Raw genomic sequence first — 54,641 nt, forward strand, 5'->3', positions numbered from 1 at the left:
TGGGGAGCGAACGGGCGACGACGCGCGTCGCACGGGCCTGATCCGACGATGGTCGCCGCCCTTCGGGCCTGGCCGGCGCTGTTCGCCGGGGGCAGCGGTCTCCTGCACCTTTCGCTCGGAGCCTCCCTCGCGCAGGGCATGGTGACCATGCCGCGGACCGTCGTCCTCGTCCTGCTCCTGATCCTGGGCGCGGCCGAGCTCGCGTGGGCGGGAACGAGCCTCCGCGCGGGGCGTCCGGTCGCGCCGCGCGCGGCAGCGGGGGCGTCGTCGGCCGGAATCGTGCTGGGAGGGGCGGCGATCGTCGCGGGGGCATCGCCGTTGGCCGTCGGCGCCTCCTGCGCCCTGGTCCTCCTCGGAGTGGGGCTGATGGCGCGGTCGCGATCCCGGCGGTCTGCCCGTCAGGACGGACCCGGACGCGCGACCGTGGCGACCGCGGTGGGCGCGGTGCTCGTGGCCGCCCTCGTGACGCCCGCGCTGTCGACCGTCTCGGCCCCGCCGGACGGCGCTCGAGGATCGGTGTCGGTGCCGGATCACCACGGCGGCCATTGACCGTCGGCGGCTGCTCCGGAGCGCACCGTGCTTGGACGAGAGCGCATCGCCTCGATATTCCGCGCCGCAGGCGGAATAGCGAGGCGGTGAGCGGACTTGATCCTTGCGTATTCTGAGTCACAGATCGAAAGGAACACCATGGCCCGCATCGTCGTCATCGGAGGGACCGGCTACGCCGGCGCACACATCGTCGCCGAGGCGGCGAGCCGCGGGCACGAGGTCGTCTCCGTCTCCCGCAGCACGCCGGCCGCTCCCGTGGAGGGCGTGCGCTACGTCAACGGCGACGTCCGTGACGTGGCGGCCATCGCCGGGGAGCTCGAAGGCGCCGACGCCGTCGTGTCGGCCCTGTCGCCCCGCGGCGACATGGAGAACGCCGTGCTCGACGTGCTCCGCGACCTGATCGCGCGCCTCAGCAGCACGCCCACCCGTCTCGGCGTGGTGGGCGGGGCCGGCGGAAGCCTGGTCGCGCCGGGCGGACCGCGTCTGATCGATCAGGACTTCCCGGAGGAGTACAAGCACGAGGCGCAGGTGGGGATCGACTCGCTGGAGCTCCTGCAGGCGGCGGACGCCGGTCTGGACTGGTTCTTCATCCACCCCGCGGAGGTCTTCGGCGCCTGGGCCGAGGGCGAGCGCACGGGTTCCTATCGTGACGGCGGCGACGTGATCGTCCGCGACGACGAGGGCAAGTCCTTCATCTCGGGCGCCGATTTCGCCGTGGCCGTCGTCGACGAGATCGAGACGCCGAAGCACTCCCGCGGTCGCTTCACCGTCGGCTACTGAGGCCGCGGCGACGTGGGCTCCTCCTCATCGTCGCGCCCGCGTCTGCGCTGGACCGGTCTTCGCCGGCAGGAGGCCGCCCTCATCGCCATCACGGCGGTGTGGGGCGGCACCTTCCTCGTCGTCCACCTCGCGATGGAGCACAGCGGGCCGATGTTCTTCGTCGGGCTGCGCTTCGTCACGGCGGGGCTGCTGAGCGCGCTGATCTTCCGCCGGGTGCTGCGCGGGATCCGTCTCCGTGAGATCGCCGCGGGGGCGTCGATCGGCGCGGCGATCTTCCTCGGGTACGGTCTGCAGACGGCTGGCCTGCAGACCATCGACTCCAGCACGTCGGCGTTCATCACCGCCTTCTACGTCCCGCTCGTGCCGCTGCTGCAGTGGCTCGTGTTCCGGAAGGCCCCGCGGGCCATGGCGATCGTCGGCGCCGCGCTCGCGTTCGTCGGACTCATCCTCGTCGCCGGTCCCGGCGCCTCCGGCCTCCGCCTCGGTGAAGGTGAGATCCTCACCCTGCTGAGCACGCTGCCGATCGCCGGTGAGATCATTCTCATCGGCCTCTTCGCCGGGCGATACGAGCTGGGTCGGCTCACGGTCGTGCAGCTGCTCACGGCCGGGGTCCTGGGGTTCGCCGCCATGCCCCTGGTCGGCGAGGCCTTCCCCGCGTTCTCGTGGGTATGGCTGGCCGCGGCCGTGGGGATGGGGGTCGCGAGCGCGGTCATCCAGCTCACGATGACATGGGCGCAGCGCACGGTCTCGCCCACGCGCGCCACGATCATCTACGCCGGAGAGCCCGTCTGGGCAGGGGTCGTCGGTCGGATCGCGGGGGAGCGCCTGCCGCTGCTGGCCCTCCTCGGCGCCGCCTTCATCGTGGCGGGCACCCTCGTCAGCGAGCTCCAGCTCCGTCGCCGCCCTCCGGCCCCCGCCGAGCGGTCCGCGCCCACAGTCCCGGGGGCGAGCGCAGACGGACAGTGAGGTGTGGCGTGCGATTCTCGCGGCCCGGTCTCGCTTTCGCCTTGTGTCGCTGCTATTTTCGGCTCAGGCGGGACTTCTGGCTGGTGAACACTCCGCCTGATCCTCCTGATACCCCTGACCCAGGGAGTCAAAGATGACATCCGTCCGAACCCTCCTCCCGGCGATCGCGGCCACGGCGGGCGTGCTCGTCGCTCTCGGGGTCTCGGTGGCCTCGGTCCGACCTTCGGAGGACGGATCGGCGACGGAGGATCCGGTGCTGTTCGTTCCCGCTGCTCCGGTGACGGGCGCCGGTGTCCTCCTCCCGCCTGAGGGGACGGGTACGCGTGCGATCACCGCGGAGGAGATCGAGGCCATGGACCAGGGGTCCGGCCGGACCGGGGTGCAGCCCTGGTCGATGGCCTTCGCCGGCATCGTGGACCGACTCCGCACGGACTTCCCGGACGACTTCGGGATGTCGCGGCTCAACCCCGACCTGCGATCCGCGTCGGTGTCCTTCGTCGGTGACATCCCTGCCGAGGTGCCGGCGCTCTTCCAGGAGCTGGGCGGTGTGGAGCTTCACGGCGGCTATGGCGTGAGGGAGCGCGAGTACCAGGACGCTGCGGCGGATCTCTTCCAGCTCCTCTTCGAACGGAACGCCGCCGAGGCGTCCTTCCAGACGTATGCGGAGCCGGACCGCCGGGTGATCGTCGTCGAGTTCGGTCCGGTGCGCGTCGGAGAGACGGTGTCCGAGGAGTCCCGTCGGAAGATCGCGGAAGACGCGCGCGCTGTCGTGCTGCCGGAGCGCTTCACCCTCGAGTTCGCCCCGAAGGAGCACCCGGTCTTCATCGTCGCCGAGTCCGATTGAGACGATCCCGTTCCGCGAGACGCTCCAGAGTGAGAGCGCCGCGCCGGCGATGCTCAGGAGGAAACGGTGGTGTCGGATGATGATTCGGTCAGGACGACGATGTCTGCCTGCGACGATCGGCGTGGCAGCCCTGCTCGTGATCACGGCGTGCACGGCGCCTCCCGTGGAACCGCGCCCCACCGTCACACCGGTGCCGACGCCGACGACCGTGCATCGTCTCGTCGGCGAATGGGTATCGGCCGATACGCCGTCGGTGCGCCTCCGCGTGGACGCGGATGGGAGCGTCGTCGGGTTCGACGGCTGCAACACGTGGAGCGGGACGTGGAAGCCGGGAGGCGGGTGGGTCCGTGACGAGGACAGTCTCCGTCTGGAGTTCGGCATGAGTACCGAGGCGGGGTGCCCGGAAGGCGTCACGCCGTGGCTAGGCTACGCGGATGCGGCGTATCTCGACGGGTCCACGCTGCGTCTCACGGGGGCGGCCGACGGACCGGTCGGGGACCTCCAGAGGGACGACTGACCCGGGTCTGCGGTCCGGGTCAGACGAGGTCGCGCCAGTCGATGGCGTCGGTGTCGTCCGACACCGGGACGGCGCCGGTCACGACGGGCAGGGACATCGTCTCGGTCGGCGGCCCCATGATCGTCGCCTCGTCCCTGCGGTGGCGCAGCACGTCGTTGATGTACGACGTGAGCACCTCGGCCAGGGCCACCGAGCGACCGCGGGCCTGGGACATGTACCACCGGTGCTCCAGCACCTGGTGGAAGACCTCGGCGGGTTCGAGCTTGGCACGCAGGTCGTAGGGGATCGCGCGGACGACCGGTTCGAACACGCGCGTCAGCCACTCGTGGGCGTACATCTCCTCGTCCGCCCACTGCTTCGTCGACCGGGCGCGGAACTCGTCCAGGTCGTTGAGCAGCCGTCGGGCCTGGTTCTCCTCGACGTCGAGCCCCGTGAGGCGGATGAGCCGGCGCTGGTGGTGCCCGGCGTCGACGACCTTCGGCTCGATCTCCACCCGGGTGCCGTCGGCCGTGGTCTGGATCGACATCTCGCCGATGTCGAAGCCGAGCGCGTTGAGGCGTTCGACGCGCTCGGTGATCCGCCAGGTCTCGCCGGCCGCGAACGACTCCTGCTCGGTGAGCGCCGCCCAGAGAGCGCGGTAGGAGGAGACGATCCCGTCCGCGATGGCGACCGCGTCCACCCCGTGCTCCAGGCGTCCGCCCGCGGCGAGGTCCATGATCTCGCCGGCGATGTTTGTCCGGGCGACGTCGAGGTCGTGCGCTCGCTGCCCGTCGGTGAGCCCGGTCTCGTGCAGCTCGCCGGTCTCGGCATCCACGAGGTAGGCGGCGAAGGCGCCGGCGTCCCGACGGAACAGCGCGTTGGACAGGGACACGTCGCCCCAGAAGAAGCCCACGTTGTGCAGCCGCACGAGCAGGAGCGCCAGCGCGTCCACCAGGCGTGTGGCGGTGTCGGGGCGCAGCACCCGGGTGAACAGCGCTCGGTACGGCATGGAGAAGCGCAGGTGCGAGGTGACCAGCGCCGCCGGGAGCGGCTCCCCCCGATCGTCCGTCCGCCCGGCGATCACGGCGACGCGGGACACGCACGGCACGTCCAGGCGGGCGAGGTTGCCGAGCATCTCGTACTCCCGGCGAGCCATCTCCTCCGTCGTCTCCTTCACCGCGACGACGGTGCCGGAGAGATCGGCGAACCGGACGAGGTGGCGGGAGAGGCCCTTGGGCAGGGACACGATGGCCTGCGAGGGCCATTTTGCCAGCGGAAGGGACCAGGGAAGAGCCAACAGGCCCGGATCGACCGTGCTCGCGGTGATCGTCAGCGACTCCTGCATGCGCTCTCCCTTCCCCTCCATCATCCCGGAAACACGACGCGGCGCGGGGGACCGGAGTCCGCCCGCGCCGCGCGCAGTGAGGTCAGGCCGCCGAGACGATCGGCTTGTCGTTGAGACGGTCGCCGGACTCGATGTCGAAGGCGTGCACGTGGCCGGGGTTGGCGGCCAGCGTGACGGTCTCGCCCGCGTTCGGGTGGTTGCGGCCGTCGACGCGCGCCACGAGGTCGGTGCGCTTGCCGTTGATCTCAGTGTGGCCGTAGAGGTAGCCGTCGGCGCCGAGCTCCTCGACCAGGTCGACGACCACGGACAGGCCCTTGCCGTCGGCGGGGCCGACGGTGATGTCCTCGGGGCGCACGCCCACGGTGACCTGCGAACCGGTCGCACGGCCCACGGTGTCGCGGTCGAGCGGGACGACCTCGGTGCCGAACTGCACGCCGCCCTCGGCGAGATCCGCCGAGAAGAGGTTCATGGCCGGGGAGCCGATGAATCCGGCGACGAACACGTTGTTCGGCTTCTCGTACAGGTCGCGCGGCGAGCCGACCTGCTGGAGCAGGCCGTCCTTGAGCACGGCGATCCGGTCGCCCATGGTGAGCGCCTCGGTCTGGTCGTGCGTGACGTAGACGGTGGTGACGCCGAGACGACGCTGCAGCGACGCGATCTGCGTACGGGTCTGGACACGGAGCTTGGCGTCCAGGTTCGACAGCGGCTCGTCCATGAGGAACACCTGCGGCTGACGGACGATCGCGCGGCCCATGGCGACACGCTGGCGCTGACCGCCCGAGAGGGCCTTCGGCTTGCGGGTCAGGTACTGCTCGAGGTCGAGGAGCTTCGCGGCCTCCAGCACGCGGGCCGCCCGCTCCTCCTTGCCGACGCCGGCGATCTTGAGCGCGAAGCCCATGTTCTCGGCCACGGTCATGTGCGGGTACAGCGCGTAGTTCTGGAAGACCATCGCGATGTCGCGGTCCTTCGGCGGGACGTCGGTGACGTCGCGGTCGCCGATGAGGATGCGGCCGGCGTTGACCTCTTCGAGACCGGCCAGCATGCGCAGCGACGTGGACTTTCCGCAGCCGGAGGGGCCGACGAGGACGAGGAACTCGCCGTCGCCCACCTCGAGGTTCAGCTTGTCCACGGCGGGGCGGGTACCCCCGGGGTAGAGACGGGTCGCTTCGTCAAAAGTGACAGATGCCATCTGCTTTTCTCCTTCACCGGCAGGTACGTGCCGGACGATCCTTCGTGATGGAAGCGGCGGGGGTGAGCCGCCGTGGCCCGTCATCGGGCCAGGCTCAGTATGGCACGCGGCGGGGCCGCCGGTCCATCGTCGTCGCCGACGCGTCCAGGTCCCGTTCCGGCGCCGTCTGGGTTTTTCCCAGCCTGCCTGGCTAGCATCGACGACGGTGCTGCGAATGCAGCCGAGGGGAGCGGATCCCCGCCGAGTCTCAAGAGGAACGATGTCGAGCGACGAAACGCCGAACGTCCCCACCCGCCACTCGCGTGACGCGGTTCGGGAGAAGGCACAGCAGGTGCACGCCAAGCAGTCCCGCGCACGGATCATGCGACGGGTGATCATCGGGCTCGTCGCGGTGGTCGCCGTCGGAGCGGCGGGGACGGCCGTGGCCTGGGCGGTGGGCTCCGCGGTGTCCAAGCCCGAGCTGCGCCCCTCGAACATGTCGGAGGACGGCGTCGTCGTCCGCGACGCGGCCGTGACGGCGACCTCCACGGACGCGACGCCGACGCCCACTCCGAGCGAGGCCGCGCCGACGGCCGGGGAGACCGCGACTCCGGCGCCCGAGCCGACGAGCACGGCCGCCGCCGGGGCGGTGGACATCCACATCTACGTCGACTACTTGGCCTCGGCCGCGGGAGAGTTCGAGAAGGCGAACGCCAAGCAGCTCAACGGCTGGATCGAGCAGGGCGCCGCGACGGTCTCGTACCACCCGGTCGCGCTGCTCACGGCGAACTCGAACGGCACGAAGTACTCGCTGCGCGCCGCCGCCGCGGCCGCCTGCGTGGCCACCCACGCCCCTGACCAGTTCTACTCGTACAGCCACGAGCTGCTGGCGGACCAGCCGGCGCCGGACACGGACGGCAAGACGGATGCGGACCTCGCCGACATCGCCGACTCGGTCGGCGTCGACGACCTCAAGCAGGTGCGCTCCTGCATCGAGGGCAAGGACTACGTCGGCTGGGCCAAGGACGCCACCACCCGGGCCCTCGAGGGGCCGCTTCCCGGCTCGAAGGACCTCGTTCTGACCGACGCGTTCACGGTGCTCGTGAACGGCCAGGCGTACACCGGCGCTCTGGACGATCCCGCCGAGTTCTCGCAGTTCGTCCTCTCCGTCGCCAGTGACGCGTACTACGGCGCTCCCGAGCCGACGGACGCTCCGGAGCCCACGCCGACGCCGAGCTCCTGAGAACGGCCCGCGCACGCCGGGCGGGCCCCGGCCGATAAGCTGGTTCGGAGGCCGCTCGAGGGCCGATGCCGACTTAGCTCAGCTGGTAGAGCACCTGTCTTGTAAACAGGCGGTCGCGGGTTCGAATCCCGCAGTCGGCTCCGACGACGGAGGAGGGCCACGATCCTGGATCGTGGCCCTCCTCCGTCGTGTCAGCCCAGTTCGTCGAAGGCCTGCTTCGCGCCAGGGGCGAGGGGGATCGGGTCGGACTCCACGGCCCATGCCGGATCGAGCTCCTCCCCGGCCGGGTGCACCTGGGCGATCTCGTCCGCGTGGGTCCAGATCGCCGCGGTGATGCCGCACGCGAGCGCGTCGTCCATGTCGTCGCGGACGACGAGGACGTTGGGCACGACGATCGTCGGGATCGCCGCATCGGTGCGGTAGGTGTCCGCCGGGATCTCGCCCTCCTGGTAGACGGGGTTGATCTTCTGCATCGCCGGAAGCGCCGGGGTGATGTCGAGGAACCGCACGGCGTCCCCGTTCGTGGTGAACAGGTCCGTCAGGTTGGGCGTCGGCAGCCCGCCGGACCAGAAGAGCGCATCGATCGTCCCGTCCCGGAGTCCGTCGACGCTCGTCGCGAGGTCGAGACGCTGCGTCGTCACGTCGGTGTCGGGCGTGAGGCCCGCCGACTCCAGCAGGCGCAGCGCGATCACCTCGGTGCCCGACTTCGGCGAGCCCGTGGACACGGTCTTTCCCGCCATGTCCTCGAGCGATTCGATGCCGCTGTCGGCCCGGACGACGACCTGGGTGTAGTTCGAGTGCGTTCGGCCCAGCGTCTGGATCGGCTGCGGCTCGGTGAACGCCCCGGTGCCGGCGACCGCGTCGGCGGCCGTGTCGGCGAGGGAGAAGGCCATCGCATACTGGCCGGCGACGACCTGCTCGATGTTCTGTACGGAGGCGCCGGTCTCGGCCGCCGTCGCCCGCAGCGGTGTCTCGGACGACAGGACATCCGCGATCGCGCCGCCGAGGACGTAGTAGACGCCGGTGGAGTTGCCGGTGGCGATGGCGAGCTGCTGCGCGGGCGCCTCGCAGGTCCCCGACGCCGAGGTCTCGGGACTCTCGTCCGCACCGCCGCTCGGGCGGTTCTGGGCGCCGCCGCAGGCGGTGAGGGCGAGCCCGGCGACCACGAGAGCGGCGGCGGACCCGAGGAGACGGGTGGTGATGGTCGACATGGAGCGTTCCTTTCGATGGTCATGCGGGGGTGGGGACGGCCGGTGCCGACCCGCGCCGGGTGAGGACGAGATGGAGGACGACGGCGAGCGTGATGAGGGCGAGACCTGCGATCAGCGACGCGGTCTCGAGGTACAGGCAGAGCACCGCGCCGACCGCCAGCAGGATCCGTTCGGGCAGGCGCGCCCGGCGCAGGATCCATCCGCCGGTCGCGCCGGCGAGAGCCGCGACCGCGACGAGCTCGACCGCGCCGACCCAGAGCGCCATGCCGGGCCCTTCCCGCAACAGCAGCGCCCCGCCGGCCGGAGTGAGGACGAACGCGATCGGCACGAGGAACGCGGGCAGCGCGTACTTGGTGGCCTGCCACATCGTGCGCATCGTGTCCCCGCCGGTGATCGCGGCGGAGGCCACAGCCGCGAGCGCCGTCGGCGGAGACACCTCGGACAGGACCGAGTAGTAGAAGATGAACATCGCGACCTCCGGCGGCTCGACGCCGAGCGCGAGCAGGGCGGGGCCGATCACCACCCACGAGATGATGAACGACGCGGTGACGGGCACAGCCAGGCCCAGCAGGATGATCGCGAAGGCGGCGAGCAGCACGGTGATGGCGAGGACCGAGCGGGGATCCGACCCCAAGGACTCGCCGACGGACACGAGCATGCGCGCGAACGTGAGGCCGAGGCCGGTCTTGACGATGACGCTCGTGATGATCCCGGCGGCCGCGCAGACGGCCACCACGGGGATGGAGCTGCGGATGCCGCTTCCCAGCGCCCCGTAGAGGGACAGGACGTAGTCGCCGAGCGCACGGGGGAGGGTCGTGCGCTCGGCCGTCTCGTCGAGCGGGTCCCGGCGCGAGACGACGCGCTCGATCAGCCCGAACGCCACCGCCACGGCTGTCGCGTACACGATCGACCGGAACGGCGGCAGGCCCATGCCGAGGAACACGACGATGACGGCCAGCGACAGGAAGTGATATCCGAAGCGCGCCACGAGCTTCCCGACGTGTCGGCGCGGGATGTCGACCGCCTTGGTGCCGAACCGGCGGGCGTCGATCTCGACGGCCAGGAAGATCCCGGCGTAGTAGAGGATCGTGGGCACCAGCGCCCACACCATCACGTCGAAGTAGGACACCTGCAGGTACTCGGCGATGATGAACGCCGCCGCGCCCAGGGTCGGCGGGGAGAGGATCGCCCCGATGCCCGCGGCGGCGAGCATCCCGCCCGCGTTCTCCTTGGGGTAACCGGCGCGCTTGAGGATGGGCCACGCGAGGGATCCGAGGGTGACGGCCGTGGCGGTGCCCGAGCCCGACACGGTGCCGAGCAGGAACCCGCTGGTGACGACGGTGCGGCCGGGCGCCGACGGCGAGGTGCGGAACAGCGAGAACGAGAAGTCGATGAAGAAGCGGCCCGCGCCCGTCGCCGACAGCACGGCGCCGTAGATGATGAACAGCACGATGTAGGTCGCCGCGACGTTCAGCGGCGTGCCGAAGAACCCGGACTGGTCGTTGTAGAAGCCGTTGATGATCTGGTCGAAGTCCACCCCGACGTGCGAGATCGGCCAGTCCATGGGGAGGAAGCCGCCGTAGTACGCGTACAGGAAGAAGACCACGCAGAAGATCGGCAGCACCCATCCGGTCGTGCGTCGCGCCGCCTCCAGGATGAGGACGGTGAGCGCGGCGCCGGCGACCACGTCGACCAGCACGAGCGATCCCTGCCGGTCGAGGAAGGCGTTGAAGCCTCCGCCGCCGTCGCCGATCACGATGGGCACGATGGGGTAGGTCGCGACGACGACAGTCGCGATCGTCAGCGTCCAGTCCCACCAGGTCGGCCACGGAGACTCCGCGGCGCGCGTGCGTCCCCGGCGCCGCAGGCGACCGCGGTACAGGACGAAGGCGAGCGGCAGCGTCATCGACAGGAAGACGATGAGCGAGTACTGGGTGCCCTGCCGCATCGGGAAGAAGACGTGGTAGAGCACCACGAGACTGACGATCGCGCAGTAGGCCGTCACGATCCGGTCCAGCACGCGCGGGAGTGTCCGGGAGGGCAGTTCCTCGTCGACCTCGGCGATGATGTCGTCCGGGTCGGCGGAGATCGTGATCACGTCGGTGGTGGTCAGGGTGGCGACGTCGTCGCGGGGCCCGGTGGTGCGCGATGCCCCGTCTCCGCGTCGCTCGACTTCTTCGTCGGACATGCCGTCACGGTAGGACGCGGGGAGCGCCGGCAGGGAGGAACGGCGCGAGACCTAACGTCTCCTTAACGTTCGGGTCGTCGTCGGCCGGTCCGGACCGCCGGGGCCGCGCCTATCATGCAGGGATGCACGTTCTCATCGCGGAGGACGACCGCTCGGTCGCCGAGGCGCTGGCGGGCGCCCTGCGCCGCGCCGGGCACGAGGCCGATGCCGTGTCGCGCGGCAGCGACGTGCTCCTGCGGCACCGGGACGTCGATCTGCTGCTGCTCGATCTCGGGCTGGAGGACACCGACGGCTTCGACGTGCTCCGGCGACTGCGGCTGGTCAGCGATCTGCCGGTCATCGTCGTGACCGCGCGGGGGGATGAGCGCTCCACGGTGCGCTCGCTGCGCCTCGGCGCCGACGACCATCTCGTCAAACCGGTGCGCGTGCAGGAGTTCCTCGCCCGGGTCGAGGCGGTGGCACGCCGTCGAGCCGATGCCGCGCACCAGGACGAGATCGTCGTCGGCGACCTGCGCGTGGACCTCGCGGCACGACGGGCTTTCGGGCCGGACGCCGAGATCGCTCTGACGGCCACGGAGTTCGCGCTGCTCGGCGTGCTCGCGCGCCGGGTCGGCGCGGCCGTGAGCAGGGAGCAGATCCTGGACGAGGTGTGGGGCGACGCCTATGCCGCCCGGAGCCGCTCGTTCGACGTGCACCTGACGCAGCTGCGCCAGAAGCTGCCGCGCGGCGATCTGATCCGCACCATCCGCGGATACGGCTATCGGCTCGAGGCGCCGTCGCCGTGAAACTGCAGGTCCTGCTGCCGCTGATGCTCGCGGCGACGCTGGCGGTGATCGGGGTGATCCTCCCCATCGGCGCCGCGCTCGCTGCCAACCGCACGCAGGAGCTCGTGCTGACGCGCTCCGCGTCCATGGACCACATCGTGCAGCTGGCCGAGCTCGCGCTCGACGCGGACGACATGGCGGCGGCGGAGCAGTACCTCGACGTGTACCGGGAGGTCTACGGCGAACAGGCCGCCGTGGTCGACGCCACGGGCCGCGTCGTCGCCTCGACCGCCGGGCTGGACACGGGCTCTGCCGCGTTCCGACGCCTTGCGGCGACAGCCGCGCGCAACCTCCCGCAGATGACGGTCGAGACGCTCACGCCGTTCAGCGAGGACACGGCGCTCATCGCCGAGCCGATCCTGACCTCCGGCGAGACCACGACCGGCGCCGTCATCCTCGCCGTCGACCAGACGGCGGCCCGGCACGACGTGAGGTGGTCGTGGTCGGTGATCGGCCTGGTCGGCGCCGCCCTGCTCGTGGTCCTCGGCATGGCCGCTCTGCGGTGGACGCACTGGGTGCTCCGTCCGGTACGAGTGCTGGACGACGCGGCGCAGGGGTACCCGACCCAGCGGATCGCGCCGGACCAGATCACGGGACCTGTCGAGCTGCGGCGGCTGGCGAGCTCGTTCTCGCGGATGGCGGCCGGCGTCGAGCGTACGATCACGCAGCAGCGGGAGTTCGTGGCGGACGCGTCGCACCAGCTGCGCAATCCCCTCGCGGCGATCCGGCTCCGGGTCGACGGGCTCACGTTGGACGCGCCGGAGCGTTCCGACGAACTGCAGGCGGTCTCGGACGACCTGGATCGGCTCGAAGGCACGGTGTCGCGGATGCTCGACCTCGCCACGGCCGAGCACCGGGCGACCGTGCGCGTGTCGGGCGCCCAGGAGGACCACGGTGCGCCGCGCCGGTCGCATGTGCTGGCCGGCGCGGACGCGCTCGTCCAGCCGTTGCGACCTCTGCTGGACTCATGGCCGCAGCGGGTCGTCGTCAGCCCGGGGGAGACCCTGCGGGTCCGGTGCGCGCGCTCGGACCTGGAGGAGATCGTCGCCGCGCTGCTCGACAACGCGCACAAGTACGCCGGGGAATCGGCGACCATCCGGGTGGCGCTGCGCCGGCGCGGAGATGAGGCGGAGGTGAGCGTCGAGGACGACGGCCCCGGTCTCAGCGACGAGGAGTTCGCGCGGGCGGGCACCCGGTTCTGGCGCTCGCCGCGGCATCGCGGCGGCCACGGCACGGGCCTCGGGCTCGCGATCGTCGATCAGCTCGTTCGCGCCAACGACGGTCGCCTCACTCTGCTGCGGTCCGATGCCGGCGGTCTCCGAGTGGTCGTGACGTTCGGGGTCGACGAATGACCGCGAAGGAACCCACGGCGGGGTGGACGCGGCGGGGCGTCCTCGGCCTCGCCGGTGCCGTGCTCGGCACCGGGCTGCTCTCGGCGCTCTCCGGATGCGCATCGCCGGCCATCCGGTCGCTGGAGATGGCCTGCGGCGAGCCGGGCGGAACCTACATCCGGTTCGGACAGCTGCTCGCGTCCTCGGTGGAGCGGGCGGGAATCGCGGCGCGAATGCGGGTGCGCGAGACCGAGGGGAGCGTGCAGAACCTGGAGCTGCTCCGAACGGGCGCGGTGCGTCTGGCGATCTCGCTCGCGGACGCCGTCCCGGATCCTCCCGCGGGTCTCGCCGCCATCGGTCGCGTCTACCAGAACTACCTGCAGTGCATCGTCCCCGAGGGGCGCACCGGACTGACCGAGCTGCGCGGCCACGCGGTCTCCATCGGCGCCGCGGGTTCGGGCACGGCGCTCAGCGCCCGGCGCGTCCTCGACGCGCTCGACCTCCTCGGCGATGGCGGGGTCGAGCCCCGCGAGATGCGCCTGAGCGATGCGGTGCAGGCACTCGGTGAGGGATCCATCGGCGCCCTGTTCTGGTCGGGCGGCGTCCCGTTGCCCGCCCTGTCGGCGCTGGGGGAGGGGGCGCCGATCGCGCCCATCGACCTGACGGCGGCGCTCGATCTGCTTCGTGAGCGCTATCCCCGGGTCTACCACCCGACGGCCATCCCCGCCGGCGTCTACGGGCTGCGGGAGAGCCTGCCGTCGATCGGCGTGCCGAACCTCCTGCTCGTGCGCGAGGACGAACAGGACCACCTCGCGGCCGCTCTCGTCGACCGCCTGATCGACGACGCATCGAGACTGGTCCCCGATCCGTCCGTGGGTGTGCAGTTCCTGACGCCGTCCAACCTCATCGACACCGCCTCCGTGCCGCTGCATCCCGCCGCGCGTCGCCGCTACCGCGAGCGTCACGGCTGAGGCCCGGCCACGCGGCGTCAGGGGGCGCTGGACAGGGACGCGGCCTCGATCCACCGGGTCGCCTCGGACGAGGCGAGAAGCGCCTCGTCCATGACCTCGCGGGTCGCCGGCGCGGTCAGCCATTCGCTCGCGAACGACGGTGGCACGAGGACCGGCATCCGGTCGTGGATGCCGGACAGTCGTTCCGGCGCGGGCTGCATGACGATCGAGTAGCAGGTGAACCAGTCGTCGCCGATCCGGCCCCGCTGGGCGACGGCGGCCATGCCGAACAGCGTCGGCTCGCCGAGGCGGAACTCGTGCCACACCCGGTTCGGCTTCTGCATCTCGAACCACCGCGTGGCGGGCACGATCGCCCGGGTGCGCAGGCCGCCCGGACGCTCCTGCAGCCGCTCGGACCGGGTGTTGATCGACGGGAACCGGGACGGGGCACCGTCGATGAGGAAGCCCCACCAGGCGAGCTCCAGCGCCGGCGCGTCGTCGCGCTGCACCACCAGGGGATTGAGGTTGCGCATGTTCTTGCCCGTGGGTCGCAGCGTCTCTCCGGCGTTCTGCGCCGCCCACGCGCGGATCCCCTCCAGCAGTTCGTCGTCCGCCTCCTCCAACAGCTGGGCGTCGCTGAAACGGGGATCGAGGCCATAGCTCGCGCACATGCGGACAGCGTACTGCCGCCCGCCGACACCGACGCGGGGCGGTGCCCGGGCCTCCGGTAGGGTCGTCGGGTGAGGGAACGGACGGGTCGCGCGGGAACCGCGCTCGCCGTCGGCGGCGCCGTCGCGATCGGCGCGATGACCGCGGTTCAGGCGAGGGTGAACGGCGTCCTGGGCGTCCGGCTCGGCGACGGGATCGTCGCCGGCTTCGTGTCCTTCTCCGTCGGTCTGATCGTGCTCCTGCTCGTCGTCCCGCTCCTGCCGTCCGGCCGCGCAGGCGTCGCGCGGCTGTGGCGCGGCGTCCGGGGCAGGACGATCCCGCCGTGGATGCTCCTCGGCGGCGTCTGCGGGGCGCTGACCGTGTCGACCCAGGGCCTGGTGGCGGGCGTCCTCGGCGTCGCCCTGTTCACCGTCGGGGTGGTCGCCGGGCAGACTCTGCACGGCCTGGTCCTCGACCGGATCGGCATCGGCCCCGCCGGGGTGGTCGCGGTCACGCCGGGACGCGTGCTCGGCGGGCTGCTCGCCCTCGTCGCGGTGGGAATCTCCCTGGGCGGCGACGTCCTGTCGCGGGCGCCGCTGTGGATGCTCGTGCTGCCCTTCGCCACGGGCGTGGGCATCGCGTTCCAGGCGGCGGCCAACGGGCGTCTCGGCCAGCGGGTCTCCTCGCCGATCACGGCGACGCTGACGAGCTTCCTCGGCGGGACCCTCGTCCTCGCCGCGGCCGCCGGGCTCAGTATCCTGGCGGGCGGGCCGCCGAACGCCCTGCCGGCCGAGCCCTGGCTGTACCTCGGCGGGCTGCTCGGCTTCGCCTACATCCTGCTGGGGGTCGTCGTCGTCGCCCGGACGGGCGTCCTGCTCATGGGACTCGGTGCGGTCCTCGGCCAGCTCGCGACCTCGATCGCGATCGACTTCCTGTGGCCCCCCGCTGCCGGACCCGCCGCCTGGCAGACCGTCCTCATGATCGTCGTCGCCGCGTGCTCCGTGGTCGTGGCGGTGCCGTGGCGCCGGCGCCGGTCCGGCGGGGCTTCCCGCTAGTGCGCGTCAGCGCCGGCGGCAGCCTCGCGGCGCAGGCGCTCCAGACGCCGCTCCGCCTTGCGCAGCTTCGCGACCTTCTTCTCCGCCTTGCGGATCCGCGCGGCCCGGCGCGCTGTCGGATCCTTCTTCTCCGCCTTCTTCGGTTCTTTCTTCGCCTTCTTCGAGGAAGGGCGCTGCGGCGACCCGGGGTGTTCCGAGGCGACGTCCTCGCCCGTCGCGGAAGGACCCGGGAGGTCTGACAGCACGAGGGCGGGGTCGAGCGTCTTGCGCCTTCCGGCAGAACGCTCCGGCTTGCCGCCGACGTAGAGCCAGCCGAGCAGCGCCTCGTCCGGGCCCAGCCCGTGGACGGCGGCGACGTCCGGCGAGCGCGTGTACCCGCCGGTCCGCCAGATCACGCCCCAGCCGGCCTCGTCCAGGAGGAGGCTCAGCAGATGGGCGACGCCGGAGGCGACGGCCTCCTGCTCCCACCGAGGGACCTTCTCGCTGGCGCGATAGCTCGCCACCACGGCGATGAGGAGCGGAGCCCGCAGCGGCTTCGTCGAGGGCTCGTCCGCGCCCTGCGCGCGGGCGATCGCCGCGCCCAGCGCGTGCCGGTCGTCGCCGCGCAGGACGATCAGCCGCCACGGGCGCAGCGAGGAGTGGTCGGCGACGCGGCCCGCGGCGGCGACGAGCTCCGCGAGCGCCGCCGGCGAGGGCGCGTCATCGGTGACCTTCGACCAGGACTGTCGGGCGAGCGCGGCGTCGCGCGCGCTCACGGTGCGGTCTCGCCGGCGTCCGACTCGGGCTGGAACGACAGGGCGACCGAGTTCATGCAGTAGCGGTCTCCCGTGGGGGTGCCGAAGCCGTCGGGGAAGACGTGTCCCAGGTGCGAGCCGCACGCGGCGCACCGCACCTCCGTGCGCACCATGCCGAGGCTGGTGTCCTCGATCAGGTCGACCGCCTCGGGGCGGATCGACTCGTAGAAGCTCGGCCAGCCGCAGCCCGAGTCGAACTTGGTGCCGCTGCGGAACAGTTCCGCGCCGCAGGCCCCGCAGGTGTAGAGGCCGGCCCGATGCTCGTCGAGCAGCTCGCCCGTCCACGGACGTTCGGTCGCCGCCTCGCGGAGCACGGCGTACCGATCGGCGCCGAGCTCCGAGCGCCACTCGTCGTCGGTCTTGTTCACGCGATAGTCCATGAGGTTCCTCCCGGAGTGCGGTTGCCCCTCCATTCTCGTCTCTTCCGCCGCCCCCGGGGTCGCGGTGCCGTGCCGGATGCAGGGATCGCGGAGCGCCTGCCGGGGTCGCCGGTCACGCGGACGTACGCTGAGCGGGATGACCGAGCAGCTGTCCGACCGCGATCGCGGCCTCCTCGCCTTCGAGGCGCGCTGGCCGCGGCACAGCGGGGCCAAGGAGGAGGCGATCCGCGTCGAGCTGGATCTGCCGCCCGCTCGGTACTACCTGCTCCTGGACCGGCTGATCGACACGGCGCCGGCGCTTGAGCACGATCCCCTGCTCGTGCGGCGTCTCCGGCGGATGCGGGACGAGGCCGAGCAGCGGCGCGCCTCCCGCCTGTCCGGCGTCGCGCGCTGACGGCGTATCCCCCGGAGCGGGCGGCGGCACGCTCAGGGGGCGCACAGGCGTACCGCTAACATCGAGGGGTGCCCACACCCGATCGCGACCGCTTCGACGACGTCCCCCGCACGCACGGCCGCGTCGGTGCGCACCGGGCCGAGAACCCGGGCATGAACGGCTGGGTCGTGCTGCTGTGGTCGATCGTCGCGGCGTTGGTCCTGATCGTCGCCGGTGTGTTCGGCGCCATGGTCGTCATGGGCAAGATCTCCTTCGGTCCCGAGCCGACCGTGAGCGTCGCGCCGTCCAGCCCCGAGACCTCGGCGCCGACGCTCGACACCTCCTATGCGGTGCTCGTGCTCAACGCGACCACCGTGGACAACCTGGCCGCCACGGTGCGCGATTCGATCGTGAGCGCCGGCTACCCGGAGACGGCGGTGATCGCCAGCAACGCGGACGCCACCGACTTCCCGCAGACGACCGTGTACTTCCAGAACCCGGAGGACCAGGCCGCGGCCGAGGCGCTGGCCGGTCTGATCGGCGGGGCGCAGGTCCTGCAGAGCGACGTGTACGCCGACGACGTGGTCGAGGGCCAGAAGCAGCTGACGGTGGTGATCGGTCTCGACCGGGTGCCGGCGGACGCGCCCTCCGAGGAGCAGCCGCCGGCCGAGGAGCAGCCGCCGGCCGAGGACGCTTCCGCCGACACCACGGCGGAGGGGACCGCGGACAGCACGGCGGATACGACCGCCGAGGCCGAGGCGGACGCCAGCGCAGACGCGACGGCGGAGTAGCGCCGGGGGCGGCTTGCACTCGATGGGGGCGAGTGCCAGAATGGCATTAGCACTCGCTCTCGCTGAGTGCTAAACCCAACGCCTACGTCCAGGAGGGACGACACTACTCATGGCAAAGATCATCGCTTTCGATGAGGAGGCCCGCCGTGGCCTCGAGCGCGGCCTGAACATCCTGGCCGACGCGGTCAAGGTGACGCTCGGCCCGCGCGGCCGCAACGTCGTGCTCGAGAAGAAGTGGGGCGCCCCCACGATCACGAACGACGGCGTGTCGATCGCCAAGGAGATCGAGCTCGACGACCCGTACGAGAAGATCGGTGCGGAGCTCGTCAAGGAGGTCGCCAAGAAGACCGACGACGTCGCGGGTGACGGAACCACCACCGCGACCGTCCTCGCCCAGGCGCTCGTCCGCGAGGGCCTGCGCAACGTCGCCGCCGGCGCCGACCCGATCAGCCTGAAGAAGGGCATCGAGAAGGCCGTCGCCGCGATCACCGCCGAGCTGCTCGAGAACGCCAAGGAGATCGAGTCCAAGGAGCAGATCGCCGCGACCGCCTCCATCTCGGCGGCCGACACGGAGATCGGCGCGCTCATCGCCGAGGCCATCGACAAGGTGGGCAAGGAGGGCGTCGTCACCGTCGAGGAGTCACAGACCTTCGGCACCGAGCTCGAGCTCACCGAGGGCATGCGCTTCGACAAGGGTTACCTGAACCCCTACTTCGTCACGGACCCGGACCGCCAGGAGGCCGTCTTCGAGGACCCGTACATCCTCATCGCGAACCAGAAGATCTCCAACATCAAGGACCTTCTTCCGGTCGTCGACAAGGTGATCCAGGACGGCAAGGAGCTCGTCATCATCGCCGAGGACGTCGAGGGCGAGGCGCTCGCGACCCTGGTGCTGAACAAGATCCGCGGCATCTTCAAGTCGGTCGCCGTCAAGGCCCCCGGCTTCGGCGACCGCCGCAAGGCCCAGCTGCAGGACATCGCGATCCTCACGGGCGGCACGGTCATCACCGAGGAGGTCGGTCTCAAGCTCGAGAACACCACGCTCGACCTGCTCGGCCGCGCGCGCAAGGTCATCGTCACCAAGGACGAGACCACGATCGTCGAGGGGGCCGGCGACGCCGACCAGATCGCCGGTCGCGTGACCCAGATCCGTCGTGAGATCGAGAACACCGACAGCGACTACGACCGCGAGAAGCTGCAGGAGCGCCTCGCCAAGCTCGCCGGCGGCGTGGCCGTCATCAAGGCGGGTGCGGCGACCGAGGTCGAGCTCAAGGAGCGCAAGCACCGCATCGAGGACGCCGTGCGCAACGCCAAGGCGGCCGTCGAGGAGGGCATCGTCCCCGGTGGTGGCGTGGCCCTCATCCAGTCCGGCACCAAGGCGCTGGCCGCCCTCGAGCTCTCGGGCGACGAGGCGACCGGTGCGAACATCGTGCGCGTCGCGATCGAGGCCCCACTGAAGCAGATCGCCCTCAACGCCGGCCTCGAGCCGGGTGTCGTCGCGGCGAAGGTCTCGGAGCTCCCCGCGGGCCAGGGACTGAACGCGGCCACCGGCGAGTACGGTGACATGTTCGGCCAGGGCATCATCGACCCGGCCAAGGTGACCCGTTCGGCGCTGCAGAACGCCGCGTCGATCGCGGGTCTGTTCCTCACGACGGAGGCCGTCGTGGCGGACAAGCCGGAGAAGGCTGCGGCTGCTCCGGCCGACCCGACGGGCGGCATGGACTTCTGATCCCGCTCTGACGAAGAGGACCCCCGGCGTCTCGCCGGGGGTCCTCTTCGTTTCGGGGTGAGCGGTGCCGGATCAGCGGAACAGCGCCGCCGAGTACTGCTCGGCCTGCACGTACTGCTGCCCCGCCTGATCCAGGGCCTGGGTGATCGCGGCCAGCGCCTGCTCCACCTGGCTCTGCGCGGCCTGCCACTGCTCGTTCGCGGACTGGAACGCCGCGGAGGCCCCACCGGTCCAGGTGTTCTGCAGCATCGTGAAGTGTCCTCGCAGCGTGACCGTCTCCTGCTGGAGCCGCTCCACGGCGGCGCGCATGGAGTTGGTGACCGAGAAGACGTCGTCGGTGTTGACGGTGATGACGGACATGGGCGTTTCCCTTCGAAGAGGCGTCTGCGGACGCTTCGACGCTACGGACCGCGGCTCCGGCTCCGACCGCGTCTCCCACGATCCGTGGAGGAGACAGAGGCGGCCCGGGCGGTGCAGGAGGAGCCGCGGGATCGGGTCAGAGGTCGAGGGGCTCGATGGGCTGGGTGTCCTGCAGGAGGTGCTCGGGCGTCGCGCGGGACGGGGCGAGCGGGAGCTCCACGGTGAAGGTCGCCCCGCCCCCGTCGGTCTCGGTGACGTTCACGGAGCCCTGCAGCGCTTGGACGATCGAGGCCACGATGGCCAGACCGAGCCCGGATCCGCCCGTCTCCCGGGCGCGGGAGCTGTCGGCCCGCCAGAAGCGCTGGAAGATCTGCTCGCGGATCGGTTCGGGGACGCCCTCGCCGTGGTCGACGATCGAGAACCAGCCGACGCCCTTGTGGCGATCGGCGCCCACCACGATCTCGATCGGGGCGTCGTCAGCGGAGAAGCGCCGAGCGTTGCCGAGGAGGTTCGCGATCACCTGGCGGACCTTGTTCTCCTCGCCGAGCACGATCGGCGGAGTGGACACCGGCGCCACGACCGCCTCGGAGAAGTCGATCTGCGGCATCGGCGGCGTCTCGCGGGCCTTCCGGCGCAGGCGCGAGAGCGAGATCGGCACGCGGCCCCGGGTGCCGACCGGACGGGTCGTCGGCGTCTCCTCGGTCCGCGGTCGGTGCGGGAGATGCGGGCGGTGGTTCGGGGTGCTCGTCGGAGTCGGGGTCGTGGTCTCCGCGGTCGTGTCGACGACCGTCACCGGCCGCCGCGGCGCCGCGGCGCGCAGGTCCAGGGCCGCGTCCTGGGCGAGGGGCCGCAGATCCAGCGGTTCGATCGTCAGCTCGCGCTGCTCGTCGAGGCGCGCGAGGGCCAGCAGGTCCTCGACGAGCACGCCCATCCGCAGCGCCTCCTTCTCGATCCGCTCCATGGCGCGGGCGGTGTCCTCCTCGCCCGAGATCGCGCCCATGCGGTACAGCTCGGCATAGCCGCGCACGCTCACCAGCGGGGTGCGCAGCTCGTGGCTGGCATCGCCGATGAAGCGACGCATGTGGCTCACCGTGCGGTCGCGCTGGGCGATGGAGGCGTCCAGCCGATCGAGCATCGTGTTGATCGCGGTGTTGAGCCGGCCCACCTCGGTCGTGGGCTCGAGATCCGTCATGCGCTGACTGAAGTCGCCCGCCGCGATCGCCATGGCGGTCGACTCGACCTGACCCAGCCGGCGGAAGGTGAGGGTGACGAGGCCGCGGGTCGTCAGCGCGGCGACGAGGATCGTCAGCAGCGCGATCGTGGTGAACACCCCGAGATAGGTGGTGATGATCTCGTCGGTCTCGTGCAGCGACAGCGCGACGACCTGTGTGTAGGTCGCGCTCGCCCCGGGGATCGGACGCACCGCGGCGCTGGCCCGGAACTCTGTGCCCTGTGCGCCGTGCAGCACGAGGACCGCGTCGGCGTCGGCATGGGCCTCGGCGACGGTGTAGTTCGGGTCGAAATCCGGCGGGACGTCACCGGGGGAGCCGCCCGCGATGCCCTTGAGGTTCCCCGCGGCGTCATAGATGGCCACGAAGTAGCTGGACAGCCGCAGCGCATCCGGCTTGGCCGTCGCGACCAGCCCGCCCTCGCCGTCCGCGGCGATCGTGAAGTACCGGCTGGCGACGTCGGTGGACACCAGCGCGGGCAGCTGCGACTCGACGTTCCCGATCAGGGACGAGCGCAGGATCGGCATCGTGCCGATCCCGGTGACGATGAGTCCCAGGGCGAGGACCGCCACGGTGACCCCGGTGACCTTGGCGCGCAGGCTGATGCGCCGCCACCATCGGGTGACCGCGTCGGTCTTGTGGGACATCTCAGGCCGACTTGCCGACCTTCAGCATGTAGCCGAAACCGCGCTTGGTCTGGATCACCGGCTCCGTGGTGTGCGGATCGATCTTGCGCCGGAGATAGGAGATGTAGCTCTCCACGATCCCCGCATCGCCGTTGAAGTCGTATTCCCAGACGTGGTCGAGGATCTGCGCCTTGGACAGCACACGGTTCGGGTTGAGCATGAGATAGCGCAGCAGCTTGAACTCGGTGGGGCTGAGCTCGATCGACGTCGATCCGACCATGACGTCGTGCGTGTCCTGGTCCATCGAGAGCTCGCCGGCGCGGATCATCGACTCCTCGTCCGCCTGCATCGTGCGGCGGAGGATCGCCTGTGCGCGAGCGACGATCTCGTCCAGGCTGAACGGCTTGGTGACGTAGTCGTCCCCGCCGGCGTTGAGCCCCTCGATCTTGTCCTCGGTCTCGTCCTTGGCGGTGAGGAAGAGGATCGGGGCGGTGAACCCCGCGCCGCGCAGACGCTTGGTGACGCTGAACCCGTTCATGTCCGGAAGCATGACGTCCAGGATGATCAGATCCGGCTCCTCCTCCAGGACGGCGGAGATGGTGGCGGCGCCGTTGGCGACCGTCTTCACGGAGAACCCGGCGAAGCTCAGGCCCGTGGACAGCAGGTCGCGGATGTTCGGCTCGTCGTCGACGACCAGGATGCGCGCTTCAGTCATGCCCCCATTATGGTGATCGCGGCCATGCATGTCCTGGATTCGCTGGGAGACGTGTTCCCGGCGGTGTCGGACACCCCATGCCGTGTGCCGTCGGAGGCCCCGTGCCGTGGGCCGTCGGACGCGGTGCCCGTTCGCGTCGTGCGCGGAGTACCGTGGCGGCATGGACGCGGATCGGGGCACGGGATTCGAGGAGGACGCGGCGGACCACGGTGGCGACGCGGCCTGCTGGCTGGCCCAGGTCTGCCCCGAGTGCGGGGCCCTGCTCGATGACCGCGTCAGCCCGTGCTGGCGCTGCGGGCGCAGCCCCGGCGCGAGCGACGCCTGAGTCCCTTCCCTCCCGGCGGCCGCGCGTGGAATCAGGCAGACGCGCGGGATCAGGCAGAGAGGCGCTGCGCGTGCCTGTTCTCGCGTGTTCGCCTGAGCTCGCGCGCTGAGAGCGCGCGTGAGGCACGGCACCGGGCGCGTGGGAGTGTGCGTGTGGAATCAGGCAGACGCGCGGGATCAGGCAGAGAGGCGCTGCGCGTGCCTGTTCTCGCGTGTTCGCCTGAACTCGCGCGCTGAGAGCGCGCGCGGCAGCGCACCGGGCGCGTGGGCTCGCGCCCGGAACGCTGTCAGGCGGCGGCGAGCTCGTCGGCGTCGAGGATCGTGTAACTGTAGCCCTGCTCGGCGAGGAAGCGCTGGCGGTTCTGGGCGTAGTCCTGATCCACCGTGTCACGGGCGATGAGCGTGTAGAAGCTCGCCGTGTGCCCGGACTGCTTGGGGCGCAGGAGGCGGCCCAGACGCTGCGCCTCCTCCTGGCGGGACCCGAAGGAGCCGGAGACCTGGATCGCCACGGACGCCTCGGGAAGGTCGATCGAGAAGTTCGCGACCTTCGAGACGACGAGGAGCTCGATCTCGCCCTCGCGGAACCGGCGGTACAGCTCCTCGCGCTCGTCCACGGGGGTGGCCCCGGTGATCTGCGGAGCGCCGAGGGCGTCGGAGAGCGTGTCCAGCTGGTCGAGGTACTGGCCGATGACGAGGATGCGCTCGCCGGGGTGCTTGGCGATGAGCTCTCGGACGGCCGTGATCTTCGCCGGCGCCGAGGCGGCGAGCCGGTAGCGCTCGTCGTCGGTCGCCGCCGCGTACTCCAGCCGGTCCCCGGGCGGGAGGTCCACGCGGACCTCATAGCAGGCGGCGGGGGAGATGAACCCCTGCGCCTCGATCTGCTTCCACGGCGCGTCGAAGCGCTTGGGGCCGATGAGGCTGAACACGTCGCCCTCGCGGCCGTCCTCACGCACGAGCGTCGCCGTCAGGCCGATCCGGCGGCGGGCCTGGAGGTCCGCGGTCAGCTTGAACACGGGGGCCGGGAGCAGATGCACCTCGTCGTACACGATCAGGCCCCAGTCCATCTCGTCCAGGAGGGAGAGGTGCGCGTACTGGCCCTTCCGTTTCGCCGTGAGGATCTGGTAGGTCGCGATGGTCACCGGCTTGACCTCCTTGACCTGCCCGGAGTACTCGCCGATCTCCTCCGCCGTGAGGGAGGTGCGCTTGAGCAGCTCGTCGCGCCACTGCCGGGCGGACACGGCGTTGGTCACCAGGATCAGGGTCGTCGTCTTGGTCGCGGCCATCGCGCCAGCGCCGACGATGGTCTTCCCCGCGCCGCAGGGGAGCACGATCACGCCGGATCCGTCCTTCTCGTACGCGTCGACGGCCTGGCGCTGGTACGGGCGCATCTCCCAGCCGTCCTCGGCGAGTGCGATCTCATGCGGCGTGCCGGGGGTGTACCCGGCGAGGTCCTCGGCGGGCCAGCCGATCTTCAGCAGCTCCTGCTTGATCTGCCCGCGCGCCCAGGCGTCGACGACGTACGTGTCGGGAGCCGGGTGTCCGATCAGCAGCGGCTGGATCCGCTTGTTGTGCGCCACCTGCGTGAGCACGGCCGGATCGGTGGAGCGCAGGATCAGCGTGCCCTCCTCGTCGCGCTCGATCACCAGCCGCCCGTAACGGTCCACGGTCTCGCGCAGGTCGACTGCGACCGAGGGGGGAACGGGGAACCGCGACCAGCGATCGAGCGTCTCCAGCATGTCGTCGGCGCTGTGGCCCGCGGCGCGCGCGTTCCACAGCCCGAGCCGGGTGATCCGATAGGTGTGGATGTGCTCGGGCGCGCGCTCCAGCTCGGCGAAGATCGCCAGCTCGTGCCGCGCGCTCTCGGCATCGGCGTGGGCGACCTCGAGCAGGACGGTGCGGTCGCTCTGGACGATCAGGGGGCCATCGGACATAGCCGTCCAGTCTACCCGGCGCCCGTGCATGGGCGGCGGTGCGTCGGGGTCGGCGGGTCAGGCGGTCCCGGACTCGACGACGCGGGTGGAGCGGATGCTGCGCACGGGAAGGGTGCGTTCCACATCCGCGGCGCGGTCCCGGCCGCGCAGGCGTCCTCCGCCGAGACCCGTGACCTCCAGGACGAGCTCGCGGGTGGTGCCGTCGGGCATCGCGACCTCGACGGCGAGCACCTCCCGGTGGCGGACGGCGTGCTCCAGCTCCCGGTCGAGCCACGCCGCGTCCGCGTCCGGCCCCTGGGCGGCGCGGAGGCGGGCCAGAAGCCCGGCGTAGCGGGCGCGCGGCTCCTCCGCCTCCGAAGCGGGCTCCACCGTGCCGGGACGCGACGCGCGCTCGTCCCGCCCGTCCGGTCCGATGAGGCTCGCAGGATAGTGCTCGTCGATCAGCGCCCAGAAGACGGCTTCTCGCCCGACGCGGGTGAGAAGGGCCCCGTCCTCCGCGACCAGGCCCAGCGGACGCAGCGCCTGGTCCACGGCGATGGCCTCCAGGAGGTGGGGGTCGGAGCTGGTGACGAGCGTCCGTCCCGACTCCGGATGGGAGCCGACGCGGATCAGACCGTGGCGCTGGGCCGCCTGCGAGATGAGGTACCGGAGCGGTTGGGGGACGCCGGTGAGGGAGAGCGATTCGAGGAACCCGAGGACGCCCTCCTCGGTCTCGCCCGACGCCAGGGCCGCGGCCACGGCATCCGCGGTGAAGCGATACGAAGAGGCCTGCGCCGCGGACTCGCGCACGGCGAAGGTGCGAAGGCGCAGGTCGAGCGCGGGAAGGAGCGGACCGGGCGCGATGGCCGTCAGATCGTTCTGCAGGAAGATGCGGTCCACCTCGGCCGGGAGATGGGCGCTGAGGGCGTCCCGGTCGGCCGGTCGCCCTCGTCGCAGAGAGGTGCCCCACGGCGTCTCGGCCCCGGAGACGTGGAGTCCGAGGAGGGCGGCCCGGCGGAGCAGATCGGTGGCGGTCTGATCCCACGACGGGTCCCAGGGGTGCGCCAGGGGCCACTGATCGTAGGCCGCCCACCCGCCGTCGTCCGTTCGCAGCGGCCGGGGGAGCGAGGACCGGAGGCCCTCGGCGAGGGCCGCCCATCTCTCCGGACCGGTCAGGGCGAGCCACTGCTCGCCGCGCGTCGTCATGCGCAGCTGTCGATCCACGGGACGCAGCAGGCCCGCGGCGGTGCCGAGGGCGAAGAGGTCGTCCAGCAGCGCGGAATCGTCCGGCAGACCATGATCCACGGCACGGCGCTTCTCGATCGCACCGACCTGTCCGCCGGCGAGAAGACCGAACGGCGACTCCTGCGCCAGCACCAGGAGGTCGGCGAGGACCGCCGTCGTCGTGAACGCGCGCTCCGCGGCGCCAGCCGAGGCCGGTGCGTCCGCTTCCGCGGGGGCGTCGCCCGCGGCGGGGACGCGCGGCGCCGCTCGCTCCCCGAGGGCGGCCGAGACGGACGGGAACGGCGATCCGTCGGCGCGCAGCAGCCCGGCCGCCTCGAGGCCGGCGCGGGCGGCGCCTGCGTCCCGCCCTGCGGCGGCCTCGACGAGGGCGTACGCCTCCTCGGCGGAGAGGCGGGGCAGCAGCCGTGTGATCGACGCGGTCTCGAGCAGCGCCTCCGCGGCGTCGAAGAAGTCCTCCCACGGCGCGTCGGGCCGCACCTCCCGGCGGGCGAACAGCTCCGCCACCTCGTCGTCGGACCGGGCGGCGAGCGCTTCGGCGAGCGGGCGTGCGTGACTGCTCATCGTCGAGCCGGGCAGCGGCGTCAGGAGCGCCGCGCCGCGCGTCCTCTGCGCACGAAGTTCATCACGAGCAGGGCGATGATCATCAGCAGCGCGATCGGCAGGCCCCACAGCGGGATCGCGGCGACGACCGGCCAGACCCCGCCGCCGAAGTCGGCCTGCGACATCCCGAACGCGGTGCCGAAGATGATCGCGAAGAAGCACAGGATCGAGGCCGCGGCGAGTCCCAGGGCGGTGAACGCGAGGAAGCGGTCGAGGGCGCGGACCGGGACGTCGTCGGCGCGCGGGGAAGTGCTCATCCGTCTCAGCCTACCCGCTCCGAGACCGGTAGGCTGGAGAGCGCGGACGGGTCCCGTCCGCGCGCCCATACGCCGGATCCGCCGATCCGGTCCCACCGATCAGCGAGGTTCTCCCATGCCCACCGGCAAGGTCAGGTTCTACGACGACGAGAAGGGGTTCGGCTTCATCTCCACGGATGACGGCCAGGACGTCTTCCTGCACGCCACGGCCCTCCCCGCCGGCGCCACCATCAAGGCCGGATCCCGCGTCGAGTTCGGTCTCGCCGACGGCAAGCGCGGTCCTCAGGCGCTGTCGGTGCGCGTGCTCGAGGCTCCGGTGAGCCTCGCCAAGGCGAAGCGGAAGTCCGCGGACGACATGGCGATCATCGTCGAGGATCTGGTGAAGCTCCTCGACGGCATCGGCGGCGACCTGCGTCGCGGCCGTTACCCCTCCTCCTCCCACGGCCGCAAGATCGCGGCCGTCCTGCGCAAGGTCGCCGATGACCTCGACGCCTGAGGCGGACCAGCGCCTGCTCGATGCGAGGGATCTCGCCCTCGCCGCGCTGCACGAGATCACGCCGGCATCCACGGTCGGCCCTCCCGCCGGCCACCAGGTGGAGGCCGACGGGTCCGTCTCTCTCACGTTCGAGAACCGCCTGGCCGGATACCCCGGGTGGTACTGGACGGTCACCGTCGCGCGCGTGGACGACGCCGAGCCGACCGTCCTCGAGGTCGAGCTGCTTCCCGGCGACGGTGCGCTGATCGCGCCGGACTGGGTGCCGTGGGCCGAGCGTCTCGCGGAGTACCGCGCGCACCAGGCCGAGCTGGCAGAGCAGGCGGCGGCGCAGGGAGACGATGAGGACGAGGACGCGGATCTCGACGACGACGAGGCCCTCGACGACGAGGACACCGACGAGGAGTCCGACGACGAGGAAGAGTTCGACGACGACTCGGACGAGGAGGCGGTGGCGCCGCGTCTGCACGCGGGCGACGTCGACGGCGTCGACATCGACGAGCTCGACGAGTCCGCCGACGACGAGGACTCCGAAGACGACGAGGAATCCGAGGACGACGAGGGTCGTCAGGGCGACGAAGCGGGGGACTCCGAGGAGGAGTAGGCGGTCCGCACGAGCGAGGCCCCGCGTCCCGATCGGGACGCGGGGCCTCACTCGTTGCAGAGCGGAACGGCGCTCAGGAGTGCGCGAGCACGTGATCGATCGAGCGGATGAGCTGGCGCACGTCATCCGGCTCGATCGACACGAAGGTGGCGATCCGCAGCTGGTTGCGCCCCAGCTTGCGATACGGCTCGGTGTCCACGATCCCGTTGGCGCGGAGCGTCTTCGCCAGCGCCGCGGCGTCCACCTCGTCGGCGAAGTCGATCGTGACGACGACGGGGGAGCGGTCCTCGGCGGCACGGACGAAGGGCGTCGCGACCGGCGAGGCCTCGGCCCACGCGTACAGCTCGCCCGAGGACTCCGCCGTGCGCGCTGCGGCCCAGGTCAGGCCGCCGTTGCCGTTGATCCACTGCAGCTGGGAGTCCAGCAGGTGCAGCGTCGCGAGCGCGGGCGTGTTGAGGGTCTGCTCCAGCCGCGAGTTGTCCAACGCGTTCTTGAGGCTCAGGAACTCGGGGATGTAGCGTCCCGACGCCGCGATCCGCTCGATCCGGTCGATGGCGGCCGGGGAGACGGCCGCGAACCAGAGCCCGCCGTCGGATCCCAGATTCTTCTGCGGGGCGAAGTAGTAGACGTCGGTCTCGGCGAGGTCCACCTCGATCCCGCCTGCGGCGCTCGTGGCGTCGATCACGGTGAGGGCGCCCTCGGCCGCGACGCGGCGGACGGGCGCGGCGACGCCGGTGGAGGTCTCGTTGTGCGGCCATGCGTAGAGGTCGACGCCGTCGACGATCTCGGGTACGGTGCGCGTCCCCGGCTCCGCCTGGCGGACATCGGGCGCCTGCAGCCACGGGGCGGCGGCGGCCTTGGCGAACTTTCCGCCGAACTCACCGAAGACGAGGTTCTGCGCGCGGTTCTCGATCAGACCGAAGGCGGCCGCGTCCCAGAAGGCGGTGGAGCCGCCGTTGCCCACGATGATCTCGTATCCGTCCGGCAGCCGCAGCAGCGCCGACAGCTGCTCGCGGACACTGCGGACCAGGCCCTTCACCGGCGCCTGCCGATGGGACGTGCCCAGAAGGCTCGCGCCGGCGGCGGCGAGGGCCTCGATCTGCGCCGGGCGCACCTTCGAGGGGCCGCAGCCGAATCGGCCGTCGACGGGCAGGAGTTCACGCGGGATCTCGATCGCCATGCGTTGATTCTAGGGGCGTGTCCGGCATCGCCCCGACCGTGTTGCAGCCGGAGACGACCGGCGCCGGCGAGCCCGTGTCGGTCACAGAATGTAGGCTTGCCTAAGAAGAGCGACAAGGGGGATCGATGACCGATCTGATCGACACGACCGAGATGTATCTCCGCACCATCCTCGAACTCGAGGAGGAGAACATCGTCCCCCTGCGCGCCCGCATCTCGGAGCGCCTCGGGCACTCGGGCCCCACGGTGTCCCAGACGGTGGGTCGGATGGAGCGCGACGGGCTGGTCATCGTGTCCGAGGACCGCCGGCTGGAGCTGACCGAACCCGGGCGTCGCAAGGCGGTCGACGTCATGCGCAAGCACCGTCTCGCCGAGCGCCTGCTCTCCGACGTCATCGGCCTGGACTGGGCCTACGTGCACGACGAGGCATGCCGCTGGGAGCACGTGATGAGCGAGCAGGTGGAGCGGCGTCTCGTGGAGCTGCTCGGGCATCCGACCGAATCGCCCTACGGCAACCCCATCCCGGGACTCGACCAGCTGGGCGGCGACCCCGCCCGCACCTTCGACGAGGGCGTGGTCGGACTCGTCGAGCACCTGAACACGACGGGCGGTCCGGTCCAGGGCGTCGTCCGTCGCCTTGCCGAGCCGGCGCAGGTGGATCCGGAGCTGCTGGATCAGCTCCGCTCTGCCGGCGTCGTCCCCGGCGCACGGGGCGGCTTCCGCTACAACGAGGGCTACGTGCTCATCGAGATGGACGGGAGCTCCGACGGTCTCGAGCTGCCGGTGGAGCTGGCCTCCCACATCTTCCTCGTCGCCTGATGCCCGGCGCGGTCTCCGGCCTCTCCCCGTGCCGGGTCCGCGCGGTGACCGAGCCCCGGCGGATTGCCAGGATGACAGGGTGACAGAATCGTTATCTTCCGGTAACCTCGACTGCGTCGCCGGCGAGAAGCCCGCCGGAGATCGCCGTGACGGTAGCCTCATCGGTTCGTCGCCGCCACGGAGAAGAACGCACATCGTGCCCGAGTTCACACGTGCCCCGAGAAGCGACGACGACGAGCCGATGCGTGCTCCGCGCAGCGAGGCCTGGAGGACAGCTTTGGCTGCAGAGATCGATACGCCCGACAACCTGAACACCGAGCAGACTCCCGCCCGCCGTACCCGACCGGCGACCACGGCCGCCAAGAGTCCCCAGCGTGCGATCCGTCCGGTCCGTTCGATCGCGATCTTCGGCGCGGTCGGCGCCCTGGTGACGGCGATCGCCCTGCCGGCGTTCGCCGCCGGATCCGGCGCCCAGAGCGGCGCCGCCACGACCATGCACCAGCTCGCCGCCGACAACGCGCAGTCGCTCGTCGTCGCTTCGGAGGCGACCAACGCCCCCGCCGGGCGCGAGGGCTTCACCGCGACGACGCCGGAGGAGATCGAGAAGCGCAAGGCCGAGGAGGCCGCGGCTCTCCGCGCCGCCGAGGAAGCCGAGCGCAAGGCGCGCGAGGCGAGCAACAGCGGTGGCGGCGGCGGGGGAACACCCGCGGGCGTGAACCTCGGTCTCACCTCTCCCGGCTCCGGCGAGGTGCGCTGGTCGATGACTCCGGGTTCCTTCACCGTCGGCGAAGGACTCGGCGCCGGTCGAGGTCACCAGGGGCAGGACATGCTGGCCCCGGAGTGGACGCCGATCTTCGCCGCCACCAGCGGGACGGTGCGCGTCGCACAGGACAGCTACTACGGATACGGCAACGCCGTCGTCATCGACGGGGCCGTCGGGGGCAGCTCGGTGTCGACCACCTACGCGCACATGGTCTACGGCGGCCGCGTCGTCGAGGCCGGTCAGACCGTCACCGCCGGTCAGCTCATCGGCCACGTCGGCAACACGGGGAACTCCTTCGGATCCCACCTGCACTTCGAGGTCGAGATCAACGGCTCGCTCGTCGACCCGCTGAGCTGGCTCGAGGCCAACGCCGGCTGAGCCGACACGCATCGACTGTTCATCCTCCGTTCGCCCCGGTGACGCGGGTATGGGTTAGCCTGAACGCGTCGTCGCAAGGGCGGAGGAAAGCCGATGGACCGAATACCGAGCATCCGAACCACGGATGCGCTCGGTCGTCTGGTCCTTCTGCATCTCCCGCAGGACGCCCGCGGTTCCGCCGCGGTGAGAAAGGCGCTGTCTCGGTGAGGGACAGCGCCTTCGTCGTGTTCTGAGGGTCTTCGCCTGCGCACGCTCGAGAGGCCGGGAAGCCGTCCCGGCGGAATCGAAGGGATGCAGGATGCGAACTCTGGTGCTGAACGCCGGTTACGAGCCGCTCGCGATCGTGTCTTTCCGACGCGCGCTCGTCCTGGTGATGAACGACAAGGCCTCGATCGTGGAGATCGTCCCGGAGGATCCCGTCCTCACCACACGCTCGCGTTTCGATCGTCCCGCCGTGATCATCCTGAGCCGGTACGTGCGCCTGCCGCACGCACGCCGCGTCCCCGTCACCCGGCGCGGGGTGCTGCGGCGAGACGCGCATCGATGCGGATACTGCGGCAAGCCCGCGGCCACGATCGACCACATCCTGCCCCGCTCCCGCGGCGGTGCCGACTCGTGGGAGAACCTCGTCGCGTGCTGCCTGCGGTGCAACAACGTCAAGAGCGACCGCACTCCGCAGGAGATGGGCTGGGAGCTGCGGTGCACGCCACGACCGCCTCATGGGACGGCGTGGACCGTGCGCGGATCGGATCGCAGCGATCCCCAGTGGGAGCCGTACCTCGGCCTCGCCGCCTGAGCCTCGGCGATCGTGGGGTCCCGCATCTTCCTAGGCACGAGAAGAGCGAGCCACCCTTCGGGCGGCCCGCTCTTCTCGTGACGTGCCTTCGCAGCTCGATCGCCCTCCCGTCGCCGCTCCGCGGCGTCGCGAGCCTCGGCGATCGTGCGGTCCCGCACGTTCCTAGGCACGAGAAGAGCGAGCCACCCTTCGGGCGGCCCGCTCTTCTCGTGACGTGCCCTCGACAGGATTCGAACCTGCGACCTGCCCTTTAGGAGAGGGCTGCTCTATCCGACTGAGCTACGAAGGCGCCGTCTCAGTCTACGTGCCGGAGCAGGAGGTCGTCGTCGGGCGTGGTCAGTGAGCGGCTTCGTACGCCGCCAGGATCTCGGACGGGACGCGACCGCGCTCCGAGACCGTGAAGCCGTTCTCCGCCGCCCAGGCGCGGATCACCGCGGTCTCCGGGTTGCGGCTCGGGCGTCGCCCGGACGCACCCCGGCCAGAGGCGCGAGCGCCGGTGCTGCGCTGAGCGCGGCGAGCGGCGTCGACATAGGGCTGAAGAGCTGCGCGCAGCTCATCGGCGTGGGCGGAGGTCAGATCGATCTCGTAAGCATTCCCGTCGACGGAGAAATGCACGGTCTCGCCTTCTCCGACGTCCAGGACGGTGCCGTCGATATCGTCGACCAGCTGGTGGATGATTTTGCGTGCCATACGCACACTTTAAGGCTCCGCATTCGGCGAGGCAATGAGCCGCGCGGTCGTTTTCCGAGGTCATGACGGCACTCCAGGAAATGAGCATCACCCCGGAACGGGGAAATGTGCGGAAGGCATTTCCCGGAATCCGATCAGGGTAGGAGGCCGGCACGTCGGGCACGCGCCACGGCGGCATGGCGGGTCGAGGCGTCCAGCTTCGCCATCGCCGTGCCGAGATAGGCCTTCACCGTCGCCTCGCGCAGTCCCAGGGACGCGGCGATCTCCGCATTCGTCGAGCCGAGCGCCGCGCCCGCGAGAACATCGGTCTCCCGTGGGGAGAGGCGCACCACGGGGACGGGGGAGGTCGGCGGCGACGTGCCGAGACCCGCCAGATCGATGAGCCGGCGCTCCACCGCGTTGATGCGGTCGCGCAGGGCCGGGTCGGCGACCGCGGCGGCGATCTGCCTCAGCTCGCCGAAGCTCTCCCGCAGGCTCTCGCGCTCGGCAGCGGTCAAGCCGGACCGATCGCTCCCGGACAGGTCTCCACGGAGTCGGCGCTCCACCTCCTCGCGGATGCGCAGCTCTCCAGCGAGGGACTCCGCGACCTGGACGGCGGGGGCCGTGGTGACCCCGCCGACCGGGCTCTCCTCCCAGGCGCCGGCATAGAGCACGCCGCGCGAGCGGCCGGCCACGATGACCGGAACAGCCAAGAGCGTGCGCAGTCCTTCTCCCAGCACGTACCCGTCGTAGTCGTGGGTGATGAACGGGGAGGAACGGTAGTCGTGCGTCATGCGGGGGCGCAGCTCGATCATCGCGCGCCCGCCGAGCCCGCGCAGCGGCTGCACGCGCAGGCCCTCCAGGCTCCGCGTGCGGTTGCCGACGATCGAGGAGACGTTGACGGCGCCGTCTTCGAGCAGTCCGCCGAAGGCCACCGGGAAACCGGTGCGTCGGGCGAGCTCCCGCACCGCGTTCGCGATGAGAGCGACCTCGGACTCCGCTGTCTGCTGGATGCTCATCGACTACCGACTTTCGGGGGTGACCGCTGTGCCCCGCCTTTCGTAGCGTCGAGGCTATCACCGCCCGGGGCAAGGGTGCGCGGGCGGATTCGGACAGACATGCGGCAAGGAGGCCTCATGACCGATACGACCAGACAACGCCCCGACGGCCCGATCGACTACATCGCCGTTCAGGAGTCGGAGCCATTCCAGGGACTGCGGCGCAGTCAGCGCTCGTTCATCTTCCCGATGGCGATCGCATTCCTGCTGTGGTACTTCCTTTACGTCTTCCTCGCGGCGTTCGCGACCGACTTCATGAGTCAGCGCGTGTGGGGGGATATCACGGTCGGCCTGCTGTTCGGGCTCGGCCAGTTCGTGACCACATTCGCGATCACGATGGGATACGTCGCCTTCGCGAATCGTCGTCTCGATCCGCAGGCCGAGGCGCTGCGCGAGACGCTCGAGCGGGCGGAGGCCGGCGCATGAGCGCTCCCGCGGCCACCGGCGCGACGCTGGTCGAGAGCAACCCGATCCTCAACATCTCCGTGTTCCTGGCGTTCGTCGCCGTCACGCTGTTCATCGTGATCCGCGCCAGCCGGAACAACAAGACGGCCGCCGACTACTACGCCGCGGGGCGCTCCTTCACCGGGCCGCAGAACGGGTTCGCGATCGCGGGGGACTACCTCTCCGCCGCGTCGTTCCTCGGGATCTGCGGGGCCATCGCGGTCAACGGCTATGACGGATTCCTCTACTCGATCGGATTCCTCGTCGCCTGGCTCGTCGCGCTGCTGCTCGTCGCCGAGCTCATGCGCAACACGGGGAAGTTCACCATGGCGGACGTGCTGTCGTTCCGTCTCCGGCAGAGGCCCGTGCGGATGGCGGCCGCGGTGACGACCCTGGCCGTGTGCTTCTTCTACCTGCTGGCGCAGATGGCGGGAGCGGGAGGGCTCGTCGCGCTCCTGCTCGGCATCGACGACAAGCTCGTCCAGTCCCTCATCATCGCCGTGGTCGGCGCGCTGATGATCGTGTACGTGCTCATCGGCGGGATGAAGGGCACGACCTGGGTCCAGATCGTGAAGGCGTTTCTGCTCATCGCCGGTGCGGTCGTGATGACCATCTGGGTTCTGGCCCTCCACGGCTTCAGCCTCAACACCCTCCTGGAGGGCGCGGTGGCCGCCTCGGTGTCGGATCCGAAGGATGCGATCCTCGGGCCCGGCCTCCAGTACGGCTCGAACCCGTGGGACTTCATCTCCCTCGGGCTCGCGTTGGTGCTCGGGACGGCCGGCCTTCCGCACGTGCTGATGCGCTTCTACACCGTGCCGACGGCGAAGGAGGCGCGCCGGTCGGTCGTGTGGGCGATCTGGCTCATCGGGCTCTTCTACCTGCTCACGCTGGTGCTCGGATACGGCGCGGGGGCGCTGGTCGGGCCGGAGACCATCGTGAACGCGCCGGGCAAGGTGAACTCCGCGGCGCCGCTGCTCGCCCTGCACCTGGGCGGGCCCATCCTGATGGGGTTCATCTCCGCTGTGGCGTTCGCGACGATCCTCGCGGTGGTGGCAGGACTGACGATCACGGCGGCCGCGTCGTTCGCACACGACATCTACGCGAACGTGGTCAAGCGGAGCAAGGCCGATGCGGCCGGCGAGGGGGCAGCCGATCCGAACGGCGAGGTGCGGGTCGCGCGCCGCACCGTGATCGTGATCGGCATCCTCGCCATCGCCGGAGGCATCGCCGCGAACGGGCAGAACATCGCCTTCCTCGTGGCGCTCGCCTTCGCGATCGCCGCCTCCGCGAACCTGCCGACCATCCTCTACTCCCTGTTCTGGAAGAAGTTCACGACCCGCGGGGCGGTGTGGAGCATGTACGGCGGGCTGGGCTCGGCCATCCTCCTGATCGCCTTCTCGCCGGTCGTCTCCGGGACCGAGGGATCGATGATCCCCGGCGCGGACTTCGCGATCTGGCCCTTGAGCAACCCGGGCATCATCTCGATCCCCCTCGGGTTCCTGCTGGGCTGGCTCGGGTCGCTCTGGGACAACCGTGGCGAGGATCGGCGTCTCGCCGCCGAGATGGAGGTGCGCTCGCTCACGGGATTCGGCGCGGAGAAGGCGGTCGACCACTAGCCGCTCGTGCCATGGAGCTCCTTGCCGCGGCCCCGACGGCCTACACGTCGGGGCCGCGGCGTCCCTCACGGAGTCCGGCGCCGGGCGGCGTCCGCCTCCAGGTCGACGAGGTATCTCTTGCGCTCCGGGTGCGCGCCGTACTGCCCGATGCTGCCGTCCGCGCGGACGACGCGGTGCACCGGGACGACGATCGAGAACGGCGTGAGACGGCAGGCGGTGCCGACCGCGCGCGCCGCGCGCGGTCGGCCTGCGTGCACGGCGACCTCGCTGTAGGAGGCGGTCTCGCCCCAGGGGATCTCGCAGATCGCCTGCAGGGCATCGAGCGCGAAGCCCTCGGCCAACCGCCAGTCGAGCGCGATCTCCTCGTCGAAGCGGACCGCCTCTCCCTCGAAGTACGCGTCGAGGAGGTCCTGCAGCTCCTCGGCCGCGCCCGGGTCGTGATCGGGAAGTCGCTGCAGGCGGCGGCTGACGCCCTCCAGGAGCCAGGGGGCCTCGAGCTCGGCGGCGTCGGGGAGCTCGAAGCTCACGAGGCCCTGGTCCGAGTACACGGCCAGTGCCTCGCCGAACGGAGTGGCGGCGAAGTCGTATCGGAAGCTCATGCGCCCATCATCGCCCGCGGAGGGGCCGAACCCCGCCCGAGAGCCGGGAACGGGGGAAAGGTCGCCGGAGCGGTCTTCAGTGGAGGAAGAGGCCGATCAATCCGGTGAAACTCGGCGCCCTTGCAGGTCCCGCGCGCCTCGCGCGCCTAGTCTTCTCTTGTGTGGCGACGTGACGGAAAGACCGCCGAGGCGGCGGAGCCGCGCTCCGTCGCGCCCGGCGACGTCCGCGTCTCCGAGCCCGGCGTGAGCGTCGCTCACGCCGCCGACGCCGAACGCGCCCGTCTGCGGGCCGAGGCCGCGCAGCTCGGGGGGCCGTCCCCGCTCACCTCCTTCCACGACGTTCCCGAGGCGGGGATCGACATCTCCCGTGCCCACCCGGGGAGCCTCCCGCAGTTCATCACGGGGCGATCGACCCTGCTGTCGAACCTCTTCCGCGACGAGGTCGGGCTGCGCACGGCACGCCTGGCGGCCGAGCGGATCACCGCGAAGAACACGGAGCTGCGGACGGTGCGCGGCATCGACGCGGTCCACCTCGCCGTGGGCCTGGCCACGTGGCGCATCGGCGGCAAGGACTACGCCGCGCCCGTCCTCCTCCGCCCGCTCGCGATCCGACGGCACCACGCGGACTTCGAGCTGAAGCTGCACGGCGGCTTCTTCGTCAACCCGGAGCTGATCCGGGTGGCCCACGACCACTTCGGCATCACGATCGACGCGGACGCGCTCGCCGCCCTCGCCTACGACGGCGGGGTGTTCAAGCCGCAGCCGGCGATCGACCGGCTGCGCGCGGCCACGGCGACGATCGACACGTTCTCGGTCCTGCCGCGCCTGGTCGTGTCGACCTTCGCCGACGTCGGCGCCGGGATGGCGCGCGACGCGCACGACCTGGACAACACGCTGCTGAACGCGCTCGCCGGGCATGTCGCGGATCGCGAGACCGTGACCGTCCGCCGGGCGCTCCCGACCATCACGGGTCCGGACGAGCGCGCACCCGCCTCCGACAACCTCCTCCTGGACGCCGACTCCGAGCAGGAGGCGGTGCTGGCGCGCATCGCCGCCGGCCACTCGCTGTCGGTCGCGACTCTGCCGGGCACCGGCGGCACGCAGACCGTCATCAACGCGATCGGCGAGCTGGTGCGTGCGGGCAAGCGGGTCCTCGTCGTCTCCGCGCGCCGGTCCACGCTCGACGGGGTCCGGCACCGGCTGAGCGGGATCGGCCTCGACGGGTTCGCCGTCTCCCCGGCGACGGTGCGCCGCGACCTCGTCCGGGCGATCGGCCGGAACGAGAAGGCCGCCGCTCCCAAGCTCGCCGAGATCGACGACGCTCTGGTCCGGCTGCGCACCGTGCTGCGCGACTACCGCGGCGCGCTGACGGACAAGGATCCGGGTCTCGGCGCGTCGGTCCTGGATGCCGTCCGGGTGCTGACCAGACTCGCCTCCCTGCCGACGCCGCCGTCCACGACCGCCCGTCTGGACCGTCCGGCGCTGGAGAAGCTCGCCGGCGACCGGTCGCGGGCGGCTGCGCTGCTGGCGACCGCCGCACGGCTGGGGGAGTTCCGCTTCGGTCCGAACGACTCCCCGTGGTACGGCGTGTCGTTCTCGTCGACGGAGGCCGCGCACGAGGCGCACGCCCTCGCCGAGCGCCTGCACGCCAAGAGCGTGCCCGCGCTGCTGGAGCGGGGCTACGAGCTCGTGGCGCAGACGCGCATGCGCCCGTTCGCGACGATCGAGGAGCTCGGCGAGTACCTGCGTCTCCTGCAGGGGATCCGCGACTCCCTCGACCGCTTCCGCCCGACCGTGTTCGAGCGACCGCTGGGCGAGCTGATCAAGGCGCACGGCACCCGCCGGGATGCAGCGGCGCTGTCTTCCGCCAACCGGCGCCGGCTGCGGCGGCTGGCGAAGGAGTACGTCCGTCCCGGCGCGCACGTCAGCGACATGCACGAGGCGCTCGTGCGGATCCAGTCCCAGCGGACGCAGTGGCAGCACTACGTCGACGCCGGCGTGGCCCCCGAGGTGCCGCTCGGGCTCGCCGACGTGGCTGTGGCGTGGCAGCGGGTGGAGGCGGAGCTCGGGGAGCTGGACGCCGCCCTGGGGCGCAAGGAACGCCTCTCGACGCTCCCGGTGGACCGGCTGCTGCGCACCCTCGCCGGACTCGCCGCCAAGTCCGACGTGTTCGACAACCTCGTCGAGCGGGCGCAGATCCGCGACGAGCTGGCGGGGCTCGGCCTCGAGCCGCTGCTGATCGACCTGTCGGTCCGGCACCTCTCGGAGGAGCGGGTCGGCGACGAGCTAGAGTACGCGTGGTGGCAGTCCCTGCTCGAGCGCGCACTGCAGCAGAACCGATCGCTCCTCGGCGCGAACACCGCCGTCGTGGATCGTCTGGAGCGGGACTTCCGGCTGGTGGACGAGGCGCATGCCGCCGCCTCGGGGCCGTTGCTGGCCTGGCAGATGGCCGGACAGTGGCGCATCGCGATCGTCGACGAGGCCGAGGAGGCGCGCAACCTCCGTCAGGCGCTCACACAGGGGCGCACGACCCCGGCCGAGCTCGCCGCTGCAGCCCCTGCCCTGCTCCGCGTGCTGGCGCCGGTCTGGATCGCGTCTCCCTACCAGGTGCCCGACATCCCCGACGGCGTCGTCTTCGACTCCGTCCTGCTCGTCGACGCCGCCGCGATCAACCTCGCCGAGGCGACCCCGGCGATCCGTCGTGCCCGCCAGGTGGTGGCGTTCGGCGATCCGGTGACGCAGAAGCCCACTCCCTTCACCGTGGCGACCGTGCCGACGCCGGACCACGAGGAGGAGCACGACTTCGACACCGTGTCGGCGTTCGAGCGGCTCGCCGAGCTCCTGCCCGTGGTGACGCTGACCCGGAGCTACCGGGCCGGGGGAGAGGACCTCGCCGAGCTGATCAACGACGCCTTCTACGGCGGGGAGATCGTGTCCCTGCCGTGGGCGGGATCGTATCTCGGACGTGGGAGCCTGGCCGTCGACTACGTCGAGGGCGGGATCGGCACGCCGGATCCTGTCTCCGGAGCCGTGGAGAGCCCGGATGCCGAGGTCGCCCGGGTGGTGACGCTCGTCGTGGAGCACGCCGTGCACCGGCCGACCGAGTCGCTCATGGTCGTCACGGCCAGCCGGCGGCACGCGGAGCGCGTGCGCGCCGCCGTCACGGCCGCCTTCGCGGGCCGCAGCGACGTGGCGGACTTCGTCGGACGCGACACCGCCGAGCCGTTCGCCGTGCTGACGCTCGAGGAGTCGGTCGCGGAGAGTCGCGACCGGGTCGTCTTCTCCCTCGGCTTCGGGCTGACGAAGCACGGCCGCGTCCTCAGCGACTTCGGCGACCTCTCCACCCCGGACGGGGAGCGGCTGCTGACGGTCGGGATGACGCGGGCGCGGCGGTCGATGGTGATCGTGTCCTCGATCCGTCCCTCGTCCTTCGATGACGGACGACTCGAGCACGGGGCCGCGACACTGATGTCCATCCTCGGCGGGCTCGCCGCGCACCGCCGCGAGGAGCGTCTCGAAGACCTCGCCGACCCGCTCACGCTCGCCCTCGCACGGGAGCTGCGACGCCTCGGCGCCTCGGTGGACGTGGACTACCGCGGTCTGCTCCCGCTCGTCGCCCAGCATCAGGGCAAGGCCGTTGTGATCGAATCCGACCCGGAGTCGCGCAATGAGTCGCTGCGCGAGTCGCTGCGGCTGCGTCCGCAGGTCCTGCGTCGCCTCGGCTGGCACTACATCCGGGTCCATGCGTTCGACCTGTACAGCGATCCGGCCTCCGTCGCCCGCAGGATCGCGACGGTGCTCGGGATCACCGACGACGCGCCGCGGGTCGACGGCGACACCCAGCCCCTGGACGTCGACTCCCACGACCGATGACGGTGTCCGGCTCCGTACCCGGGGACGACTCCGTCGAGCCGCCCGCCGAGAGCGTTCCGTCGAGCCCTGACGGCGGGCGCCAGCGCATTGTGCGTGTGCAGGGTGCGCGCCGGGCACGGCTGACGCCGGCGCCGGGGACGCACGCGGAGCCCGATGCACGGGACCGGGAGAGCGGGGCAGTCGGCCCGTCGGGGCCGAACGACGACCGACTGCGCCGCGACGTCCCGCCGCACTACTGAGCGGCGCTTCGCGGGTCGGCGGCGTTTCGTCTCGCTGCGCTCGCTCAACGACCGGTGGGTGGAGTGTTCTCGGTCGTTGAGCGAGGAGCGCAGCGACGAGTCGAAACGTGGTGACCTGGGGCTGGCGGCGTTTCGTCTCGCTGCGCTCGCTCAACGACCGGTGTGCGACGTGGAGCGAGCCCCTGCTCCACGGCGGAACAGGGGCTCGCGATCGCCACGGCGGGTTACTTGATCTGCTGCTTCTCCAGCAGATCGCGGATCTGCACGAGCAGCTGCTGCTCCGTGAGCTCCGCCTCTTCCTCGGAGACGCCGGCCTTCGCCGCCTGGCGCTCCTTGAACTTGTTCATCGGCATGACGAACACGAGGTAGACGATGAGCGCCACCGCGAGGAAGTTGATGACCGCCCCGAGGATCGCGCCGAAGGCGAAGGTGCTGGTTCCGCCCAGCAGCGTCGGCACCTGGAGCTGGAGTGCGGTGTCCAGGCTGTCCGCGTTGAAGAACATCGCGATCAGCGGGTTGATCAGCGCGGCGACGATCACGTCGATGATCTTCGAGAACGCCGCGCCGATGACCACGGCGACAGCGAGGTCGATGACGTTCCCGCGCAGGATGAAGTCTTTGAATCCCTGGATCATGGATTCCCCCCTTGTATCGGCCTCAGGATGTCGAGGCTGGAGCCGATGCAGGCGCCGGGCTGGCGCTCGTCGTCGAATCCGTCTTCGATGATGCCGAAGAGGAGGCCTTCTCGCCACCAGCGCCACGCGAATCGGTGCGATAGAAGCCGGATCCGTTGAACGTCACGCCGATGGATCCGTACTCCTTGCGGAGACGGCCCCGGCATTCGGGGCACTCGGTGAGCGCGGCGTCGGAGAAGGACTGGACGGCGTCGAAGCGGTGGCCGCACGCGGTGCAGGCGTAGGAGTAGGTGGGCATAGGTCCTCGTGGAGAAGGGGTGGGGATGGTCAGCGCCGGTCGGGCGACAGGACCAGTGTTCGGGTGGGGGTGACCACCCCGGTGACGGGCTGGTCGTGGAGCTCGCGGGGGACCTCGTCGAGGACCTCCGAGTCGTAGACCACGGCGTAGACGGGCGGGCACTTCTCCATCGACCCGATGGTCTTGTCGAAGTAGCCGCGGCCCCAGCCGAGGCGGGTGCCGGAGGAGTCGACCGCCGCCGCCGGGATGATCATGAGGTCGACGTCGTTCACGGCGATCGGGCCGAGGACCTCGCCGGTGGGCTCCGGGAGGCCGTACAGGCCGATGCCCACCTCGTCCGAGTCGTTCGCGACGGCCCAGTCGAGGAGGCCGTCCGCGCGCGTGATGGGGAGAAGGACGCGGATGCCGCGCGCCATCGCGTCGCGGAGGAACGTCTGCGTGCCCGGTTCCGTGGTGGTCGCGAGGAAGCAGGAGATCGATCGTGCGTCGAGCCGTGCGACGAGCGCGTCGAGCTGGTGCGCGATCCCCTCGGCGGCCTGCTCGCGCTGCGCCTGCGTGAGCAACTGACGACGCTCACGCAGTTCGGCCCGCAGGGCGCGCTTGGCGTGATCGGTGTCGTCGGACATGGCTCCGATTGTACGGGGGCGCCCCGGGCTAAGCTGGAGAAATGGCGAAACCACACATCAAGGCCGTGATCCCCGCCGCCGGGCTGGGAACGCGGTTCCTCCCGGCTACGAAGGCGATGCCGAAGGAGATGCTGCCCGTCGTCGACAAGCCGGCCATCCAGTACGTCGTCGAGGAGGCCGCGGATGCGGGCATCGACGACATCCTCGTCATCATCGGACGCAACAAGAACGCGATCTCCAACCACTTCGACTCCGTCCCGGAGCTCGAGGTCAAGCTGATGGAGAAGGGCGACACGGGTCGCCTCGAGCGCGTGATGAAGTCCAGCGACCTGGCCGACATCCACTTCGTCCGGCAGGGAGAGCCCAAGGGCCTCGGGCACGCGGTGCTGCGCGCGCGCACCCACGTCGGGGACAGCTCGTTCGCCGTCCTTCTCGGCGACGACCTCATCGATGAGCGCGATCCGCTGCTGACGGACATGATCGAGGTGCACGAGCGCACCGGCGCGGCGGTCATCGCCCTCATGGAGGTCGACCCCGAGCACATCCACATGTACGGCGTCGCCGCCGTGGACGGCGAGGGGGAGGGCGGCACGGTGAAGGTCACCGGACTCGTCGAGAAGCCCGCCGCCGAGGACGCCCCGTCCAACCTCGCCGTGATCGGCCGCTACGTGCTGCCGGCGTCGGTGTTCGAGATCCTCGAGCGCACCCAGCCCGGCAAGGGCGGCGAGATCCAGCTCACCGACGCGCTGCAGGAGCTCGCCGCGGATCCCGCCGGCCCCGGCGTGTACGGCGTCGTGTTCGGCGGTCGTCGCTACGACACCGGCGACCGCCTGGACTACATCAAGGCGATCGTGCAGCTGGCCTCCGACCGCGACGACCTGGGACCGGACCTCCGTCCGTGGCTGAAGGAGTTCGCGGAGCGCCTCTGAGGCGGACCCCGGGAGCGGCACGTGGATGCGAGCGTCGCGAGGACGCACGGGCCGGTGGAGATCCGGCTCGTGCGCCCGCGTGATGCCCGCGTGCTCCAGCACGAGCTGCTGACCAACCGCGACTGGCTGCAGCGCTGGGAGGCGACGCTGCCGGGGGCGGCGGTCGGGTTCGACATGCGGGTGAGCATCCGTCGTCTGCTCCAGCAGTACCGCGACGGCGGGGGCTATCCGTTCGTCATGGAGTACGACGGCGACGTGGCCGGGCAGCTCAACGTGTGGGGCGTCATGCGAGGTTCGCTCTGCTCGGCCACCATCGGCTACTGGGTGAGCGAGCGCTTCGCCGGCAAGGGCATCACCCCGACCGCGGTCGCGCTGGCGACCGACCTCTGCTTCAGCGAGCTGGGGCTGCACCGGATCGAGATCTGCATCCGACCGGAGAATCGCGCCAGTATCCGCGTCGTGCAGAAGCTCGGCTTCCGCTACGAGGGACGACGCCGCCGCTACATCCACATCGACGGCGACTGGCGCGACCATCTCTGCTTCGCGCTCGTGCAGGAGGACGTCCCCGAGGGCGTGCTGGCCCGTTGGGTGGGCGGCCGGGTTCCCGTCGAGGCCTCCGCCGTCCCGCCGGCAGATCTTCCCCCGGTGGACCTGCCCGGCTGACGAGCTCCCTTACGATCGGGCGCCCTGCTCCTCGTCCGGCGCTGGTTCCGATGCGGCCGTGCGGATCCCGATCCAGGACACGACCCCGCCGAGCGCCATGAGCGCGGCCGTGACCCAGGCTGCACTGTGGAAGCCGCCGAGGTCGAGCGTCCCGCCGACGATGGTGGAGAGCATCGCGACCACCAGGAGGCCGGCGACGCGGGAGACGGCGTTGTTCACGGCGGAGGCGATGCCCGAGCGGCGCTCGTCGATCGCGCCGAGGATCGCGGAGGTCAGCGGCGCGACGGTGAGAGCCAGCCCCAGCCCCATCACGATCATGGCGGGCAGGACCTGCCACCAGTAGCTGAACTCCGCCGCCACGGTGAGCAGGAGGAGCGCTCCTGCGGCCATGACGAAGGGTCCGACCGTCATGAACAGGCGCGGGCCGAGCCGCGCGGACCAGGACCCCGCCTGCGAGCTGATCAGGATCATCAGGATCGTCATCGGCAGGCTGGCGAGGCCGGCGGCGGTCGCCGACAGCCCGGCGCCCTGCTGCAGATACACGCCGATCACGAAGCCGTTCAGCGACAGGGCCGCATAGACGAACAGCGTCGCGACGTTCCCCCACCCGAAGTTGCGGACCCGGAACAGCGTCAGCGGCATGAGTGCCTGGTCCCCGCGCTGGCGCCACAGGAACAGCGCCAGGAGGGCTGCGCCGACGGAGCCCGTCCCCCAGATCGCCGGGGAGGACCACCCGAGATTCGGCTGCTCGATGAGCGCGAAGACCACGCCGCCGAGGCCCAGGGCGCACAGCGCGCCGCTCCACCAGTCGACGCGAGCGCCGCGCGGGTGCTCCGGCAGTTCCAGGCGTGCCAGGAGGGAGAGGGTGATCCCGATCGGGAGCACGTTGATGAGGAAGACCAGCCGCCAGCTGAGGAGATCGACGAACACTCCGCCCAGGAGCGGGCCGACCAGCTGGGCCGCCGTCGTGAACGCGGTCCAGATCCCGATGGCTCTGCTCTGGCTCGGACCGCGCAGAGACGACGTGATGAGGGCGAGCGAGCTGGGGACGAGGAGAGCACCCGCCGCGCCCTGGAGGGCCCGCGCCAGGATGAGCACGAGCGGGTCGGGAGCGGCGGCCACCGCGACGGAGGCGATGCCGAATCCGATCAGTCCGATCCGCATCACCAGCACCCGACCGTACGCGTCGGAGACGGATCCGGCGAGCAGGATCAGGGCGCTCAGCGTGATGAGGTAGGCGTCCACCACCCACTGCTGGGTCGTGATGCCGCCGCCGAGCTCGCGGCTGATGGCCGGGAGGGCCACGGTGACCACCGTGCCGTCCAGGAACGTCACGAACGAGGCGAGGATCGCGATGGCGACCACGAGCTTCTGCGAACGGGTGAACGGCGTCACGTGCCGACCCTACTCCCGTGCGGCGACATCGGCTCGGGCCGTGGGAGCCGAGGGCGGCGGCGCCGAGGACACGCCCGGTGCGACGCGACACGCGCGTGCAGTAGCCGGGGGCGCGGTGGCGCGTCGCCTACCGTGGACACCATGGACGGGCCGGTGCTGAGTGGGGGCGTGATCGTCCTCGTCTCCGTGCTGCTCTGGCTGCTGTACTTCCTTCCCTCCTGGCGGGGCCGTCACCAGTACGAGGCCGCCGAGCGCAACGCCGTCCGCCTGAACCGCGCGCTGCGTGTGCTCGCCGAGACGAGCGAGACGCCCGAGGAGGTGCGCCTCGAGCTCAACGCCCGCACGGCGCTCGCTCAGCAGCGCCTGGCCAAGCGCCTGCAGTCCGAGCGCGAGGCCGCCGAGCTGGAGCGCCTGCGGCAGGAGCTCGCCGCGACCCGCGCGGATCCGGCGTTCCGGCAGGCCCGGGCCCGCCGGCGCGTGCGCATCACGACCACGGCGCTGCTGTCGGTCGGCCTCGCGACCGTCGGCGCCGGGGTGTGGGTGCAGATGACGGTGGGCTCCGCGACGCTGCTGTGGATCGGCGGGGCACTGACCGCGCTCGCGCTCCTGACGCTGCAGCGGATCGCGGTGGTGTCCGCCCGTGCGGCACGACGGGCGCGCCGCCCCGCGGCGCCGGCCACGGTGCCGGCACTCGTGCAGAGGGAGCGCACGGCCGAGCTGCACGACCAGGGTCCTCGGGAGTGGACGCCGAGGACGCTCCCGCAGCCGATGGTCTCCGTCGCCGGGAGCCGTGCGCACGCGGCGCAGGCGACGATCGACGCGCGCACGCTGGCGCGCGAGGCCGAGCGGGCCGCCGAGCTGCAGCGGCGGGCGGAGACGCTGGCTCCCGCGGCGCCCGCCGCAATCCGAGACGTCGCGAACGCTCCCGTCGCCGCGGAGGAGGCCCCTGCGGCATCCTCCCCGTACGCCCGGATGGGCTTCGTCGACGACGCGGAGATCGAGGCCCACGTCCGCCAGCTCCTGGCGCGCCGCGCCGCCGGATGACGCGCCCGGCGTGCACGCGGAACGGAGCATGGTTCGGAACGTGATAGCCTGAATGGGTTCACGGGCCCATGGCGCAGTTGGTAGCGCGCTTCGTTCGCAATGAAGAGGTCGGGGGTTCGAATCCCCCTGGGTCCACCGAAGAAGCCCCTGCCGCTCACGCGACAGGGGCTTCGTCGTGGGCGCGCCGCGGACCGGGACGCCCTCAGATCTCGCCCTCCTCGACGACGGGACCGGACGGGCCCGCCGTGCGCAGGTCGTCGGGCGCGTCGCCCGAGTGTCGCGCATCCTCCTCGTGGCCGACGTCGCCCTGCCCTTCTTCGCCGAGATCCGCGTCGAGGGGCTCGTCCCCCTGCGTCTCGGGCTGGAGCCCCGGGCGTTCGGCGATGGTCGCGTCCTCGGCCGGGACGTCCTCGCGAGACGTGGCGTCGCCGTCGGCGGGTCGTGCGTCGGACATGGTGCTGCTCCTTCTCTCGCCGGTCATCGTCGGTCCAGTCTGCGGCCAGGCCCCTCAGCAGGCACGCGCCTTGACAATCGAGGCTTTACCATGAGGATCTCCGGCCGGAGGCGCGGTCCCTCGTGCTCCGGCCGTTCCGGCGAGGGCGGAGCGACCGGCAGGTGCGTCTCGGAGTCCGACGCGAGCTTCGACGAACGGACGGCACGCATGACCGAGTACCAGTTCTCCACCGATCCCTCCCGCCTGGATCGCGAGCGGATCGGCGCCTGGATCGGCGAGCTGGCCTATTGGGCTCGCGGACGCAGCGGGGGGACGACGATCCGGGCGATCGAGGGTTCCCGCAATGACGGGGTCCATCGCGCGGGCGACGGCGACCAGGTCGGCTATGCCCGGGTCATCACCGACGGGGCCACGTTCGCCTGGCTCTGCGACGTGTTCGTCGCCTCGGAGGAGCGCGGCAACGGCATCGGGAAGCTCCTGGTCGCGGGGATCCTGGACGATCTCGCCCCGCCGGACCTCAAGCGGGTGATGCTCGCCACGCGTGATGCGCACTCCCTCTATGCGCAGTACGGTTTCGTCCCGATCCCCGACCCCGCGCTGTTCATGGTCCGTGAAGTCGACTGACACGGGACGGTTCTCCTGCGCACGGCCGTCGGCCGTTGACGAGCCGACTCCTACTGGAGCAGACCGGTGCCGGGGCGTCCTGCACGACGGGCGCGGAACGCGGTGGCCGTGACGTGCGACAGGTCCGCGATGAGCGCGCCGACCTTCGTTCCGATGCAGAGGCTCAGGAAGATCGCCGGGGCCGCCGCCAGCGCGTCCGCGTCGAAGCTCGCGAGCGCGACGAGGCCGACGGTGCCGGGGACCAGCAGGAGGAACGCCGGCTGGAACGACACCGTGGCCGGGATCGCCACCGTGAGCCGCTCGATGACCCTCGCGGCGACGAACAGGACCGCGGCGGAGACGCCCGTGGCGACCGCACTGCCGAGGAGGGGGCTGAGCACGCTCAGCAGGGCGTATGTGCCGCTCATGACCACGACGCAGACGAGGGTCAGGCGCGGCCCGGACCCGAACGCCAGCCCGATCCCGACGGCGAGGACCACCACCCCGATCCAGGCGAGGGGGACCGGCGGGACGGCCTCCCATCCGCCGCGGTCCGCCGTGACGAGAGCGGCCTGCCCGACCAGGGCGGCCGAGTCGGAGTCGATCCGCAGCCCCGTCAGCAGCGCTCCCGCGGAGACGCCCGTCGCCATGAACGCGAGCATGATGAGGCCGTACATGAGCCGTGACGCCCCCGTCACGATGTCGGCCGCGGTGAGCTCCAGCAGCGCGTTCGTGATGAGCGCGCCCGGCACCAGGATCGCGATCGGCGCGCACACTGCGAACAGCGGCACGGGCCCCAGATCGAGCGCCGTCGCCGTCGTGCCGACGATCAGGGTGGAGACGAACGCGGAGACGAAGGGCACGATCGCCGCCGCCGGGCGGATCCGGGACATGTACTCCGTGACCACGCCCACGACCGCGCCGACCAGCAGGGCCAGGACGACGGCCCACCACGGACAGCGGAACACGACGGCGAGCCCGGCCGAGATGAGGGCGGCGCCGACGACGCCCTGCGTCGCGCGACCGGGCCACGGGAGGGCGCGGATCTCGGCCATGCGCGCCCGGGCCTCGTCGAGCGGCACGCGACCGGACTGGAGCTCCTGCGCGAGCCGACTCGCGTGCGCGGCCTGGCGCGAGGTCAGTCCCACCCCGCCGGTGCTCACCGTGGTGGTCGCGAACGGGATCCCGGGGCGGCTCACGAGGACGTGCTCGGGGAGCACCGCGAAGGCGAGCTCGTCCTCGGGGGCGGCACGGAGCCGGATCTCCTCCAGCGAGCCGCGCACGTCGGTGACGGACAGCCCGCCGTCCAGCAGCAGCGCGCCGAGCTCGCCGAAGGTCACGTCGAGTTCGGGACGCGGGGACGTCGTCGTGCTCACGCCGCATCTCCTCGGGGTCGGGACCGGCCGCGTCACGGCCGGGACGCGGATCGAACGGTTCCCTCCTGCCCGCGTCGACGGTGCGATTCTAAGCGCCTCGACGGCCCGGTCACGACCCGAGGAGAGCCGGTCCTGGTCCGCGCCCGAGACGTCACGGGCCGAGCAGGAGCATGACCGCGAACAGCACGGGGAGGCAGCCGATCGTGGTGAGCAGGACCGTGTCGCGGGCGATGGGCTCGCCGACGTCGTAGCGCTGGGCGTAGTTGAACACGTTCTGGGCGGTGGGGAGGGCGGCGAGGACGACGACGATGAGCACCTCGTGCGCGGAGAGGCCGAAGACCACGGCGGCCACGAACCAGGCGATCAGCGGCATCGCCACGAGCTTCAGCCCGGTGGCGAGCAGCACGTCGCGACGCCGTCCGGGCGTGCCGAGGACTTTCCTCCCGTGGAGGGAGAGGCCATAGCTGATCAGCAGCAGCGGGACCGCGGCGTCGGCGATGAGCTGGATCGGGTCACCGACGAGCGGGGGGATCTCGATCCCGGTCACCGAGACGAGCGTGCCGAGCGCGGACGCCAGCAGGATCGGGTTGGTCACCGTGCGCCGGAGGGTCCCCGCGAAGGACGGCCGATCGCTCGTGGCCGCCTCCAGGAGGAACAGCGAGACCGGCGTCATGACCAGCAGCTGGAGGAGGATCACCGGGGCGGGGTAGGCGGCGCTGCCGAGCAGGTACAGCGAGAGCGGGATGCCGATGTTGTTGGAGTTGACCTGCCCGGCCGACAGCGCGCCGATCACCGCCTCCCCGGTCGGGCGTCGCCAGACGAGCACGCCGATGAGCGCCGAGACGAGGATGACCGCTGCCGCGGCGATCGCGGAGACCGGCAGGAGAGAGGAGAAGAGCATCCCCGCGTCCGCCTTCGACAGCACAGCGAAGAGGAGGAACGGGGAGAGGACGAAGAAGATCAGCCGGCTCAGGACGTCCCGGGCGTGCGGACCCAGCAGCCCGATCCGCCCGAGAACCCAGCCCAGCAGGATCGCGACGCCCACCACAGCGAAGCCGGTGAGCGTGTCGAGCATGCTCCGAGCGTAGCGGCGGGTCCGGCATGCGCCGCGCTCGGGGGCTCGAGTGGTCAGTTTCTGCGGGCTCCGGGCGCGCGAACCCGCAGAAACTGACCACTCGGCCCGTCGAGGCGGTATATCGGAACGTCGTGCGATGCGGCAGAATGCTCCGCAGACGACGGGCGCTGGGGGCTCGGCCGTGCACGACCGAGGAACAGGAGCCCCCGTGTTCGAATCCGATGTCGAAGACGTCGCCCAGCGTTCGTCGACCGGCCTGCTCCCGGCACAGGACGACGTCGGCGAACTCGTCGCCCGGGCCCATGCGCGCTACGGCGGACTCGACGAGGGCACGGTGGCGGATTACATCCCGGTGCTCGCCGGCGCGGACCCGTCCTGGTTCGGGATGTCTCTGTGCGGCGCGGACGGTGCCGTGCACGATGCGGGGGACAGCGGGATCGCGTTCTCGATCCAGTCGATCTCGAAGGCGTTCGTCTTCGCCCTCGTGTGCGAGGCGATCGGGCATGAGGTGGTCCACGACATCGTCGGCGTGAACAACACCGGTCTCCCGTTCAACTCGGTCATGGCGATCGAGCTCAACGGCGGCAGCCCGATGAACCCGATGGTCAATGCCGGCGCGATCGCCACGACCGCCCTCGTGCCCGGTGCTTCCGCGGAGGACAGATGGCAGGCGATCCAAGCGGGGCTGTCGCGCTTCGCGGGGCGCGCTCTCGACGTCGACGACGAGGTGTACCGGTCCGAGTCCGGGACGAACCAGCGCAACAGGGCGATCGCGCGGCTGCTGGAGAGCTATGGGCGTCTGGGGCACGACCCGCTCGAGATCGTCGACGTCTACACCCGCCAGTGCGCATTGTCGGTCACAGCCCGGGACCTCGCAGTGATGGGCGCCACGCTCGCCGCCGGGGGCATGAACCCGCTCACCGGCGAGCAGGTCGTCGCTGCGGAGGTCTGCCGCGACACGCTCGCCGTGCTCGCCTCGTGCGGGCTCTACGAGCGCACGGGGGAGTGGATGTTCGAGATCGGTCTGCCCGCGAAGTCCGGCGTCTCTGGCGGGATCGTCGCGGTCGTCCCCGGGAAGGGCGCGCTCGGCGCGTTCTCCCCGCCGCTCGATGCCGCCGGCAACAGCGTCCGCGGTCAGCGCGCGTGCGCGTACCTCTCCCGCGCTCTCGGATTGAACCTGTTCGCCTCCGCACGCCCCGGCCAGGAAGGACCGTCATCGTGACCGCACCGTCGACCACCGCCGACACGGCGGAGGAGAAGCGCTCCTGGGCACCGATGATCGGCCTTTTCCTGGCGCAGGTGCTGATGTCCTTCAACGTCGCAGGCCTGCCGATCTCGCTGGGTGGCATGGTCGAGGACTTCGGCGTGCCGCCGACGGTCGCCAGCTCCACCATCGTCGTCTACGGACTGGCTGTCGCCGCCCTGGTGATGACCGGGGCCAAGCTCGGTCAGCGCCTGGGGTGGGTGCTCGTGTTCCGCGTGGTCGTCGTGGCGTTCGCCGGGTCCTCGGTCATGATGATCGCCGCGCCCAGCATCGGGTGGGCGATCGGAGGGCAGGTCCTCGCGGGCGCCGCAGCGGCGATCATCGTCCCGTCGCTCGTCGCGCTGATCGCGGAGAACTACCGCGGCGATCAGCAGGCGACCGCCGTGGGGTCGCTGGGATCGGCCCGGGCCTTCTCCGGCGTCTCCGCGTTCCTCATCGGCGGGGCGCTGGGCACGTTCGTGGGGTGGCGGCCGATCTTCATGATCACGCTCGGGATCGCCGTGGCGGTGTTCCTGTTGAGCTTCGGCCTGCGTTCGGACAAGGGGGATCCCGGCATACGGATCGATCTCGTCGCCTCGGCCCTCATCGGGTCCGCGATCGTGCTGCTGACCCTCGGATTCAACAACCTGAACGCCTGGGGCATCGTCGCTGCCGAGCCCGGAGCGCCGTTCTCCGTGGTCGGGATGTCCCCGGCGCCGCTGTTCGTGGTCGTCGGTCTCCTGCTCGGTCAGGCATTCTTCCTGTGGACGCGGCGCCGGACGCGTGCGGGGCGAGTGCCGCTCGTGGACCTCGGTGTGCTGCGCAGGCCCTCCGAACGAGCGGCGGTGTACGCGATGTTCACGATCGTCGCCATGGAGGCGGCCGTGAATTTCACGGTGCCGACGTACATCCAGGTGGTGCAGGGGCGCACGCCGTTCGACACGTCCCTGGCGATGATGCCGTTCAACCTCACGGTCTTCGTCACGGCCACGCTCATCGTCCGGTTCTACCGGCGTTTCAGCCCGCGCGCGATCGCGCTGTGCGCGTTCGGCCTGACCACCGCGGCCCTGCTCTGGCTCGCGCTCGTGGTCACGAACGACTGGGAGACCTTCCCCACGATCCTCGGACTCGTGGTCTTCGGCGTCGGGCAGGGGGCGCTGGTGACCCTCGTTTTCAACGTCCTCGTCACCGCCGCACCGAAGGAGCTGGCGGGCGATGTGGGCTCGATCCGCGGAACGACGCAGAACCTCGCCTCGGCGGTCGGAACCGCGGTGATGGGAGCGGTGCTGGTCACGATGCTGGGCATGAACATCAACAACGCGGTCCTCGAACACCCGGAGCTGCCCGAGGAGCTCGTCGCGCAGGTCGATCTCGACGACGTGAACTTCGTCGGCAACGACGCCCTCCGTGAGCTCCTGGCGAGAACGGACGCCACACCGGAACAGGTGGACGCCGCCGTCGGCGTGAATGAGGAGGAGCGGTTGCGCACGTTGAAGTTCGGCTTCCTCATCCTCGCCGGGGTCAGTGCGATCGCGGCGCTGCCGGCCTCGCGGCTGCCGCGTTACCGGCCCGGAGAGATCCCCGACTCCATACCGGGCGTCAGGCGGGACGCAGCGGCAGACGCAGAGTGACGACGGTGCCCGCCCCCTCCGCGGAGCGCAGCGCGACGTCGCCGCCGTGGCGGCGCAGCACGGTCGCGACGAGGGTGAGGCCGATGCCGGAGCCGGCGACGTCCCGGGCGTTCGCCGCGCGGGCCAGTTCGTCGAACACGTGCGGGAGGTCCGCCGCGGGGATGCCGCGCCCGGTGTCGGCGACCTCGATCACCGCCCACCCCGCCTCCTCGCGAAGACGGACCTCGAGGGGGCCGTCGGCGGCGTATTTTGCCGCGTTGCCGAGGACGTTGTCGAGCGCGAGCGACAGCAGGTCGGGATCGGCGCGCACCGTGGGCACGGGCCAGGGGACGCGGGTGACCGCCACGGACATCCGCGCGGCCACCGAGGGATCCTGCGCGCCGAGCGCGGCGACGGCCTCCGTGACGAGCAGTTCGAGGTCCACGGCCTCCGTCTCCAGTTCACGGGTCTCCAGCTCCGCGAGCTTGCGGAGGTCGCGGACGAGCCCGCTGAGCTTGGCGGCCTGGGCGTCGACGGTCGGCCAGGCGTCGACGGGCGCGGCGCCGTTCTGCGCGGCGACGGCGGTCGCGCGGATCGCGGTGATCGGGTTCTTCAGCTCGTGGTCCAGCCGGGCGAGGAACCGGCGATGACCCTCGCGCTCCTTCCGCGCCGCGTCCTCGGCCGCCCGACGGGTGGCGCGGGCGCTCCGCCGCGACCGGAGGACGTTGCCGCCGAGAGCGAGCAGGGCGAGCGCCGTGAGCAGGACGCCGGCGCCGATGACGAGGGCGGGGACGCCGACCCCGATCTCGAGGCGGCGGGCGTCGCCGGAGAGCAGCAGGACGAGGCCCACGACCGTGCCCAGCACGGCGGGGACCAGCGCGGGCGCCCAGGCCCAGGGCGCCCAGGACCGGCGCGGCGCCGGTCCGGACGGGTCCGCGGGGCCGCTCATGCGGCGCTCACCGGCGCGACGAAGCGGTAGCCGAGGCTCTGCACGGTCTCGATGAACCGGGGTGCGGCGGCGTCGTCGCCGAGCACGCGCCTCAGCTCCGCGATCCGGTGATCGACCGCGCGGCTGGACGACGCGAAGTCGAAGCCCCACAGGGTGGACAGCAGCCGCTCGCGCGTGTGGACCTCGTCGGCGTGCCGCATCAGGTACTCCAGGAGGGTCATCGCCTTGGGTGTCAGCACCAGCTCCGTCTCGTCGCGCCAGACGCGTCGGGCGCTGCGGTCCAGGACGAGATCGAGGGCGCGGAGACGGGACGCAGCCGACAGAGGGACCTCACCCGGGGCGGACCGGCGCAGCACCGCGCGGATCCGGGACACGAGCTCGCGCGGGTCGAACGGCTTGTTGAGGTAGTCGTCGGCCCCCTCGTCGAGGGCGGCGCTGCGTTCGGAGGCCTCGCCGACCTGGGTGAGGAGGATGATCGGCAGCCAGAGGCTCCGGCCCCGCACGCGACGGACGAACTCGCGGCCGTCCACGCGCGGCATGAGCACGTCGCAGACCACGAGGTCCGGCGCTCGCCGCTCGACGGCCGCCAGCCCCTCGGCCCCGTCGGCGGCGACCTCGACGTCGAACCCGCTGCGAGCGAGGAACGGGCCGAGCGCGCCGGTGATGGCCGCGTCGTCGTCGACGAGGAGGATGCGGGGCCGGTCGGCGGTCACGTCACTGCGCCTTCAGCACGTTCGTCGAGCCGACGTCGCTGATCTCGGGAGTCTCGCCCGTCCAGTGCACGACGTTCCCCTCGCCGTTGACGAGCAGCTTGTCGACCGCGCCGGAGAGCACGACGTTGCCGTCGCCGATCACCTCCAGGAAGGCGACGTCGTCCGTGACGACCTGGGAGCCTCGCGTGTTCAGGATGAGCCGATCGCACGACCCCTCCACCCGCGTGGCCATCGCGTCGTCGAGCAGGGTCAGTTCTCCGTCGCAGCGCAGGGTGCGCGTCGAGGACGCGATGAGCGCCTCGCGGGTGGGATCGGCCCCGGTCGCGGCGTCGTCGGCCGCCGGGAGGGAGTCCTCGGCGCCGGTGCTCGCCGCGGAGGAGGCGTCGTCCTCGGCGGACTCCCGCCCGGTATCCGCGCCCGTGTCGGGGGAGGACGAGGAAGGCTCCCCGGCCTCCCCGTCGACCACGGCGACCGTGCAGCCGGAGAGGGCGACGAGCAGGGCGGCGGCGGCGAGGCCGCCGGACAACGGACGGAGGATGCGCATGAGGTGGTCTCCTTCGGGGGACA

55 protein-coding genes, 3 tRNA genes and 1 pseudogene (1 of these 59 cut by a window edge) are annotated in these 54,641 nt (G+C 71.2%); 31 read left to right on the plus strand and 28 right to left on the minus strand.

The window, feature by feature from the left end; all coding sequences use genetic code 11:
* From V6R91_RS13020 to V6R91_RS13045, 6 genes are all read left to right on the plus strand, one after another.
* Positions 1 to 41 carry the final stretch of a DUF4383 domain-containing protein gene (locus V6R91_RS13020; protein ID WP_336395678.1) on the plus strand. The gene continues 370 nt to the left of window position 1, outside the view, so the window shows 41 of its 411 coding nt (coding positions 371-411); the start codon falls outside the window, past its left edge; its stop codon occupies positions 39 to 41.
* Between the two features lie 7 nt (positions 42 to 48).
* Positions 49 to 549 carry a hypothetical protein gene (locus tag V6R91_RS13025; protein WP_336395679.1) on the plus strand — a complete coding sequence of 167 codons (501 nt, stop codon included), beginning with the start codon at positions 49 to 51 and terminating at the stop codon, positions 547 to 549.
* 138 nt (positions 550 to 687) lie between these two features.
* On the plus strand, positions 688 to 1,329 hold the full coding sequence (locus V6R91_RS13030) for an NAD(P)-dependent oxidoreductase (protein ID WP_336395680.1): 642 nt from the start codon (positions 688 to 690) through the stop codon (positions 1,327 to 1,329).
* Positions 1,330 to 1,341: 12 nt separating this feature from the next.
* On the plus strand, positions 1,342 to 2,295 hold the full coding sequence (locus tag V6R91_RS13035; protein WP_336395681.1) for a DMT family transporter: 954 nt from the start codon (positions 1,342 to 1,344) through the stop codon (positions 2,293 to 2,295).
* A 133-nt stretch (positions 2,296 to 2,428) separates the two neighbouring features.
* Positions 2,429 to 3,139 (plus strand): hypothetical protein, encoded by a 711-nt coding sequence (locus V6R91_RS13040; protein ID WP_336395682.1) that lies wholly within the window; start codon positions 2,429 to 2,431, stop codon positions 3,137 to 3,139.
* Positions 3,140 to 3,260: 121 nt separating this feature from the next.
* A complete protein-coding gene (locus V6R91_RS13045; RefSeq protein ID WP_336395683.1) occupies positions 3,261 to 3,656 on the plus strand; it encodes an META domain-containing protein in 396 nt (131 codons plus the stop codon).
* A gap of 19 nt (positions 3,657 to 3,675) precedes the next feature.
* Here the strand turns inward: V6R91_RS13045 and V6R91_RS13050 are convergent, their stop codons facing one another.
* Together V6R91_RS13050 and V6R91_RS13055 are read right to left on the minus strand one after the other, a co-directional pair.
* Positions 3,676 to 4,980: a DUF4032 domain-containing protein gene (locus V6R91_RS13050; RefSeq protein WP_336395684.1), complete on the minus strand. Its 1,305-nt coding sequence runs from the start codon at positions 4,978 to 4,980 to the stop codon at positions 3,676 to 3,678.
* An 82-nt stretch (positions 4,981 to 5,062) separates the two neighbouring features.
* Entirely contained in the window at positions 5,063 to 6,169 is a 1,107-nt protein-coding gene (locus tag V6R91_RS13055) for an ABC transporter ATP-binding protein (protein WP_067248255.1), read from the minus strand.
* A 259-nt stretch (positions 6,170 to 6,428) separates the two neighbouring features.
* Here V6R91_RS13055 and V6R91_RS13060 point away from each other — a divergent pair, with 259 nt between their 5' ends.
* Together V6R91_RS13060 and V6R91_RS13065 are read left to right on the plus strand one after the other, a co-directional pair.
* Positions 6,429 to 7,391: a DsbA family protein gene (locus V6R91_RS13060; RefSeq protein ID WP_336395685.1), complete on the plus strand. Its 963-nt coding sequence runs from the start codon at positions 6,429 to 6,431 to the stop codon at positions 7,389 to 7,391.
* Positions 7,392 to 7,458: 67 nt separating this feature from the next.
* Positions 7,459 to 7,531 (plus strand) — tRNA-Thr (locus V6R91_RS13065).
* Between the two features lie 51 nt (positions 7,532 to 7,582).
* Here the strand turns inward: V6R91_RS13065 and V6R91_RS13070 are convergent.
* Positions 7,583 to 8,602, minus strand: coding sequence for a TAXI family TRAP transporter solute-binding subunit (locus tag V6R91_RS13070; protein WP_271062252.1), 1,020 nt, complete (start codon positions 8,600 to 8,602; stop codon positions 7,583 to 7,585).
* Between the two features lie 19 nt (positions 8,603 to 8,621).
* Positions 8,622 to 10,790, minus strand: coding sequence for a TRAP transporter permease (locus V6R91_RS13075; RefSeq protein WP_336395686.1), 2,169 nt, complete (start codon positions 10,788 to 10,790; stop codon positions 8,622 to 8,624).
* Between the two features lie 122 nt (positions 10,791 to 10,912).
* Here V6R91_RS13075 and V6R91_RS13080 point away from each other — a divergent pair, with 122 nt between their 5' ends.
* From V6R91_RS13080 to V6R91_RS13090, 3 genes are read left to right on the plus strand one after another with little or no spacing between them, the layout of a single operon-like run.
* A complete protein-coding gene (locus V6R91_RS13080) occupies positions 10,913 to 11,575 on the plus strand; it encodes a response regulator transcription factor (RefSeq protein ID WP_271062254.1) in 663 nt (220 codons plus the stop codon).
* Positions 11,572 to 12,966 (plus strand): HAMP domain-containing sensor histidine kinase, encoded by a 1,395-nt coding sequence (locus V6R91_RS13085; protein ID WP_336395687.1) that lies wholly within the window; start codon positions 11,572 to 11,574, stop codon positions 12,964 to 12,966. The genes V6R91_RS13080 and V6R91_RS13085 overlap by 4 nt, the downstream gene beginning before the upstream one ends.
* Complete coding sequence (locus V6R91_RS13090) at positions 12,963 to 13,916, plus strand: TAXI family TRAP transporter solute-binding subunit (protein ID WP_271062256.1); 954 nt, start codon at positions 12,963 to 12,965, stop codon at positions 13,914 to 13,916. The genes V6R91_RS13085 and V6R91_RS13090 overlap by 4 nt, the downstream gene beginning before the upstream one ends.
* Before the next feature lie 17 nt (positions 13,917 to 13,933).
* Here V6R91_RS13090 and V6R91_RS13095 read toward each other — a convergent pair whose 3' ends face one another.
* Positions 13,934 to 14,566 carry an SOS response-associated peptidase family protein gene (locus V6R91_RS13095; protein ID WP_336395688.1) on the minus strand — a complete coding sequence of 211 codons (633 nt, stop codon included), beginning with the start codon at positions 14,564 to 14,566 and terminating at the stop codon, positions 13,934 to 13,936.
* Between the two features lie 69 nt (positions 14,567 to 14,635).
* Between V6R91_RS13095 and V6R91_RS13100 the strand changes: the two genes are divergently transcribed.
* Positions 14,636 to 15,598 (plus strand): DMT family transporter, encoded by a 963-nt coding sequence (locus V6R91_RS13100; protein WP_308288607.1) that lies wholly within the window; start codon positions 14,636 to 14,638, stop codon positions 15,596 to 15,598.
* 227 nt (positions 15,599 to 15,825) lie between these two features.
* Here the strand turns inward: V6R91_RS13100 and V6R91_RS13105 are convergent.
* Positions 15,826 to 16,353 (minus strand): annotated as a pseudogene (locus V6R91_RS13105) (nitroreductase family protein); the annotation flags it as partial.
* Entirely contained in the window at positions 16,350 to 16,772 is a 423-nt protein-coding gene (gene msrB, locus V6R91_RS13110; protein WP_336395689.1) for a peptide-methionine (R)-S-oxide reductase MsrB, read from the minus strand. The gene msrB and the pseudogene V6R91_RS13105, both read right to left, overlap by 4 nt.
* A gap of 136 nt (positions 16,773 to 16,908) precedes the next feature.
* On the opposite strand from msrB, the gene V6R91_RS13115 reads away from it, so the two are divergent.
* The 3 genes from V6R91_RS13115 (at position 16,909) to groL (ending at position 19,665) form a co-directional block, all read left to right on the plus strand.
* Entirely contained in the window at positions 16,909 to 17,166 is a 258-nt protein-coding gene (locus V6R91_RS13115; protein WP_271062261.1) for a DUF3263 domain-containing protein, read from the plus strand.
* 68 nt (positions 17,167 to 17,234) lie between these two features.
* Entirely contained in the window at positions 17,235 to 17,936 is a 702-nt protein-coding gene (locus tag V6R91_RS13120) for a LytR C-terminal domain-containing protein (protein WP_336395690.1), read from the plus strand.
* A gap of 109 nt (positions 17,937 to 18,045) precedes the next feature.
* A complete protein-coding gene (gene groL / locus V6R91_RS13125; RefSeq protein WP_067249957.1) occupies positions 18,046 to 19,665 on the plus strand; it encodes a chaperonin GroEL in 1,620 nt (539 codons plus the stop codon).
* A 72-nt stretch (positions 19,666 to 19,737) separates the two neighbouring features.
* Here the strand turns inward: groL and V6R91_RS13130 are convergent, their stop codons facing one another.
* The 3 genes from V6R91_RS13130 to V6R91_RS13140 form a co-directional block, all read right to left on the minus strand.
* On the minus strand, positions 19,738 to 20,025 hold the full coding sequence (locus V6R91_RS13130) for a WXG100 family type VII secretion target (RefSeq protein ID WP_067249954.1): 288 nt from the start codon (positions 20,023 to 20,025) through the stop codon (positions 19,738 to 19,740).
* A gap of 136 nt (positions 20,026 to 20,161) precedes the next feature.
* Complete coding sequence (locus V6R91_RS13135) at positions 20,162 to 21,901, minus strand: sensor histidine kinase (RefSeq protein WP_067249950.1); 1,740 nt, start codon at positions 21,899 to 21,901, stop codon at positions 20,162 to 20,164.
* Between the two features lies 1 nt (position 21,902).
* Entirely contained in the window at positions 21,903 to 22,595 is a 693-nt protein-coding gene (locus V6R91_RS13140; RefSeq protein WP_067249947.1) for a response regulator transcription factor, read from the minus strand.
* Positions 22,596 to 22,755: 160 nt separating this feature from the next.
* Between V6R91_RS13140 and V6R91_RS13145 the strand changes: the two genes are divergently transcribed.
* Positions 22,756 to 22,920, plus strand: a complete 165-nt coding sequence (locus tag V6R91_RS13145; RefSeq protein WP_336395691.1) for a hypothetical protein — start codon at positions 22,756 to 22,758, stop codon at positions 22,918 to 22,920.
* Between the two features lie 286 nt (positions 22,921 to 23,206).
* Here the strand turns inward: V6R91_RS13145 and V6R91_RS13150 are convergent, their stop codons facing one another.
* Genes V6R91_RS13150 through V6R91_RS13160 form a run of 3 tightly spaced genes read right to left on the minus strand, consistent with a single transcriptional unit; the run spans position 23,207 to position 26,931 of the window.
* Complete coding sequence (locus V6R91_RS13150) at positions 23,207 to 24,850, minus strand: DNA repair helicase XPB (protein ID WP_336395692.1); 1,644 nt, start codon at positions 24,848 to 24,850, stop codon at positions 23,207 to 23,209.
* Positions 24,851 to 24,907: 57 nt separating this feature from the next.
* On the minus strand, positions 24,908 to 26,635 hold the full coding sequence (locus tag V6R91_RS13155) for a helicase-associated domain-containing protein (protein ID WP_336395693.1): 1,728 nt from the start codon (positions 26,633 to 26,635) through the stop codon (positions 24,908 to 24,910).
* Between the two features lie 20 nt (positions 26,636 to 26,655).
* Positions 26,656 to 26,931, minus strand: coding sequence for a hypothetical protein (locus tag V6R91_RS13160; RefSeq protein WP_271062466.1), 276 nt, complete (start codon positions 26,929 to 26,931; stop codon positions 26,656 to 26,658).
* 115 nt (positions 26,932 to 27,046) lie between these two features.
* On the opposite strand from V6R91_RS13160, the gene V6R91_RS13165 reads away from it, so the two are divergent.
* Together V6R91_RS13165 and V6R91_RS13170 are read left to right on the plus strand one after the other, a co-directional pair.
* The gene (locus V6R91_RS13165) at positions 27,047 to 27,427 is read left to right on the plus strand and encodes a cold-shock protein (protein WP_067248523.1); all 381 of its coding nucleotides are present in this window, start codon (positions 27,047 to 27,049) and stop codon (positions 27,425 to 27,427) included.
* The gene (locus tag V6R91_RS13170; RefSeq protein ID WP_336395694.1) at positions 27,411 to 28,028 is read left to right on the plus strand and encodes a DUF3027 domain-containing protein; all 618 of its coding nucleotides are present in this window, start codon (positions 27,411 to 27,413) and stop codon (positions 28,026 to 28,028) included. Before V6R91_RS13165 ends, V6R91_RS13170 begins: the two co-directional genes overlap by 17 nt.
* A 73-nt stretch (positions 28,029 to 28,101) precedes the next feature.
* Here V6R91_RS13170 and serC read toward each other — a convergent pair whose 3' ends face one another.
* Positions 28,102 to 29,208 carry a phosphoserine transaminase gene (gene serC, locus V6R91_RS13175; RefSeq protein WP_336395695.1) on the minus strand — a complete coding sequence of 369 codons (1,107 nt, stop codon included), beginning with the start codon at positions 29,206 to 29,208 and terminating at the stop codon, positions 28,102 to 28,104.
* 125 nt (positions 29,209 to 29,333) lie between these two features.
* On the opposite strand from serC, the gene V6R91_RS13180 reads away from it, so the two are divergent.
* From V6R91_RS13180 to V6R91_RS13190, 3 genes are all read left to right on the plus strand, one after another.
* Entirely contained in the window at positions 29,334 to 30,026 is a 693-nt protein-coding gene (locus V6R91_RS13180; RefSeq protein ID WP_336395696.1) for a metal-dependent transcriptional regulator, read from the plus strand.
* 277 nt (positions 30,027 to 30,303) lie between these two features.
* Positions 30,304 to 31,167: a M23 family metallopeptidase gene (locus tag V6R91_RS13185; RefSeq protein WP_336395697.1), complete on the plus strand. Its 864-nt coding sequence runs from the start codon at positions 30,304 to 30,306 to the stop codon at positions 31,165 to 31,167.
* 298 nt (positions 31,168 to 31,465) lie between these two features.
* Positions 31,466 to 31,963 carry an HNH endonuclease gene (locus V6R91_RS13190; protein WP_271063100.1) on the plus strand — a complete coding sequence of 166 codons (498 nt, stop codon included), beginning with the start codon at positions 31,466 to 31,468 and terminating at the stop codon, positions 31,961 to 31,963.
* A 215-nt stretch (positions 31,964 to 32,178) separates the two neighbouring features.
* On the opposite strand, the gene V6R91_RS13195 is transcribed toward V6R91_RS13190, so the two are convergent.
* The 3 genes from V6R91_RS13195 to V6R91_RS13205 all read right to left on the minus strand — a co-directional run bounded on the left by V6R91_RS13195 (position 32,179) and on the right by V6R91_RS13205 (position 33,651).
* Positions 32,179 to 32,252: transfer RNA gene (locus V6R91_RS13195), tRNA-Arg, on the minus strand.
* 47 nt (positions 32,253 to 32,299) lie between these two features.
* Complete coding sequence (locus V6R91_RS13200) at positions 32,300 to 32,653, minus strand: histone-like nucleoid-structuring protein Lsr2 (RefSeq protein WP_219084882.1); 354 nt, start codon at positions 32,651 to 32,653, stop codon at positions 32,300 to 32,302.
* A 134-nt stretch (positions 32,654 to 32,787) separates the two neighbouring features.
* A complete protein-coding gene (locus V6R91_RS13205) occupies positions 32,788 to 33,651 on the minus strand; it encodes a LuxR C-terminal-related transcriptional regulator (RefSeq protein WP_271063041.1) in 864 nt (287 codons plus the stop codon).
* A 117-nt stretch (positions 33,652 to 33,768) separates the two neighbouring features.
* Between V6R91_RS13205 and V6R91_RS13210 the strand changes: the two genes are divergently transcribed.
* Positions 33,769 to 34,116, plus strand: a complete 348-nt coding sequence (locus V6R91_RS13210; RefSeq protein ID WP_271063042.1) for a DUF485 domain-containing protein — start codon at positions 33,769 to 33,771, stop codon at positions 34,114 to 34,116.
* On the plus strand, positions 34,113 to 35,750 hold the full coding sequence (locus V6R91_RS13215; RefSeq protein WP_336395698.1) for a solute symporter family protein: 1,638 nt from the start codon (positions 34,113 to 34,115) through the stop codon (positions 35,748 to 35,750). The genes V6R91_RS13210 and V6R91_RS13215 overlap by 4 nt, the downstream gene beginning before the upstream one ends.
* Before the next feature lie 65 nt (positions 35,751 to 35,815).
* Here V6R91_RS13215 and V6R91_RS13220 read toward each other — a convergent pair whose 3' ends face one another.
* Positions 35,816 to 36,349 carry a methylated-DNA--[protein]-cysteine S-methyltransferase gene (locus V6R91_RS13220; protein ID WP_336395699.1) on the minus strand — a complete coding sequence of 178 codons (534 nt, stop codon included), beginning with the start codon at positions 36,347 to 36,349 and terminating at the stop codon, positions 35,816 to 35,818.
* A gap of 159 nt (positions 36,350 to 36,508) precedes the next feature.
* On the opposite strand from V6R91_RS13220, the gene V6R91_RS13225 reads away from it, so the two are divergent.
* Complete coding sequence (locus V6R91_RS13225) at positions 36,509 to 40,222, plus strand: AAA family ATPase (RefSeq protein WP_231820275.1); 3,714 nt, start codon at positions 36,509 to 36,511, stop codon at positions 40,220 to 40,222.
* 463 nt (positions 40,223 to 40,685) lie between these two features.
* Here V6R91_RS13225 and mscL read toward each other — a convergent pair whose 3' ends face one another.
* The 3 genes from mscL to V6R91_RS13240 are packed head-to-tail and all read right to left on the minus strand — an operon-like array spanning position 40,686 to position 42,020.
* Complete coding sequence (mscL, locus tag V6R91_RS13230) at positions 40,686 to 41,096, minus strand: large conductance mechanosensitive channel protein MscL (RefSeq protein ID WP_219084885.1); 411 nt, start codon at positions 41,094 to 41,096, stop codon at positions 40,686 to 40,688.
* 22 nt (positions 41,097 to 41,118) lie between these two features.
* A complete protein-coding gene (locus V6R91_RS13235; RefSeq protein ID WP_067248574.1) occupies positions 41,119 to 41,394 on the minus strand; it encodes an FmdB family zinc ribbon protein in 276 nt (91 codons plus the stop codon).
* 29 nt (positions 41,395 to 41,423) lie between these two features.
* Complete coding sequence (locus V6R91_RS13240; RefSeq protein ID WP_336395700.1) at positions 41,424 to 42,020, minus strand: 5-formyltetrahydrofolate cyclo-ligase; 597 nt, start codon at positions 42,018 to 42,020, stop codon at positions 41,424 to 41,426.
* A 41-nt stretch (positions 42,021 to 42,061) separates the two neighbouring features.
* Between V6R91_RS13240 and galU the strand changes: the two genes are divergently transcribed.
* On the plus strand, positions 42,062 to 42,949 hold the full coding sequence (gene galU, locus V6R91_RS13245; RefSeq protein WP_271062094.1) for a UTP--glucose-1-phosphate uridylyltransferase GalU: 888 nt from the start codon (positions 42,062 to 42,064) through the stop codon (positions 42,947 to 42,949).
* A gap of 21 nt (positions 42,950 to 42,970) precedes the next feature.
* Positions 42,971 to 43,612, plus strand: a complete 642-nt coding sequence (locus V6R91_RS13250) for a GNAT family N-acetyltransferase (protein ID WP_271062093.1) — start codon at positions 42,971 to 42,973, stop codon at positions 43,610 to 43,612.
* A 9-nt stretch (positions 43,613 to 43,621) separates the two neighbouring features.
* Here the strand turns inward: V6R91_RS13250 and V6R91_RS13255 are convergent, their stop codons facing one another.
* Positions 43,622 to 45,007, minus strand: a complete 1,386-nt coding sequence (locus V6R91_RS13255; RefSeq protein WP_336395701.1) for an MFS transporter — start codon at positions 45,005 to 45,007, stop codon at positions 43,622 to 43,624.
* 141 nt (positions 45,008 to 45,148) lie between these two features.
* On the opposite strand from V6R91_RS13255, the gene V6R91_RS13260 reads away from it, so the two are divergent.
* Positions 45,149 to 46,051, plus strand: a complete 903-nt coding sequence (locus V6R91_RS13260) for a hypothetical protein (protein WP_336395702.1) — start codon at positions 45,149 to 45,151, stop codon at positions 46,049 to 46,051.
* Positions 46,052 to 46,113: 62 nt separating this feature from the next.
* Positions 46,114 to 46,186, plus strand: a tRNA-Ala gene (locus tag V6R91_RS13265).
* Positions 46,187 to 46,253: 67 nt separating this feature from the next.
* Here the strand turns inward: V6R91_RS13265 and V6R91_RS13270 are convergent.
* Positions 46,254 to 46,505 (minus strand): hypothetical protein, encoded by a 252-nt coding sequence (locus tag V6R91_RS13270; RefSeq protein ID WP_336395703.1) that lies wholly within the window; start codon positions 46,503 to 46,505, stop codon positions 46,254 to 46,256.
* 207 nt (positions 46,506 to 46,712) lie between these two features.
* On the opposite strand from V6R91_RS13270, the gene V6R91_RS13275 reads away from it, so the two are divergent.
* Positions 46,713 to 47,129: a GNAT family N-acetyltransferase gene (locus V6R91_RS13275; protein ID WP_336395704.1), complete on the plus strand. Its 417-nt coding sequence runs from the start codon at positions 46,713 to 46,715 to the stop codon at positions 47,127 to 47,129.
* A 50-nt stretch (positions 47,130 to 47,179) separates the two neighbouring features.
* On the opposite strand, the gene V6R91_RS13280 is transcribed toward V6R91_RS13275, so the two are convergent.
* Positions 47,180 to 48,484, minus strand: coding sequence for a threonine/serine exporter family protein (locus tag V6R91_RS13280; protein WP_231820283.1), 1,305 nt, complete (start codon positions 48,482 to 48,484; stop codon positions 47,180 to 47,182).
* A gap of 151 nt (positions 48,485 to 48,635) precedes the next feature.
* Entirely contained in the window at positions 48,636 to 49,559 is a 924-nt protein-coding gene (locus V6R91_RS13285; RefSeq protein WP_336395705.1) for an AEC family transporter, read from the minus strand.
* A 208-nt stretch (positions 49,560 to 49,767) separates the two neighbouring features.
* Here V6R91_RS13285 and glsA point away from each other — a divergent pair, with 208 nt between their 5' ends.
* Together glsA and V6R91_RS13295 are read left to right on the plus strand one after the other, a co-directional pair.
* Positions 49,768 to 50,781 carry a glutaminase A gene (gene glsA / locus V6R91_RS13290; protein WP_336395706.1) on the plus strand — a complete coding sequence of 338 codons (1,014 nt, stop codon included), beginning with the start codon at positions 49,768 to 49,770 and terminating at the stop codon, positions 50,779 to 50,781.
* A complete protein-coding gene (locus tag V6R91_RS13295) occupies positions 50,778 to 52,433 on the plus strand; it encodes an MFS transporter (RefSeq protein WP_336395707.1) in 1,656 nt (551 codons plus the stop codon). Before glsA ends, V6R91_RS13295 begins: the two co-directional genes overlap by 4 nt.
* Here the strand turns inward: V6R91_RS13295 and V6R91_RS13300 are convergent.
* Genes V6R91_RS13300 through V6R91_RS13310 form a run of 3 tightly spaced genes read right to left on the minus strand, consistent with a single transcriptional unit; the run spans position 52,402 to position 54,618 of the window.
* The gene (locus V6R91_RS13300; RefSeq protein ID WP_336395708.1) at positions 52,402 to 53,361 is read right to left on the minus strand and encodes a sensor histidine kinase; all 960 of its coding nucleotides are present in this window, start codon (positions 53,359 to 53,361) and stop codon (positions 52,402 to 52,404) included. The two genes, V6R91_RS13295 and V6R91_RS13300, sit on opposite strands and share 32 nt — an antisense overlap.
* Positions 53,358 to 54,074 carry a response regulator transcription factor gene (locus tag V6R91_RS13305; protein WP_271062874.1) on the minus strand — a complete coding sequence of 239 codons (717 nt, stop codon included), beginning with the start codon at positions 54,072 to 54,074 and terminating at the stop codon, positions 53,358 to 53,360. The genes V6R91_RS13300 and V6R91_RS13305 overlap by 4 nt, the downstream gene beginning before the upstream one ends.
* Position 54,075: 1 nt before the next feature.
* Complete coding sequence (locus tag V6R91_RS13310; RefSeq protein WP_336395709.1) at positions 54,076 to 54,618, minus strand: hypothetical protein; 543 nt, start codon at positions 54,616 to 54,618, stop codon at positions 54,076 to 54,078.
* Between the last annotated feature and the right edge of the window lie 23 nt (positions 54,619 to 54,641).

It is taken from the genome of Microbacterium sp. CCNWLW41 (assembly GCF_037083505.1).

Excerpts from the sequence above, each read along its gene's own strand:
- V6R91_RS13235 (WP_067248574.1), bottom strand. The coding sequence starts at position 41,394 with ATGCCCACCTACTCCTACGCCTGCACCGCGTGCGGCCACCGCTTCGAC.
- V6R91_RS13220 (WP_336395699.1), bottom strand. The coding sequence starts at position 36,349 with ATGAGCTTCCGATACGACTTCGCCGCCACTCCGTTCGGCGAGGCACTG.
- V6R91_RS13055 (WP_067248255.1), bottom strand. The coding sequence starts at position 6,169 with ATGGCATCTGTCACTTTTGACGAAGCGACCCGTCTCTACCCCGGGGGT.
- V6R91_RS13080 (WP_271062254.1), top strand. The coding sequence starts at position 10,913 with ATGCACGTTCTCATCGCGGAGGACGACCGCTCGGTCGCCGAGGCGCTG.
- V6R91_RS13210 (WP_271063042.1), top strand. The coding sequence starts at position 33,769 with ATGACCGATACGACCAGACAACGCCCCGACGGCCCGATCGACTACATC.
- V6R91_RS13140 (WP_067249947.1), bottom strand. The coding sequence starts at position 22,595 with ATGACTGAAGCGCGCATCCTGGTCGTCGACGACGAGCCGAACATCCGC.
- V6R91_RS13075 (WP_336395686.1), bottom strand. The coding sequence starts at position 10,790 with ATGTCCGACGAAGAAGTCGAGCGACGCGGAGACGGGGCATCGCGCACC.
- galU (WP_271062094.1), top strand. The coding sequence starts at position 42,062 with ATGGCGAAACCACACATCAAGGCCGTGATCCCCGCCGCCGGGCTGGGA.
- groL (WP_067249957.1), top strand. The coding sequence starts at position 18,046 with ATGGCAAAGATCATCGCTTTCGATGAGGAGGCCCGCCGTGGCCTCGAG.
- V6R91_RS13130 (WP_067249954.1), bottom strand. The coding sequence starts at position 20,025 with ATGTCCGTCATCACCGTCAACACCGACGACGTCTTCTCGGTCACCAAC.
- V6R91_RS13310 (WP_336395709.1), bottom strand. The coding sequence starts at position 54,618 with ATGCGCATCCTCCGTCCGTTGTCCGGCGGCCTCGCCGCCGCCGCCCTG.
- V6R91_RS13285 (WP_336395705.1), bottom strand. The coding sequence starts at position 49,559 with ATGCTCGACACGCTCACCGGCTTCGCTGTGGTGGGCGTCGCGATCCTG.
- V6R91_RS13145 (WP_336395691.1), top strand. The coding sequence starts at position 22,756 with ATGGACGCGGATCGGGGCACGGGATTCGAGGAGGACGCGGCGGACCAC.
- V6R91_RS13180 (WP_336395696.1), top strand. The coding sequence starts at position 29,334 with ATGACCGATCTGATCGACACGACCGAGATGTATCTCCGCACCATCCTC.
- V6R91_RS13150 (WP_336395692.1), bottom strand. The coding sequence starts at position 24,850 with ATGTCCGATGGCCCCCTGATCGTCCAGAGCGACCGCACCGTCCTGCTC.
- V6R91_RS13240 (WP_336395700.1), bottom strand. The coding sequence starts at position 42,020 with ATGTCCGACGACACCGATCACGCCAAGCGCGCCCTGCGGGCCGAACTG.
- V6R91_RS13260 (WP_336395702.1), top strand. The coding sequence starts at position 45,149 with ATGGACGGGCCGGTGCTGAGTGGGGGCGTGATCGTCCTCGTCTCCGTG.
- V6R91_RS13095 (WP_336395688.1), bottom strand. The coding sequence starts at position 14,566 with ATGTGCGCGAGCTATGGCCTCGATCCCCGTTTCAGCGACGCCCAGCTG.
- V6R91_RS13070 (WP_271062252.1), bottom strand. The coding sequence starts at position 8,602 with ATGTCGACCATCACCACCCGTCTCCTCGGGTCCGCCGCCGCTCTCGTG.
- V6R91_RS13090 (WP_271062256.1), top strand. The coding sequence starts at position 12,963 with ATGACCGCGAAGGAACCCACGGCGGGGTGGACGCGGCGGGGCGTCCTC.
- V6R91_RS13300 (WP_336395708.1), bottom strand. The coding sequence starts at position 53,361 with ATGAGCGGCCCCGCGGACCCGTCCGGACCGGCGCCGCGCCGGTCCTGG.
- V6R91_RS13025 (WP_336395679.1), top strand. The coding sequence starts at position 49 with ATGGTCGCCGCCCTTCGGGCCTGGCCGGCGCTGTTCGCCGGGGGCAGC.
- V6R91_RS13270 (WP_336395703.1), bottom strand. The coding sequence starts at position 46,505 with ATGTCCGACGCACGACCCGCCGACGGCGACGCCACGTCTCGCGAGGAC.
- V6R91_RS13115 (WP_271062261.1), top strand. The coding sequence starts at position 16,909 with ATGACCGAGCAGCTGTCCGACCGCGATCGCGGCCTCCTCGCCTTCGAG.
- V6R91_RS13060 (WP_336395685.1), top strand. The coding sequence starts at position 6,429 with ATGTCGAGCGACGAAACGCCGAACGTCCCCACCCGCCACTCGCGTGAC.
- V6R91_RS13135 (WP_067249950.1), bottom strand. The coding sequence starts at position 21,901 with ATGTCCCACAAGACCGACGCGGTCACCCGATGGTGGCGGCGCATCAGC.
- V6R91_RS13190 (WP_271063100.1), top strand. The coding sequence starts at position 31,466 with ATGCGAACTCTGGTGCTGAACGCCGGTTACGAGCCGCTCGCGATCGTG.
- V6R91_RS13215 (WP_336395698.1), top strand. The coding sequence starts at position 34,113 with ATGAGCGCTCCCGCGGCCACCGGCGCGACGCTGGTCGAGAGCAACCCG.
- V6R91_RS13275 (WP_336395704.1), top strand. The coding sequence starts at position 46,713 with ATGACCGAGTACCAGTTCTCCACCGATCCCTCCCGCCTGGATCGCGAG.
- V6R91_RS13155 (WP_336395693.1), bottom strand. The coding sequence starts at position 26,635 with ATGAGCAGTCACGCACGCCCGCTCGCCGAAGCGCTCGCCGCCCGGTCC.
- V6R91_RS13200 (WP_219084882.1), bottom strand. The coding sequence starts at position 32,653 with ATGGCACGCAAAATCATCCACCAGCTGGTCGACGATATCGACGGCACC.
- mscL (WP_219084885.1), bottom strand. The coding sequence starts at position 41,096 with ATGATCCAGGGATTCAAAGACTTCATCCTGCGCGGGAACGTCATCGAC.
- V6R91_RS13050 (WP_336395684.1), bottom strand. The coding sequence starts at position 4,980 with ATGCAGGAGTCGCTGACGATCACCGCGAGCACGGTCGATCCGGGCCTG.
- V6R91_RS13040 (WP_336395682.1), top strand. The coding sequence starts at position 2,429 with ATGACATCCGTCCGAACCCTCCTCCCGGCGATCGCGGCCACGGCGGGC.
- msrB (WP_336395689.1), bottom strand. The coding sequence starts at position 16,772 with ATGGACTATCGCGTGAACAAGACCGACGACGAGTGGCGCTCGGAGCTC.
- serC (WP_336395695.1), bottom strand. The coding sequence starts at position 29,208 with ATGGCGATCGAGATCCCGCGTGAACTCCTGCCCGTCGACGGCCGATTC.
- V6R91_RS13160 (WP_271062466.1), bottom strand. The coding sequence starts at position 26,931 with ATGAGCACTTCCCCGCGCGCCGACGACGTCCCGGTCCGCGCCCTCGAC.
- V6R91_RS13170 (WP_336395694.1), top strand. The coding sequence starts at position 27,411 with ATGACCTCGACGCCTGAGGCGGACCAGCGCCTGCTCGATGCGAGGGAT.
- V6R91_RS13030 (WP_336395680.1), top strand. The coding sequence starts at position 688 with ATGGCCCGCATCGTCGTCATCGGAGGGACCGGCTACGCCGGCGCACAC.
- V6R91_RS13205 (WP_271063041.1), bottom strand. The coding sequence starts at position 33,651 with ATGAGCATCCAGCAGACAGCGGAGTCCGAGGTCGCTCTCATCGCGAAC.
- V6R91_RS13165 (WP_067248523.1), top strand. The coding sequence starts at position 27,047 with ATGCCCACCGGCAAGGTCAGGTTCTACGACGACGAGAAGGGGTTCGGC.